Here is a 57671-nt window from a genome sequence, read left to right as displayed (position 1 = left end):
AGAAGATGGTGATATTTCCACTTACCAAGTTCCATCAATTCAGTTTTTAACTGATGATATTCAAGCTGCTTATCAATTTATGAAAGAAAACAATGTTGAACTTGTTACAGAGATTCAGGATAATTTTTATTTTGTGTTTAAAGATCCAGATGGTAATTTATTAATGATTTGTAAAGAAGTATCTTGAAGATTATGAACGACTGCATTTCAGTTAATGGGTGCTTTAATAAAAATGGAGATGAATGTTCGGAACATATGTAACAAAAGGAACAAATGTAAAACATGTAGCATGTTTTGTGATAGGAAAAATATGATGTAAACTCGGAGGTAGGTCGGTGTGGTAAGGTTTTCATCACTTGGTATTTATCAAAACCTAAATAGTAGGTAAAGACAGACCGGCGACCGACCTACTCCTCATCAACTTGTTCGAGGCAAGACAAATTTGGCCAGCCTATATTTTTTACGAGATTAAGGATTAACTTAGCTTAAATGTTTTATATAAGAATAATATGTTAAAATTATTCCCTTCATCATAATTGTCTCCCTTCATTGAAAAATGTATTACTTATAAAAAGTACATTAAATATAAAGATGCGGTTACATATACAATTAAAAAAATTGAATATCATAGGAGATCGGACGATAGAAATTCAAGAAAAATTAAATACATGTTATCGTTCAAAAAATGTTTAGCACATACAGGGGATTCAATATTCATTTCGCAAAAAGAATATCGAAGTATACAAAGGGAAGAATTTAGTAAGCAATATAATATCAATTTAGAGGAATTTGAAAAAAGGTATTTGTGAATACGTATGACTATGTTGATATTGAATGGTTTTTTGAATTATACATTGTTTATGATGAGGCATTATCAATTTATATGTCTATACATCAACAAATGCGAAGAGTTTTAAGTAAAATAATCGGAGAGCAAGTAGAAATCCATAAAATTCACAACAATAAAATCCTACCTATTGATTATGTTAAGATTAGTGTTGATTCTGTAAACATGCAGCTAAACAAAAAATAAAAGTGTATAAAACTTCAATCTACAATCAAGCATCCTCTATTGGATGCTTTTTATTTATTCAATAAAGTAACTAGCATAATGGGGTGATTACAAAACAAAAAAATGCTAGAGGAGGTTTTTATGAGATATGGCTAGTCAAAGAAAAAACCACTATTAAGTGGCTTTAAATTAATAAATTACTATTTTTATCTATCAATTCCTTAGTATTCACACATCCACACATTACCTACCTTATAACACTGGGGACCAGCTGCAGAGGCAGTAGAAGCTATGGATACAGACGTTAAGCTTAAAAGTGAAACAGCAAAAAGAAGAACGCCTAATTTCTTTTTCATATTAATCACCTCCTTATTACTTATTTATTCAACCGACTGGAAATTTATAACCAAATAAAATATGAATGTTCTTTTATAAAGTTAATAAACAAATTAACATTCTTCGGGATGTTTTTTCTTTTACTTTGATAACTGCATCAAACAGCCAAAACACTTTGAGTTGAGAGGGCGGAGTTTGATGTGGTTTTGAGAGTGGAATATATGAAAATAATTTATCGAAATGAGGAATGGGAAATGAAAACCATTCAACAACGTAATGAATATAACAAGCTAAAGTTAAAAAATTGGACAATGTGAAAGATGTTCGTAAGTACACAAAATGAATGGCACGCATATGAAGCATCAGATGCGTGAAAATTTACTTTGGGTATTTAAGTAGAAGTTATGAGGTAGAAAGCGAGGTGAAAACGACGGCATTTGAATACTTAGTAACTTACAAAACATTTAAATCAATAATGACATGGATTCGGCTCTTGAAGACCACATGGCAACACACTACTATGATTTAACAGAATCAGAGCGTGCCATCGTTTTCAAACTCGCTAGTCACGCGTTGGAACATCCAGGGGGCATGTCATTTGAAGGCCGCTACAATCGCTTCGCTTCATCATTGGAGATCAGCACAAAGACAGTTTATCGTGCTATTTCAAAATTAATATCACTAGGAATCGTTAAAAAAGAAACGACTGTAAAAAGGAAATGCTGACAAGGAGCAAGCATTTATATCATTTTGCCTGGTATATTAAAGTTGAGGATTTCTCTAACAATAAATTCGAACCAAACAAACCAATGACTCGTGATGTAATGTCCCGTTGGCTTGCAAATGATCTAGCACATGCAAACGTTGAATATGGCAAATCGATTGAGGAAATGGCGAATTCAAGCCTTACAGTTATCCCGATTCCAGAATTTTTATGGTGGTAGGGTAAATAAAAAGGATTTACCGTATAGCGGAGTGATGTTAGACACTGGATTACTTTCAGGTTATGAAGATTTTACATTCAAAGCAAACGGCAACACAACTCGTGCCGATTGGTGAATACAGCAAAAATTGAACTATTTAATATTCCGTCACCAATTATTCGAACAATGATTTTAAAAAGAATGAAAAGTACAGATTTTAGGGTGCAGTACAAACGAGTGACTTTTTTGTGAATTGCTTTTCTGGTAAGTTGTTTTATTCCTCTTAAAAAATTCCTGTCCGGATATTTTAGTTTATTTTAGGTTACCATTTTTTTGCTGGGGTACAATTTTGATAAAAAACTCTCTGTACCCCAATTAAAAACATTTAAATACACTTCAATACATAGGTATAAAAATCTCCTTTCAGTAAAACCTTCATATCATGCACATCAAAAAATTAAATACATTTGGATAGAAATCAATGTCATAAGGATTACTTATTGAAAAAGATAATATTAATGTAATTTACTTATGTATATAAATGAGCTATCATGGGTATTGGAGAAAAGATGCTTTAACAATTTATATAGGCCTTTTCAAAAAGATATTTAGGGGGATCCGCAAATGGCACAAGGTAATTTACACAACAGCCGCGCATCATTCGAAGTTAATGGTAAAACTTATAATTACTATGACTTAGCTGCGATTGAAAAAGCTGGCGTTGCAAAAGTTTCAAACCTTCCTTACTCAATCAAAGTATTATTAGAATCAGTTTTACGTCAATATGATGCATATGTTATCAAAGAAGAGCACGTAAACGAATTAGCAAAATGGGGTAACGGCGCAAATCCAGAAGCTGAAGTTCCATTCAAACCTTCTCGCGTAGTATTACAAGACTTCACTGGTGTACCAGTAGTAGTTGACCTTGCTTCTCTACGTTCTGCAATGAAAGAAATGGGTGGCGACCCAAGCAAAATCAACCCTGCTATTCCAGTTGACCTTGTAATTGACCACTCAGTACAAGTTGACAAATACGGTAATGCATCTGCATTAGCAGCAAACATGGACCTAGAATTCGAACGTAACGCTGAGCGTTATAACTTCTTAAAATGGGCTCAAACTGCTTATGATAACTTCCGTGCTGTACCACCAGCAACTGGTATCGTTCACCAAGTAAACTTAGAGTATTTAGCTCCAGTTGTACACGTAAACGAAAATGCTGACGGTACTTTCGAAACATTCCCTGACTCAGTAGTAGGTACTGACTCACATACAACAATGATCAACGGTATCGGCGTTCTTGGATGGGGCGTTGGTGGTATCGAAGCTGAAGCAGGTATGCTTGGTCAACCTTCATACTTCCCAATTCCAGAAGTTATTGGTGTTAAATTAGTTGGCGATCTTCCAAACGGAACTACTGCTACTGACTTAGCATTAAAAGTAACTCAAGTATTACGTCAACGTGGCGTAGTTGGTAAATTCGTTGAGTTCTTCGGACCTGGCGTAACTAAATTACCACTAGCTGACCGTGCGACAATCTCTAACATGGCTCCTGAATATGGTGCTACATGTGGTTTCTTCGCAATTGATGAAGAGTCATTAAACTACATGCGTTTAACAGGTCGTGACGAAGAGCACATCGCGGTTGTAGAATCTTACTTAAAGTCTAACCACATGTTCTTCGATCCAACTTTAGAGCCAGTTTACACTGACGTATTAGAAGTAAACTTAGCTGAAATCGAACCGAACCTTTCTGGTCCAAAACGTCCACAAGACTTAATTCCACTATCTCAAATGCGTTCTCGTTACAAAGAAGCAGTAGTGGCACCACAAGGTACACAAGGTTTCGGTTTAACTGAAGATGAATTCGCAAAAACTTCTGTAGCTAAATTTGCTGAAGGTGATGTAGAAATCCCAACAGGTGCTGTAGCAATCGCTGCAATCACTTCTTGTACAAATACATCTAACCCATACGTATTAATCGCTGCGGGCTTAGTTGCCAAAAAAGCTGTAGAAAAAGGCCTAACAGTGCCTAAATGGGTAAAAACTTCTTTAGCACCAGGTTCTAAAGTAGTAACTGGTTACCTTGAAGATTCAGGTTTACAAACTTACCTTGACCAAATCGGTTTCAACACGGTAGGTTACGGTTGTACAACATGTATCGGTAACTCAGGTCCATTACTTCCTGAAATCGAAGACGCTATCAAAGAGAACGACCTATTCGTAACTTCAGTTCTTTCTGGTAACCGTAACTTCGAAGGTCGTGTACACCCACTTGTAAAAGCTAACTACTTAGCTTCACCACCACTTGTTGTTGCTTATGCACTTGCTGGTACTGTGGATGTTGACCTACAAAAAGATTCATTCGGTAAAGACAAAGATGGCAACGAAGTATTCTTCGCTGATATCTGGCCTTCAACTGAAGAAGTTAACGCAGTATTAGGTACTGTAGTTAACCGTGAATTATTCCAAAAAGAATACGAAACTGTATTCACAGCGAACGAAAAATGGAATGCAATTGAAACATCAACTGAGTCTCTATACACATTTGATGACAAATCAACTTACATCCAAAACCCACCATTCTTCCAAGGTCTTGCAAAAGATCCAGAAGCTATTAAAGGCTTAGAAGGCTTACGCGTAATGGCGAAGTTCGGTGACTCAATTACAACTGACCATATTTCTCCAGCTGGTGCAATCGGTAAAGATACACCTGCAGGTAAATATTTAATCGAAAACGGTGTTGCAATCCGTGACTTCAACTCATACGGTTCTCGTCGTGGTAACCACGAAGTTATGATGCGTGGTACATTTGCAAACATCCGTATCCGTAACCAAGTTGCTCCTGGTACAGAAGGTGGTTTCACTACTTACTGGCCAACAGGTGAAGTAGAGTACATCTATGACGCATGTATGAAATACCAAGCGCAAGGTACTGGCTTAGTAGTACTTGCTGGTAACGACTACGGTATGGGTTCTTCTCGTGACTGGGCTGCTAAAGGTACTAACTTACTTGGTATCAAAACAGTTATCGCACAATCTTACGAGCGTATCCACCGTTCTAACCTAGTAATGATGGGTGTTCTTCCACTTCAATTCATGCCAGGTGAATCAGCTGATACTTTAGGCTTATCTGGTAAAGAAGAAATCTCTGTTAACATTACTGACAACGTGAAACCACGTGAAATCTTAACAGTAACTGCTAAATCTGAAGACGGTTCAGTTAAAACTTTCCAAGCTTTAGCTCGTTTCGACTCAGAAGTAGAAGTAGACTACTACCGCCACGGTGGTATCCTACAAATGGTTCTTCGCGCAAAAGCTGCTCAATAATCATTTAAATAAAAAACCGATCTCTTAGGAGGTCGGTTTTTGTCTATACATAAAAAACTTGTATGGGAGGCATTGGTTTGCAAAAAGCTGAACTGAAAAGACGTGCTTTATCCATTGTTCCGTTACCGAGTCACTATGAACTAATCATAGAAGAGTATTCTGAAGACGGAAGAGTGATGTTTTCATGGGCGAATGAACAACAGGATGAAAGTATGACTGTTGAGTTAGATTGCACTGGTCACCTCGTATATTTATCTATTGAAGCTAATGATACTGTTCCTGAAGCTGTTACTTTATCTATTGAAGAAAAAAGAAGAAGTGCGGAACAATTTTTACTCAGTCATTATCCAGAAGCTTTAAAAGACTTAACACTTTCTCAAAAGAAAAAACTGTCGCGTGTAGAACGCTTTTCTTTTGAACAGTTTGTTATGGATGTACCATTAGCACAAGCTGGTTGTTTTATTGATGTTGATGCATTGGGCAATATTGTTAAATTTAGATACAACGGTGTGAAGATGAGTCCTGAAATCCCTTTAAAGCTAGTTTCGAAAGAAAATCTGATGGAATATGTACGTAATACGTTGTCGTTACAACTAGTGATTACAAAATTATCTCGCGATGTTTACAATGTTAAGAAAGAAGGACTTCATCTCGTGTATGAGGTACTTTCATTTTAAAATTTAAAGCAGATGTATTAGAACCAACTTTAAAGATCATTCATGATGAAAATGAGCCTGAAAGTTATGTTGCTCTTCCTCCTTTGCTAACTAGCATATTGGCCAATGAAGTGACGAATGAGGCAATCATAGGGATTACAGATGACCTGGAGCTTATTCGAGAAGTGAATATAGGATCAAAGCTAGGAATGGTGTGGCGTAAGCAGAATTGGAAGATGCAAGAAAAAGATTTATCGGTGAACAGCTTTTTAAAAATGCAGTCAGAAGATACAGTAAAAGCTTTTATTGCAAAAAATACTGGTAAAATACAAAGTTTTGGATGGTTGCATAAACGCCTAGGAAATCTACAGCTTAATCAAGAAGCATGTTATGAAAAAGCAATAGACTTTTTACAAAAAGTAATTCCTGACTACTATCCATATCTCCAACGATTAATTCGAGGAGATGAAGAAGAGGATGAAAGAGAATCAAACTCATTTATATTCCATGCCCATAATCAAGGATTACCTATTGCGGATATGGTGATCGTCGTTGTTAATCGTACAACTGGTCTGATTGATTATTATAGTGGACCGAATTTTGGTTTGGATGAACTTCGCCAAATGCCTACAGTACCAGCTATATCTTTGGAAAAAACGTATCGTCGATTTCTAGAAAATATCGATTTTCAATTGGTTTGGGACAAAAATTACGATATCGAAATTGAGTCTTATCAACTTATCTATCAAGCGTGTGATCGACAAACTAAGTTACCTATCCGGTATATTGACGCGACTACTGGCGAAATTATTGTCAGTAATGTTTAGTGAATTGTTTTTTTATATGGATGCAAAGCGACAGTACGGAAGTCTCCAATCACTATAGGTGGTGAAATGAATGCGGATTAAAGTTATTGTTCGCATCCGTAACGCTAGTCAGTTGCACTTGGTGCAAAACCGATTTCCTGGGAAGTCGGTTTTTTTATCTACTTCTTTCAAAATGAAAGGGTCGGATTAGAAATTAAATCGAAGTCGTGGATAGAACTGTCGAAATGATGGATAGAAACGTTAAAGCGACGGATAGAAATATCGAAGCGACGGATAGAATTGTCAGAGCGACGGAAAGAACCATCGAAGTGACAGATAGAAAACAGGGCGACGGATAGAAATATCGAAGTGACGGATAGAATTGTCAGAGCGACGGAAAAAACTATCCAAGAGACGGAAGGAATCGTCAAAGTGACGGAAAGAACCTTCAAAACGAGAGATTGCTCCGATTGAATGAAGAATAACCCCTATGAACTGCCGGAGATATCTCACCAAAATGAAATATAAAACCCAAAAGTTGCGACTCTAACCATCGAAGTGCAGAATAAAATCTTCAATTAGACGGTTAGAGCTGCAATTTTCAAATTAGTTTATCCTAAATTTCTTCATGCTATAAAACTGTAAACCAATCGCGAGTGACATAGAAATTACTGCAAAATAAATCAATGTTATTGTTCCCGTCTGTATGGACAATACGACTCCACCTAAGCTTGCGCCTATTGCACTGCCTAAATAATTTACAGAACTGTTTAATGCCACTGCCGAACTTCCGTTATTCGGCTGTTGTGAGAGTAAAATATGTTGTTGAGGTGCCTGGCATGCCCAACCCATTGCTCCCCAGACAAAGAACGGTAAGTATTTTAAAATAGGGAAGTTAAGCATAAAGGGTATACTAATAATCGATAATGTTAAAGTAAATAAAATGATTGTAACTAAAGTTTTTAGTTTTCCGAAGTAGTCGATTAAGTAACCAATCAATATACTTCCCACCAAGCCACCGAATCCCCATGCCCAAAGGTACATTGTTACATTACTCGATCTTGCCATATCTTCTAAAAGGGGAGAGAGGTATGTATACAATCCAAGACTAGCAACACTGGCAAAAAATGTTACACCTACAGTTATAGTTACTCTTTTATCCAGGAACATTTTTAATCGTTCGTTAAGTGCGGGGGGAGGTGTTGTTGGGAAATCAGGCAGAAAAAAATACATACATAAAATAGAAATGACACCGATCATCACTAATAGCCAAAGTGTTATTTTCCAATCATATACGTTTGATATATAAATACCTAAAGGAACACCAAGCACTGTTCCAATACTCATTCCTCCTATAGTCAATCCTAGAGCTCTTCCTTTCTTTTCACTAGAAACGAACTTTGTAGAAGCTGCTACAGCTAAAGGTGAAAATAAACCAGCTCCAGTCCCCGCAATTGCTCTCGAAAGTAGAAGAATAGTAAAGGTCGGAGCTAAAGCTGTAACGCTATTTGCTATTGTAAAGAGCAGCATGGACCATATTAAGATTTTTTTAATGGGTTTTCCGGCAAATAAAGAAGAAAAGAACGGCGCTGATATTGCGTAAAATAAAGTAAAAATGCTCACTGCCTGACCAACTTGTGATGTGCTTTTTTGATACGTATCGCTAATTCCTGGGAGCAATCCTGCAATCACATAAGCATCAAAACCCAAGGCAAACATGCCAAAGGCTAATAATAAAACATTTTTCATATATTGAACCTCCATAAATTAAAGCTGCTAACCTATAACGTTATGTTATAATCAAAGCGCTTCTATATTTAATAGGTTACTAAAAATCGTTGGATATGGAACAATCACTATTTTATAAGGGTATAACAAATCGTTATAGGGTATGGAGGGATACAATGAATGTAGAATGGTTACACAGTTTTATTGCTGCTGCCAATCAAAAAAGTTTTTCTAAAGCTGCTCAAATTACGAATCTTTCCCAACCTGCACTAAGTAAACATATACGAAACTTAGAGAATAATCTTGGCATCGAATTATTTCATAGGACTTCCATTGGTATCGAATTAACGGAAGCTGGCGATCGTTTCTACACTCGAATTACACCTGTTTTAACTGAATTAACAGCCATTCGTGAAGAATTGCAGCATTTTAGTCAAAGCAATCCTATTGCCATCGGTGGTCTGCCAAGCTTAGCCACTTACTATTTGCCAAACAAAATGAATGAACTTAAGCAACTTGGTCGACCTATAACAATGATGATTCAAAATACTTCAAAAGAACTGTTACAATCTTTAGATAAAGGAAGACTTGATGCAGTCTTTGTGGATGCAAAGTATACGGGAGAATCTTTGTGGAATTGGGAGTTGTTTTCGGAACCTTATTATGCTGTGTTTCCTATGAATCATCGTTTTAATTCAAGAATAGCAGTTGAACTTGAAGAACTGTGTGAGGAGCCGCTTATTGTTCATCAAGCTCCTTGTGATTCAAGGAAGGATATCGTAGAACAAATACAATCACTTGGCTACACGCCGAATATCATTAGTGAAGTGAACTTTGGGGATTTTGTCTTTGGCGCAGTAACTTCTGGAATGGGGATTACGATTGTACCAGAATTAATGGCTAAAAATATTGGCCATCTTCCACTTTTTACTTTACCGATTAATAATTTTGGAAGATCTAGAACGATTTCATTGGTTACAAAACATAAAGAATTAGGTTCGAAATTAAATCATTTAATATCAAATTAAATGAAATGAAGCTGCCTCCAAGTGTTTAGTGGAGACAGCTTCATAAAATTAATTAAACCCCATTAAATCTTTTACCTTTTTTGTATTTTCGACTGTTGTCAGCATTTCTAATAAGCTAAATGCAACATCGAATGCAGTGCCAGGATTGGAGGATGTAATAATATGTTCAGTTCGAACAATTCGTTCGTTGACGATGTCTGCACCATAGGATTGCAGCTGTGCTATTCGTTTACTTGTTGGGTGATTATAAGTTGTAGCTTTTCGATTATGCAGCACTCCGCTATGACCTAAAATGAGGGAAGCTACACAAATCGTAGCAATCGGTTTTTTGTGTTCATCGAAATGACGAACAACTGCCTGGAATTCCTCGCTAAAAGCATCTTCATAAAATCCTGCCTCTTCAAAGCCTCCAGGAATCGCAAGTGCATCAAAATCCTCTAATGATATTTCATGAAGTAATTTTTCAGGAGCTACGTTAAAATTCCATGTACATTGCAATTGCTGATGCAATCCAACAGTCACGACTTCTGTTGTACCGTCGCCCTCCCATTTATTCCAGCCAAGTACATCTGTAAAAACACTTGCTTCAACTGCTTCAAATCCATTTGCTAATAGTAATAATATTTTTCTCATGTTAGTAATGCCTCCTTTATACGTTTAATTGTAATGAATAAGGCTATTCAATGACAGAATCTGTATAATGTAATTTAGATGATTTACTTTATAATAAAAGGAATTTTATCAAATCAAGTTTATTAAAAAAGGTGGATACATATGGATCAAATAGATACAGAAATATTACAGCAATTACAGCGAAATGCAAAAATGTCGATGAAAGAGTTAGCGGCTACGGTTCATTTATCTTCTCCAGCTGTTATTGAACGTGTAAGAAAATTGGAAGAGCAGGGGATTATTGAAGGTTATGGCGCAAGGGTTAATTTAAAAAAGATCAATCGCGACATTCAAGCCATTATTCTATTTAAATCCATTGATTGTAAAAGTCTTTCGGATTTTTGTAACGCACATCCCGATGTCCTTGAATGCTATCGTGTAGCGGGTGAAATCAGTTACATTGTAAAAATTGCAACCAATTCAGTTGAAACATTAGAGCAGTTTATTGACGCCGCAATGCCTTATGGTACGCCTTCAACGAATATTGTGCTTTCTTCAACAAAAAAAGCGGTCATTGCGCCATTTTCTGATAAAAATTTAGACTAATGTTCCTACAACAATATCGATTGCAGATTTAGCAGAGGAAAAAGATGATTCTAAAACAAGAAGGCTAGACATTCAAAAATTCAAGAATGTCTAGTTTTTTATATTTGGAATAAGGTACAATTATTGTAAGTATTTGAATTCTCGAAAAATAGGTACAGGGAAGTGAATAAATCATTGATAATTGCAATAATGGACAATGCGTTAGCATTTATTCTATCTTCACCACTCATACTTATCTATTTTAAAAGCCTCTCTCAAGAAAATTTAGCTTGGCGTTGGACTTTACCCTTTTGGTTTTTAAACCACAATATGATTAGATATTTTGTGTCTTTTGGTGATATCTTTTGGGTGGTGTTAATGTGGCAATTTCTTTTTATTTGGCCAATATGTATAGGTATATATTATTATTTATACAAAAAGGAATATAAATGGGAATTTTATATACGTTTAAAGAAAAAGCATGGCATTTTATTGGGAAGCTTAATCGTTTTATGCATTAGTTCACTAGGGATTTGTATGTATGATACAAACAAAAAAGTAATTGCCTTTCATGAACAAGTAATGAAGGAATTTGAAGATAGCTCTGACCGTCCGCAATATTTGATACAAAATAGTGTTATGCCATCTACTCTGCTTTCTTTGTCCGACCAAATTAATGAGGTCAGAAATGGAAAGGTGCGTGCGGCAACCTTCCCTTGGAAAAGCAAGGTGATTGTTGTAATGGACAACGACCAGAAGGAGTTTACTTACGTACGGTTTAATAAGGGATGGAAGCTTGACGGCATTTATCATGAAAGTAGTTATGATTATTCAGAATAAAAAAACGTGAAAAGGAGAGCAACAGTGCGAATGTTAAAAAATGAAACCATATTAAAGGAAAGCGACTTAAAAAAAATTCTCAGAGAATTAAATAGTGGAGGTAGAAGCTGGCAGCAAGAGGACCAAACGCAACTCATACAATCAATGATGATACATATCGGCTCATTAGATAGTGAACTACGAGATAACTTAATATATGGATCGTTTTATGAATTGATCCGTGAAAAAGACTTACTAGAGCATTCTCTTTTAACGGAGCTTTTAGAGGAATGTTTGAATAATTTATTATGTAAGGGTATTGAAGAAGGCGAATCAGATTTAGTTTTTACCCGTACATTTACGTCGCTATTGATTGCGCTAATATTATTTAGAGATAACGCAGACGATTTTTTATCCCAACAGAACATCGCGGATTGTAAAGATAAAGTACTAGCTTATTTAGCAGCAGAAAAGGATGTAAGGGGCTACGTGCCGGTGAAAGGGTGGGCTCATAGTGTTGCCCATATGGCTGATGCCATCGATGAATTGGTGAAAAATCCAAAATTAGATAAAGCTACTTATATTGAAATTGTTAACGCCTTATGGAACGCCATTTTGCAAGAAAATTATGCTTTCATTCATAATGAAGATGAACGAATTTTAGTCCCTATTTTCACAATGCTTGAGCAAGGTTTAGATGAACATGAGATCGTTAAATTACTGCAACAATTACCTATTACTTTAAAAGTAAAAAAAGAACAGCTCGATGTACAGCATCACAGAATTTTAGTTTTTAACTGTAAATCCTTTGTGAAAAGCTTTTATATTAAAACAAATGGGAAGCCTAAGTTCGCAGCTCTTCATAAACGCATTGAAACATGTCTCGATGAATTATAGGGAAATTACTACCAATATTAGTACTTTGAAATTATTGACAGAAGAAAAATAGTCTGTTACGATGAGTGACAATAAAAGCATACAAATTCGTTGATGAGAAAGAGTAGTGTTTCATTTTGTTCTACAGAGAGCCGACATATTGGTGGAAGTCGGTGTACAGGTGATACATGAAGATCCTCTCTGAGAAGATTAGCTGAACATAGTAAGCTGATCCGGGTGTCTACCGTTAAAAAGAACACGTATGATTGTACGTTGCTGAGTGCTATTGAACGTTTCTTCAATAGAATTAGGGTGGTATTCGCGGTTAACCCCGTCCCTTACTTGGGACGGGGTTTTTTGTATGCCTTTTATACAAAATAAATTGTATAGGAGGAACTAATATGCAAGCAGAACAAAAGAAGGAAACTACAGTTGAACGAGAGATAAGGATCCGAGCATTGTGGGAGCAAGAAAGCACGTTTGCAGCATCCATGACAAATCGTATTGGACAGCAGCCTTTTGTTTTTTATGAAGGACCGCCAACAGCAAATGGATTACCACACGTAGGTCACGCGTTTGGTAGAACGATTAAAGATGTAGTAGCTCGTTATAAAACGATGCAAGGCTATTTAGTTGAACGTAAAGCTGGTTGGGATACACATGGTTTGCCTGTAGAGTTAGGCGTGGAAAAAAAGCTAGGCATCTCTGGCAAGCAAGAAATTGAGAAATATGGTGTTGAACAATTTATTCAAGAGTGTAAGGGGAGTGTCTTTACTTATGAGAAGAAGTGGCGCTCCTTTACAGAGCAGCTTGGCTATTGGATCGATATGGATGACCCTTATTTAACCCTAAGTAATGATTACATTGAGTCCGTTTGGAATATTTTAAGCCATGTGCATAAGGAAAAACTTTTATACAGGGGGCATCGTGTTTCGCCATATTGCCCTAGCTGTCAAACATCATTAAGCTCTCATGAGGTTGCGCAAGGCTATAAGGATGTCAAAGATTTATCTGTAACGGCAATGTTTAAGCTAAAGGACAAAGATGAGTATTTTCTTGGCTGGACAACGACACCATGGACATTACCTGCTAATGTAGCCTTGGCGATGAATCCTAAGCTCGTGTATGTTCGAGTGAAGCGGCACGATAAAGTATATATTTTGGCAAAATCATTAGTGGAAAAGGTTTTTACTGAGCCAGTTGAAATATTAAGTGAGCATAATGGGCATGAATTTGAAGGTGTATCGTACAGTCCTCCTTTTTCATACGTAACCGTTGATAAAGGTCATGTCGTAGTGCTGGCCGATTATGTTACGGAGCATAGTGGAACTGGAATTGTTCATATCGCACCTGCATATGGGGAGGACGATTATAAAACGGTTCAGCAAAATGGGCTATCATTTATCAATGTTGTTGATTTGAAAGGCTGTTATACAGAAGATGTTCCAGAGCTTGTCGGTAAATTTGTGAAAGATTGTGATGTTGACATTATTAAAATGCTCGTTAAAGATGAGCTATTGTTCGATAAGGAAAAATATGAGCATAGCTATCCGCATTGCTGGCGCTGTGATTCACCTTTGCTTTACTACGCAACTGACAGTTGGTTTATCAACATGTCTACATTGAAAGATAAGCTTTTACAAAATAATGAACAAGTAACTTGGTATCCCGATCATATTAAACACGGTAGACTTGGCAACTTTTTAGAAAACTTAGTGGACTGGAATATTAGCCGAAATCGCTATTGGGGAACGCCACTCAATATCTGGGTTTGTAAGGATTGTGGTCATGAAGAGGCGCCAAATAGTATTGCTGCCTTAAAAGTGTTATCGAAGAGCACTTTACAAGACATAGAGCTTCATAAGCCTTATATTGATGAGGTTGTTTGTACTTGTCCAACATGTAATGGCGACATGGAACGCACACCTGAAGTGATTGATGTATGGTTTGATAGTGGTTCGATGCCATTTGCTCAGCATCATTATCCTTTTGGAAACCTCGATACGTTTAATAATCAATTTCCTGCAGATGTTGTCATTGAAGGTATCGATCAAACGCGTGGCTTTTTCTATAGTCTATTAGCCGTATCGACTTTATTTACAGGTAAAGCACCTTATAAAAATGTACTTTCTTTAGGGCATGTTTTAGATGAGCATGGACAGAAGATGTCGAAAAGTAAAGGCAATGCATTAGAGCCTGTTGAACTAATTCAGCAGTACGGAGCAGACGCATTAAGATGGGCGTTTTTAGTTGACAGTTCTCCTTGGAATCCTAAACGCTTTTCAAAGAAAATTGTGATGGATGCAAAATCAAAACTAATCGATACACTAGATAATACGTTCAAATTTTATCAGCTGTATGCAGAAATAGATGGCTTCCAATACGATGTCAATAATACAGGTACTCGTACAAAACTAGATCATTGGATACTATCTCGATTACATCATACGATTCACCTAGTGACAAAATCTATGGACGATTATCAATTTACACAAGCAACACGTGAAATCGGTAAGCTTGTGGAGGAGCTAAGTAACTGGTATATCCGTCGCTCACGAGCAAGATTTTGGGCTAACGGATTGTCAGAGGATAAACGTGGTGCTTATAGTACGCTGTATGAGCTACTAACGACAATTTGTCAATTACTAGCACCTTTCACACCATTTATCGCAGAAGATTTATATCGACAATTATGCGGAAAAAGCGTTCATTTGCAGAACTACCCAACATTCAATGAAGCGCTTGTGAATACGAAGCTTGAAAACGAGATGGCGAATATTTTAACGATAGTAGAACTTGGCCGTAGCATCCGTAATAGTCAAAGCATCAAAGTGAAGCAACCTTTAAGTGAAATGATTGTCTCAGTTGACGGTGAGCTAACGGATTATCAACCATATAGCGAGCTTGTGAAAGATGAATTAAATATAAAAGAATGCCTGTGGACAAATGATTTTTCTGCATATGAAACGGTTCATTATAAACTTAATTTTAAAACAGCAGGTGCAGCTTTTGGAGCAAAAGTGAACAGCGTAAAAGAGTACGTAGTGAATTTAAATGATGAGGAGAAAACTAAATTACAACAAACAGAATCAGTTGCATTAATGATTGATGGAGAACAACTAACATTGCTAAAAGCTCACGTATTAACTGAATCCGTTGTAAAGGACCAATACATCTTAGCCGAAGAAGCGTCTTGTCGAGTCCTTTTGAATGTTCAGCTGACAACTAGCTTACTTGAGGAAGGGCAAATTAGGGAACTTATTCGCACAATCCAAGATACACGAAAAAAATGGCAACTTCCTGTTGAGCAGTATATATCGATTGCGATTGCTGGAAGTGCCAAAGCAAAAACGATTATCCAGCAGCATGAAGCATTGTTAAAGGCAAATGTGTTGTTACATGATATTCATTATGTGAGTGCCGATCATAGTGAACGGAATATAGAGACAGAAATGTTTGATGAAAAAGTTTCTATTTATTTTAAACTGTAGAATCTTTAATGATCGGGTAGACAGAGAAGTGATCAGGTAAGCTTAGGAGTCACCAGGAAAAAGCTCAGAACGACGAAAAAGCGCTTAGGCACAATTATTTTATTAATAAATCAAGAATTAAAGTATTGCATTATAGATCATTATCACTATATACAATGTGTAACATTCGTTATTTTTAAGCTGAACTAATTTTGATAGTAGTTCAGCTCTTATTTGTGTTTAAAGGTATAGTCTGAAAATATTAATAAAGTATAGTATATGTGAAATTTTCTATACGTGATTCTAACGGTACAGTTAAGTATAAGGAGAATTCAAGTAAATAATAGCCTTTAGAGAGTTTATTGGGATAATATGTTAAACTGATAAAAAGGAAATTAAGGACTGATTCAATTAATGGATATTAGAAAACCTAACGATTTGGAACTAAAAAAGGTATTATCTCTTTCTCCACAAGCCATTTTTGATGGTACATTAGGTGAGGTAGAACCTACGAAAGAAAAAATTGACCAACTTGTTAAGCCACTTTTGGAAAAGGGAACCTACTATTTAATAGCAAAAGAAAATGATAAATTAATTGGCTGGATTCTTATAGGGGCTAGTAAAGACCAATTTACTGATAGGATGAATGGATTTATCTACGAACTATTTGTTATAGAAGAATTTAGGGGGAATGGGATTTCCAAAATGTTAATGATAGCAGGAATTGATCATCTAAAACAAGATGGATATTCAGAAATCCGTCTAAGTGCATTTGCAGGGAATCAAGCAATTAAACTATATGAAAAATTGGGATTTAGCATTAGGACAGTTACTATGAGTTTGCAGTTATAAGTAAATAACTTATTTCATACGGGTGCTTTACTTCAAGAGTCAGAGAGATATATTATAATTGTTACATTAACATGCTTGCTGCATGCATATAAGATTTGAGTAGCAAGTGTACTTGCTATATACTTATATATAAAGTAATACTCTTTTAGAAGGGCTGAATAATGCATAATGGACAATCAAGAAACATTTATGGAAGATTGGCTGTCAATAGATACAACTATGAGTAAAGTAAAAAAAGAGACTGAAAGTATTTTACAAGCCAATTATAACATATCATTAAAGGAATTCTACGTACTATATTATATCTCAAAATCCCCTGATAAGAAACTAAGGCTACAACAACTACAAGAAAAAATTGGATTGAGTCAAAGTGCACTTTCAAGATTAGTAGCTGGGATGGAGTCTAGTAGTTGTGGGGCATTGGAAAAAAGTGTTTGCACGGATGATCGAAGAGGTACGTACACAAAACTAACTGAATTAGGCGAAACAAAGCTAAAGAAGGCTCTTCAAGATTTTCGTTGGGTAGTTGAAAAGTATTTATCAATAGATGACCTAGAGATTAGCCTAAATAGTTTAAAAGGTGAATTTTAGTGATGAAAAAGTCGATTTTTATAAATCGACTTTTTTATTTGACATCCATCAAAATTAGCGTTAAATTATATGCATGTGTAATGCATATAATTTAACGTGTTACGCAAGCAAGTATTTTGTTGAAAGAAGGTATTCCTATTTAAGATATAGAAAGAACAAAATTGTAAACAAGGAAGTATTTCGCAATATTTATTAGAAAGTTGGAAAAAAAGATGACAGTTTTGAATAATACATTGACTTTTCGCAGAGGATTAACACTTAAAAATAGAGTAATAATGTCACCGATGACCACGAAAATGAGTTTTTTTGACGGTGTCGTAACACAAGATGAATTGAACTATTATTCGTTAAGAAGTGGAGAGGTAGGTGCAGTTATTACTGCAGCTGCAAATGTCCAAGATGGTGGGAAAGGATGGGAAGGTGAGCTAAGCGTTGCATCTGACAAATTCATCCCTAGTCTGAGTCGACTAGCTTCAACCATTAAAAGAAACGGAACAAAAGCTATTTTACAATTATTTCATGCTGGAAGAATGACTGATTCAAAAGTATTACGTGGGGTACAACCTGTTTCTGCAAGTGCAATTGCTGCGGAACGCCCGGATGCAGAAACTCCAAGAGAGTTAACAGAAGATGAAATCTACCATTTGATAGAAGATTTTAAAAAAGCTACAGAACGTGCTATTAAAGCGGGATTTGATGGGGTAGAACTTCACGGTGCAAACACATACGTAATCCAACAATTCTTCTCTCCCCACTCAAATCGTCGTGAAGACCAATGGGGTGGAAGCTTAGAGAAACGATTTAATTTTATTAACCAATTAGTCGACGGTGTTATTTCAGTTGTTGACAATTCAAATGTCCAAAATTTTATTATCGGTTATCGATTTTCTCCAGAGGAATATGAAGAGCCTGGAATTAAAATGGCGGATACCATCTATCTAGTTGATAAATTAGCTGATAAAGAATTAGATTATCTTCATATTTCATTGGGTGACTTCAAACGGGTATCTGTATCTGAAGAGTATAAAGAAAAATCAATAATGCAATATGTTCATGAAAAAATTAATGGCCGCTTACCTCTAATTGGTGTTGGTGATGTACGGACGAAAGAAGATGCTGAAAATACATTGGCAAATGCTGAATTAGTGGCAGTAGGACGTTCTCTTATCATTGATCCGCACTGGACAAGTAAAGTGTTGGAAGGTAAAGAAGACACCATCAGAAGAGTTTTAGCTGATCAAGATAGAGAAGAACTTATGATTGGGAACGGTATGGTAGAGTTCCTAGATTTCATGATGCCTGAACGATTACGCTAAATAATCACACTAAAAAGTTGTTTCAAATAGTGAGAGTGCCCTTCAACTAAGAGGGAATTTGAAGGTTATTCTACCCGGTCTGAACTGTACCCCGTCAAGTAGACATAATAAAAATTGTATTAAGCGGCTTGAGCCCTGAATTCTAAAGGACTCAAGTCGTTTAATCGTTTCTGATAGCGATAGTGATTATAAAAATGAATATAGTCATCAATCGCTTGTTTTAACTTTCCATTTGAATCGTACTTACTTATGTAAATAATACTTCTCACACTTCAGTGTGCCCTAAAATGATTCAATTGGTCCGTTATCAATACAGCGACCAACATGTGACATACTATCCGTCATATTGGCTGTGTTTACGATTCGCTTAAACTCCTTCGAAAGCCCGATCACTTTGTATTAATGGTTGCTCGCCTGATAGTAAAGATTGAATAGCTGATTTTATTGTTTTGAAAACAAGGGAATTATTATTCGAATGATCCAACACATAACTCACACTTGAACCATCATATACATCGAAAATTGCACTTAAATAAGCTTTTTTCCCATTTCCATACTTCAACTCTGTGACATAAGTTGAACTGCTTAGCGAAAGTAGTGGAATATAAGCTTGATTTTGGCAGTCGAAAAGCCATTAAATATAATGACTAACATGTTCTCATAGGTACGGTGATCATATGTCCAGTGTTCACGAAGTAATTCCATGGCCTTTGTTTTTTAGGAAAAAAGTTTTATCCCACTAACCCTTGTCAACTCCTAAAAGTTACCTTAACGTTTCTATGAAACAAAAATGTGCGTACTTTTTTTTACCCTAATAGGACATCATAATGAAAAAGCAATAAGCAATCAAACAATTGGAGGAATCACAATGATTAATCATTTACAAGATACAATCACTTTAAATAATGGTCTACAAATGCCTGGTATGTGTTTGGGTGTTTTTCAAGTAGCGAATGATGCTACTGCTGAGATGGTTAAAAACGCTATTGAAGTTGGCTATCGCAGCATCGATACTGCCGCTATTTACGGCAACGAAGCGGGTGTAGGGGAAGGTATTAAACAAGCGCTAGCATCTACTGGCTTACGACGCGAAGACTTGTTTATTACATCAAAAGTATGGAATGACGGATTAAGCTATGATGAAACTATCGCTGCCTATGAAGAGAGCCTGCAAAAGTTAGGATTAGATTATTTAGATCTTTACCTTATTCATTGGCCAGGTAAAGATAAGTTTGCTGAATCTTGGAAAGCTCTTGAAGACCTATATGATCAAGGCAAGATCAAAGCAATTGGTGTATGTAACTTTACTGTTGCACACTTAGAAAACTTATTATCATTTGCTCGTATTAAACCTGTTGTGAATCAAGTGGAATTCCACCCACGTTTACAGCAAATGGAGCTTCGTTCATTCTGTGACAAGCACCAAATTCAACTTGAAGCATGGGCTCCTTTAATGCAAGGCGGACTTCTTGAAGATGAAACGATTTCAAAAATAGCAACAAAATATGGAAAATCAAATTCTCAAGTTATTTTGCGCTGGGATGTACAAAATGGCGTGATCACTATTCCGAAATCTGTGCGTAGAGAACGTATGATGCAAAACGCTGATATCTTTGACTTTACTTTAACAGACGAAGAAATGGCTATCATCGATGCGATGAATCTTGAACAACGTGTTGGACCAAATCCAGATGAATACGACTTTGCTCTATAAATATTAAAAAGGAGAAAGAGACTGTCTTGTGTTTGACAGTCTCTTTCTCTCCTCATTCAGATGTTTGCTGCATGGCTTTATCATCATCACAGTGTTTTTTTATCCTGTATTACTTCAACATGATTTTCGCCCCAAGTGCACAGCTTGTTCAGAATAGGTTCCATTACTTGTCCATAAGGCGTTAAAGAATATTCAACTTTCGGTGGTACTCGATTGAATACCTTTCGATGGATTAATCCAGACTGCACTAGTTCGCGAAATTGGCTTGTGAGAATCTGTTGTGAAATCCCTGGAATCAATCAGCGAAACTCATTTATACAAATTATACCAGGATGGTTTGAATAACAAAGAATGACTGGTTTCCGTTTACCATCAATGACTTCAAGTGTAGCTTCTACACCAATATAGTAAATTTTTTGCATTGCAAACTTCCTGTAATACTCAAAAGTAATCAAACGAACTCTACATATCTTTTAGATATGTATGTATATTAATAAACACAATGAAAATCAAAGGAGATATTAGTAGTATGTCACAATCAAAAAAGCCAAGTGCTAAATTAACTTTGCTAGCACTTGCAATCAGTGCGTTTGGTATAGGGTCCACTGAATTTATCAGTGTTGGGCTTTTACCATTAATTACAGATGACTTTGGGATATCTTTAAGCACTGCGGGCTTAATAGTTTCTATATATGCACTTGCCGTCACTGTTGGGGCTCCTTTAATAACAGCCTTTACATCTCACCTCAGCCGAAAAACCGTTTTATTACTAGTTATGGCTATTTTTATAGTTGGGAATTTAACAGCAGCTAGTGCACCTTTATTCTCAATACTTATAATCGGGCGCATTATATCAGCATTAGCACATGGTGTGTTTATGTCCATCGCTTCTGTCATTGCGGCCGATGTAGTTGAACCAAATAAACGAGCAAGTGCTATTGCCTTTATGTTTACAGGATTAACATTAGCCACTGTAACAGGTGTCCCACTGGGTACATTCATAGGACAAATAACAGACTGGCGTATGTCGTTCATCTTTATCGTCATCATTGGGATTATCGGTTTAATTAGTAATGCTTTGTTAGTACCTAGCCATTTATCGAAAGGTAATCCAATCTCTCTCCGTGATATTGGCAAAGTATTAGGCAATTTTCGTATGTTATTAATCCTTTTCATTACAGCTATGGGATTTGGTGGTGCCTTTGTTGTCTACACATATGTTTCACCTATTTTAGAGCAATATATGGGGTATTCTCCTCATGCAGTGGTCATTATTTTAGTGGTTTATGGTATTTGCGTTGCGATTGGTAATACCTTAGGTGGCCGTTTCGCTAATCAGAATCCATTGCGTTCTATCTTTATTATTTTTGCGGGACTGGCCTTAGTTTTACTTGGCATTGGTTTTACTCTTGAATCGCCAACTATCGGATTAATCATGGTCCTAATCATGGGGCTGTTTATGTTCATGAATAGCCCAGGATTGCAACTATATGCGGTGATGCTGTCTGAAAAATATGTACCATCAGCTATTTCAATGGCCTCAGCATTAAATATTTCTGCTTTCAACATTGGTATATTTTTAGGATCCTATATTGGAGGCTTTATTATTCGCCATCAATCGTTAGCACATACACCTCTTTATGGATTTCTAATGGTTATGCTAGCAGCTATTGTTACACTTTTATGGCTAATTTTTGATAAAAAGAAACAAGTGTGAGTGTTTAAAAAAGAAGTAGTGAATGTGAAAGGCTAGTTTGTTTAATAATTTATTTGATATTTGATTCAAGGATAATGTCGTTTAGGTTACCTGCCTATTTGTCCTGGTAATATTATAGTGGATTCCGTTATTAATAGTTATGGTTTTCATTTTATGCTAATTTTGTTTTTCTTTCATGTGTGTATCAGGAATTTTTGATGAAAAACAAAAACCATACAGCATGATTTTGTCCATCTGCTACTGCACGTTGAAATCGTTCTTTCATGTTGCGGATAGAAAAATGAAAGATACTATACTTTTATTAAATACAATCAACATATGTTTAAACACAAACAAAAGCTGAACTAATATCAAAATTAGTTCAGCTTAAAAATTGCACATTATATATTGGATCCTGAAATATTAAGTGCAAATGTTTTTTTGTGAATAGATTACAATATTCCACTAAAAAGATAGAGAGCGGTTGCCCAAATAAAAATCGCTGAGCATTTATTAAAAATATTCATAAGCTTCCCGGAACTATCAAGTCTTTTCAACGATGCACCAGCAATAATAAGACCTAAAAACCACAACCAAGAAATCAAAACACATGCAGCAGTGAACAGTATTTGCTCTGTACCGCTATATTTTAAAGCACTCGTCCCAATAACACCTATTGTATCTAAAATGGCATGTGGATTTAAGAGAGATACAGACAGTGCGAATAAAATTTGCTTTTTTATAGGTAGTGCTTCGTTGTTATCGGCTGTTGCCGGATTTGAACGCCAAATTGTATAGCCCATATAAAGTAAGAAAAGTATACCAACAGTCATTAAGGCGATCCGTAACCATTCAAATTGCAATACGATTAATGATAAACCAAATACTGCAAGTAGGATTAGAAGTGTATCACAAATTGCGGCTGTAATACTGGCTGGTAAGGCCCGAACTAAACGAGGCTGTGTTGCACCTTGAGAAAAGACAAAGACATTTTGAACGCCTAAAGGCAAAATAAGTCCAAACGCTAAAATCATTCCATGAAGAAATGCTTCCAATAACATTCCCTCCTTTCACTAACTATTCTAGATGTGTTATAACTAAAAGAAAACGACCAATTGGATGGTTTTTTATCCACCCAATTTTGAGGGGGATAAGAATGAACTGGCAGCCTAATAGACAGGGTGAAATGACATTGCAGCAACAAATTGTGACATGGGTTATTGAGCATATCGAACGGGGCGACTGGGTGGGAGGGATAAAGCTACCGACACAAAGACAGCTAGCGATGCAGTTTGGGGTAAACCGTAGTACTGTTCAGCAGGCGTTAGAGGAGTTAAAAGCAGCAGGAATATTGGAGTCGAAAATAGGCTCAGGTATTTATGTAGCGCAAAATTCCTGGCATTCCTTAATTACACAATCACAGCCAAATTGGCAATCTTTTATTGACACAAGCTTACATAAGCCAAATTATCATACCATTCAATTAATCAATGAATACGAGCAACGTGATGATGTCATTCGATTAGGTACCGGGGAGCTAGCACCAAGTTTATTACCGACAGCTGAAATTGAAGCGTCATTGAAAGAGCTCTCTTTGCAACCGAAAGCTTTAGGTTATTCATCACCGCAAGGTAGCGATGAACTTCGAGAAGCGATTTGCGAATACGTGACAAAAAGGGGCATTCGTGCAAAGCCCCGAAATGTGTGCATTGTCTCGGGTGCACTACAGGCTTTACAGCTCATTGCAGTTGGACTGCTAGAACCGGGGTCTATCGTATTTCAAGAACAAACATCTTATTTAAATTCAGTGCATCCATTCCAGTCTGTAGGTATGCAAATGATGGCTATAAATCGAGATGAACAGCTTGCACAAACTTTAGCTCAACGGAAAAGAAAAAGGCAGGCTGTATTTTATGCTGTTCCCACGTTAAACAATCCGACTGGTGGCGTGTGGACTACGCATGAAAAAAAGCAGCTTTATGAAGCATGTCAACAATCTCGAATTCCTATTATTGAGGATGACGTCTATCACGAATTGCTCTTTGAAGCGGCAACGCCTCCAATTAAATCTATGGATGATAACGGGCAAGTTCTATATATAGGAAGTGTTTCGAAAACATTAAGCCCTGGACTTAGAATAGGTTGGTTAATTGGTCCAACAACTGTTATTGAGCGGTTAGCGGATATAAAAATGCAAACAGATTACGGATCAAGTGCCATCTCGCAGGAAATTGTGCTGCACTGGCTGCAGTCCGGAAAGTATGAAAAGCATATCATCGACTTACGCCAAAAATTACAGCAAAGAGCAGAATATGTAGAGACTATTTTACAAGAAAAATTTTATGATATTGCAGAGTGGAATAAGCCAAAAGGTGGCTTTTATATTTGGCTTAAGTTTCATGAGCCCATTGTTGATAAAGAGTTGTTTACCAAGCTATTGCAGCGCGAAGTTCTCATTAATCCTGGTTATATTTACGATCCACAAGATGCTCAACATATTCGATTATCATATGCTTATGCGACAGAAGAAGAGTTGGAAAAAGGATTAAGTATCCTAATTGAGATTACAAAAAAGAAGAAATAAATTTCAAATTGCGTTGTTTAAGTAGATTCTAAAAGAAATCATCCATTGTATGTAATCATGTATACAATGGGTGATTTTCTTTAAGTTTATACATGTCTAATGTATCAGTATGATTGAATTGTTTTAGTAAATTAGGTTGCCGATATATTTTAAAAAAGAAAGATATATGGATTTAATGTAGAATTTACCATACTTCTGCACTATAATAGTCTTGCAAGACTAAATATAAATAAAGGAGAAACGCCTTGAGAAATCTAACTAAAATCATTTTTTCACTTATTTTTATTTTAGTGGCTACTGTCTCGTTCAATAGTCTGTCCGCCGATGCGACTAATGAAAAAGTCTCTAAAATACATAATGTATCAAATCCAGAATTTTGTAAAAATAAAAATTTCCCATATGTACTGTCTAACGGATTGACAATTGGAGCGAATAAAAAATTATGCGTTCCAGTAATCCTAAAAGAAAAGAGTGAAATATATCTTTTCGGAGGCCCATTTATGGAAGGAGAAATGCAGTTCACTATCACTGGAAATAAAGATACATTTATGTATTATAAAGATTCTGGTCGTGGTGGTGACACTCTTCAATTAGTCGGCGTTCGCCCAAATGGAGAAGTTTTCTTAGAGGAAGAGATTGCTAATGGTGTAGGTATTAACGCCGAATTCCTTTCGCCTAGTATTATTGAAATAGGTATTGAGAGGTATAATGAAAACTACGTTGCTATGGGTGATAGATTTACTGGCTTATTCGATACAAAATACTATCATCTTACTAAAGATGGAGAGATGAAAGAGATAGATTATATCGATCAGGAATTTGCTGACCTAGCGAAGAAGGGGCAATTAAAATGGGTGCCAGGGAATATAGGCATGAACTATAAATCTTTAAAAGCCAATATTAAAGGTACTCTTGAGTATGGTGAAATTCCTTTCTATATGACACGAAAGGCATCATACGCTTTCCCTCCTAAAAATAAGCTTGAAGGAACGGAAGCAGTTAATGCTATCGGCAAAAATACAATAATAACGGGCTCGAAAAAAGAGCTAACTGAAAAACTACAAAAATATTTCGGTAAGCCTGTAGCAGAAAAAATAAATGGTAACAGCTATGTATATGCTTACAAAGCTGGTCAATATTATGTAGTAATAGATGGAGACAGCAAAAGCAAAGAATCATATCTTAATATCGGTACAAAGAATGGTATTAATATTTTATTTTGGCCTTTTGACGGAGGCATTAAATAATCTGCATTTAGTAATAAATAATGTATTTTAGAGGCTGGGACATAACTGGTCAAAACCTTAAAAAGCGTGAGAAATCAATTTTGGTAACATTGATTTCTCGCGCTTTTCTGATGTAGAATTTTTTAATTTTGCCGTAAAAACATATTTATGTCCCAGCGTCTTTTTTATTGACGAAAAACATAATTGAGGTGAACAAATGTATGTACTGTATAGAAGAATAAGAATGTTATATTCATTTAAAGTCGTGGATTTTGTATATAAAGATTGACCAAAACGTGCATTTATGGGGTTTTTACACAATTGATGATAATCTGAGTACATCGTATTAAATACTAGTAAGACGTCAAAAAGAAAAAAACATCGCATCTACCTAGAGGAGTGTAATGTTTTGGGGATATTACCTTTTCATATGTATTAAATTGTATTTGAATAACAGTGTCATTCCGAGATTCATCAGAAAATGCACAAGAAATGGTGCTAAGATATTGTTTGTTTCAAAATAAATCCATCCGAAAATTAGACTTGGAATGGCGATATTGATTAACATAATCGTTTTTTTAAGTATTGAGTATGCATTCCTAAGAACAATATCGTCGTGTACTTTGGCAATATTTGAAGGATAATCATGGCTTAGAGTGTGGTGGTTCTACATTTCGTCGTTATATCGCAAAGACGCCTGAGTTCGTAGCTTATTTTACAGATCAAGTACGTATCCCTTCACCAAAAGGAACGACAAGATTTGAAAAATACTTGCTTCTAATCTTCCGATAGTAAAGCTAGCATCACTTCATAATAACCATCTAAAATAGATGTCTTTTCTTTTGTTCCTTTTGGTGTAAATCCATTTAAGTATTTATCAACAGTACGTCGATCTACACACATTTCTCTATGGATCTTCTCAAACACCAGCTTTAATTCATGTTTCTAATGGTTCAATACATGATATAATGGAGTGGTAAGATAATGAAGGGCTTCCTCGGTTTGACATAAAAGGGTGGTTGGAGAAAAATTTATGATTAGTATTAAAAGGATTGTGATTCTTTTGAAAGGGTGATCATAATGAAAACGATTTATATTTATCCAAAATTAGCAATAGGTTTTAGGGGATTTGCAACAGGTTTAGATAGAGAAGGATTCTTATTGAAGAAAAGGTCAACGAGACTAAAAAAAAATATAGAAAATTCTTTGAAAGAAAATAATTTGAGTTCTTTTAACGTAGATGTTACTCATGGATTTGAATCTCCAGAGGAATTATTAGAAAATGATGGCGTTTTAGTTTTGATTTCTCCATACTTAAAAAGTTTACTTGGTCACATTGATTTTTCTAAAAGTGGATATTATCTTTTATCAGAGGCAGAATATAATTCAGAAAATATTGATCAAATCATAAAGTATATAAAATTGCTATAAAACTGTAAAACGTATAAAAGATTAAAAGAAAACTATTTAAATCCTAAAAAGTAATTAGGATAGCGAATTATAATAAAGTGATTTTCAAAATACATACTTTTGAAAATGTTTATAAAACAGGGATGTTCATAGTAACATTCTTGTTTTTTTATTTGGTACATAATTGTGTATCAGAGCGTTACTTGTTTGAAAATTTACGTTATTCATCTTAATGAACCGGACGTACGGTAGTGTGAGAAGACGGGAGCTAAACATTCCCTCCTACTCGATCACCTTTTCATACTTATTAATTGTATTTGAATAATAATGTCATTCCGAGATTCATCAAAAAATGTACAAGAAATGGTACTAAGATATTGTTTGTTTCAAAAAAAATAAATCCATCCATCCAAAAGTAAGACACGGGACTGCGATGTTGAATAATATAATCGGTTTTTTAAAGTATGGAGTATGAATCCCTAAGAACAATAAAGTTGTTATGATAATGGTAATCCATTGGTGTTCTATAAATAATAAAAGCAAATTTTGAATAATTCCTCTAAACAACAGTCCTTCAAATAATGCTGCTATAAACATAAAGGAAGAAATAGCTAAAAATGATTAGTTTTGATAACTTTTGTTTGTTTAGTCCATGTAATTCGAGGGGATATACATTGTTATGATTACGCCAAATAAAAGTAAACAGAATGAACAGAGAGCTATACTCAGTACCATCTTGAATGGCTGAACAAATGATAGGAAATCATGAAGAGAATTTCTATGATTGGGACCGAATTTGTTTATCTTCTTTCAGTGGGTGTCTAAACATCCGCTGCGGCCGCTTCTCTTTGCACAAAAGACATTTGTTGGCCTAAAGCTGGACGGAGTTAATATTATAGTTTATAAGTTAATTCACATTAAAAGTGAAAATGGATAATTAATAATGTTAAACAACAACTTAATAATTTTTATTTTTATCATTAAAAAGTTTAATTTTAATTACTTGCATTTTCAATTCCTTGTTGTATAATCAAATCAACTAGAAGGAAGGGAATTCGCTATGGCTTATCAAGTTATCACAAATTGTCCTGTTTGCAGTAAAACATTGAAAATTACAAAGTTGCAGTGCTCTCATTGTCACACAACGATTGAAAATGAGTTTGAATTATCTAAGTTGGCATCTTTATCAAAGGATCAGCTTCGTTTTGTAGAAGTATTTTTAACTTGCAGAGGGAATATCAAAGAAGTGGAAAAGGAACTGGGGATTTCGTATCCAACAGTTCGAGGCAAGCTAACAGACATTATCTCATCCCTTGGATATGAACAAAAGAAGAAAAATGAAGTAGACGAGAAAAAAGTTGTCACTATGCTGGAAAATGGCGAGATTACACCAGAAGAAGCTATTAAGCTTTTAAAAGAAGAATAGGGAGGAATTTATCATGAAAGAGGAAATTGCAAAAGTATTAACAATGGTTCAAGAAGGAAAGCTTGATGCAGAACAAGGATCAGAATTGATTCAAGTATTAAAGGAGAAAGAAGAAACAAGTAATGAAAAACCGACTAAATACTTAGATAAAACTTTAAAAGTCCGTGTTGTATCAGCCGAAAATGATAACGTTATGGTCAATTTACCTATAAAACTTGTCAAGGTAGTATTACTGGCTGGACACAGCATCGCAGCGAGTGTTCCTCAAGCGGAAAAATACGTTAAAGATATTGATATAAACCTTATTATTGAAGCAATTGAAAACGAATTAGATGGCCAAATTGTTGATATTAAATCGGCAAACGGGGATACCGTTTCGGTCATCATCGAATAGTGATTTGCTTATGATGCATGTAAAAGTGAAAACAAAAGACTTTCGGCTAAACATTCCAATGCCATATGCTATGTTAAACATTGTTATTTCAATTTTGTCTTCGAAACTTTTGCAACGAAATTTAAACAAATGGACAAAAGAGCACTTCGAAAGAGAAAAAATAGACTTTACCTTTCCACTTATAGATAAAAGCACGCTAAAGCCTATCGTCAAGGAACTGAAAAATTATAAGGGAATCGTGCTAGTAGATGTCAAAGCTAAGGACGGCACTGAGGTTAAAGTTAGACTGTAATTGATTAGAAAATAGCAATTGAAAAAAAGCCAAATTTCTTGCTTGCAACTGAAAAAATTAATTTCTTAAAAAGTAAAGAATCCATATTAGAATAAAAAAACTCCATTTTTAGATGAAAATGGAGTTTTTTTATAAAGGTTATTTCTAAAAGAGTTAAGTAACGAAAGCCACTATTATATACTTTCAGGTAAATAGTACTTATACATTTCCAATACATCAGTATGCTCCTTTAATACAGCAATGGTAGTAGGGTTTGGCTTTTTAAAAATAACAAAATAATCTTTTTCACCAAGTTCCTTGTTAATTGGAAAAGCTAATTTTTCTTCATCTATTGAAAATTGAGCATTAACACCAGTTTTATTTCCACGTGCATCTAATCGTATCCACTTACTATGGGATTTAAGATACACAGCATTCATAGCGTGAATCGAATATCCTTTTTCAGGGGTATCAAATAACATTAATCGTTGATAGCAGAACCCTGTTGGAATACCTTGTGATCGCAATAATGCAGCTAAAAGGTTTGATTTTGCATAGCAAATACCTTGTTTATACTTTAATACATCTGATGCATGACATGTAACTTTTTCTCCTTGAATATCCCAAGAATGTGATATTTCATCACGAACAAATTCAAAAGCAATCTTTGCTTTTTCAACATCTGTTTGAGCTGAGTTAAATAGCTCCTTAGTTTTATCTTTAATAATTCGGTTAGAGTAATTAACCACATCTAATTCAAGTAAGTAATCTTCTAAATCCTCAGATTCAACGATAAATTTCATAAACCATCACCCTTTTGTATTTTTATTTAATTATAAGTATTATTATACGATTGATAAAGGTGGTTCATCTATATTTTTAATTGTAAATATAAAGGAATTTTAAGGGTAAAAGCCAGCATGAAGTAAGAATTAAAATCTAAGAGATAGTTTGTAAATTATGTTAATGAAATATCGCTTTAATGCCTATATAAAAGAATAATCCAAGTATAGAACCCATACATATTTAAAATAACGAATTCTTTATGAAGAGGTGAACGATTGGAGAACATGCCAGAGGGCTATTCTTATGTTCCACAGCCTATTCGGAAAGATGGTGCAGGTGGGGTGGATAAAGGGCCGAGAGATATTATGAGGGATTTAGAAAATCCTGATTTGCTCGTCCCTCCTAAAACAGATGCTGGGCTTGTACCAAATTTAAAATTCTCTTTTTCTGATACGCATATGGTTTTAAAGCATGGTGGTTGGTCTCGAGAAATTACTGTACGTGATCTGCCTATTGCTACGACATTGGCAGGTGTCAATATGAGTTTGACACCAGGTGGGGTACGTGAGTTACATTGGCATCAACAAGCAGAATGGTCGTATATGCTTCTTGGCCATGCACGCATTACTGCGGTTGATCAAAATGGGCGTAATTTTATTGCTGATGTAGGGCCGGGGGACTTATGGTATTTCCCACCAGGTATTCCACATTCCATACAAGGTCTTGAAGATGGCTGTGAATTTTTACTAGTATTTGACGATGGGCATTTCTCAGATCTTAATACATTTTCAATTTCTGATTGGTTTGCTCATACGCCTAAAGATGTGCTGTCCTCTAATTTTGGTGTTCCAAAGAGCGCTTTTCAACATATCCCGAAAGAACAAGTCTATATTTATCAAGATAAGGTTCCAGGACCACTAGATACACAAAAAGTACAATCGCCATATGGTACAGTCCCGCAAACTTTCAAGCATCGTCTGCTTGCACAAACGCCTATTAAAACTCCTGGAGGAAGTGTCAGAATTGTAGACTCCACTAATTTTCCTATTTCTAAAAATATCGCAGCAGCCCTTGTCGAGATTAAGCCTGGTGCAATGAGAGAGTTGCATTGGCACCCGAATAATGACGAATGGCAATATTATCTACAAGGAAAAGGGCGCATGACAGTGTTTGCGGCAAATGGTGTGGCTAGAACGTTTGATTATCGTGCAGGAGATGTTGGATATGTGCCGTTTGCAAATGGTCATTACGTTGAGAATACCGGTACGGAAACATTATGGTTCCTTGAAATGTTTAAAAGTGATAGATTTCAGGATGTTTCGTTAAATCAATGGATGGCTCTTACTCCATCTGAGCTAGTACAAAGTAATTTAAATATTGGACCTGAACTTCTACATGTATTAAGGAAGGAAAAGTGGCCAGTCGTGAAATATCCTGGATTTTCATATTATCCAAAGTGAGCATATAGAAAAGCAGGTGAGATTTTTTTCTCACCTGCTTATTTTAATATTGATATTTATTTCTAGTAGTAAGCAGTATACCGATTGCTGGAACAGTACAAATAAGCATTGCTGCAAATGATAGTCCAGGAGAAATTTCGTATAAATAGCCGCCTAAAAATGTAAGGATAGCTGTACTTAATCCCATTGCTAATGCAGAGTATATGCCTTGTGCATTTGGAATTTGCTCCTTTGGCAATGTTTTCGTTAAATAGCTGATAAAAGCGTAATGCGCAAGAGCAAAAGATAATGCATGTAATGTTTGAGAAGCGATAAATACCCACACATTCGGGAATAAGTAAATGAGTAACCAACGTAAAGATGAACCACTTGCTGCTAAAAGTAATAAGGAAGATGAGCGCCATTTTTTAAATAGTGTATCAGCCTTCATAAAGTATAAGATTTCGCACATAACGGCGATGTTAATAATCATCCCCATATAAAATGGATCAACATGCAAATCACCTAAATATATATAGCCGTAGCTGTAATAAGAAGCGTGTGCGCCTTGCAACAGAATTACGACTAATAAAACAATAGGGAAGCCTTTAATAGTCCATAATGTTTTCATCGACAATGATTTTGCACGTTGTTCTTTCGTCGGTACAATGAGTAACTCTTGTGGAGTAGCCATTTGTTGCATCAACAGCATACCGATCAGGCCGACCACCATACTCCAAAAGATAATGTCATTACCAAATGCACCTGTCAGCATACTAATGATTAATACTGCAATGACAAAGCCAAGGGAACCATAGGAGCGGCTTTTGCCATAGTGTACATTTCCATGCTGTACGAGCGTTGCCGCACTACTTTCAACGGCAGGTAGCAGTGCTGGATAGAATATACTAAATAAAAGGGTAACAATAAGAAGCGTGATAAAGCTCGTGCTTAGTATGTAAAGTAATGTTGTGATTAGGGAACCTATTGCTAGAATGCTAGTAAGTCGTTTATTATTCACATATTTTGCAAGCGTCGGGAAGAAAAAGAGGTTTGAGATTGCCCGTGCTAAAAGACCGCAACCCATTACAACGCTAGCCTGTGAAACAGTAAGATGTTTAGAATCTACAAGCCAACCTGTCCAATAGGGTAAGAAAATACCCCATGTAAAGAAAAATGCAAAGAAATTTTGAGAAAGCCATCGTTGATTGTTCATAAAATTACGTACCTCCATTAACTATGTTGAATAATAGCATGTTCATCGATACAATAATGTGAGATATCTCACATTTTTTCGGAGGAGAGGGTAAAAAATGCATATACTAACAGCTGAGGAACGTTCATACTATCTCGATAAATATCCAATAGATGATTTTTTTTCTTTTGAAATTGATCCATTTTTAGAAATATGTAAATTTGACAAAGGTGAATGGATTTTTCAAGAAGGGTCATTTCCAAATACGTTATACTACATGATCGAAGGAAAGGCGAAGCTATACATGACACACAAAAATGGCAAGGTCTCGCTTATCGATTACTTGGAGGCACCACTTTTTATGGGGGAAATTGAGTTGCTTAATGAGGCAAGATATACGAAGGGGATTCAGGCAGTAACCGAGACGATTTGTTTTTCAATTAAACAGTCCTGCAAAGAAAAGTTACTCACGGATGTATTATTTTTACGTAAACTTTGTGTGTTTTTAGGGGAAAAGGCGTTCAAAATGACGTCAAAATATACACAAAATCAAGCATTTCCACTTGAAAATCGACTTGCTGCCTTTATTCAATTTTCGTCAGATCAAGGAGTCTATAAAGAAAAGCATACTGAAATCTGTGAATATTTAGGGGTTTCCTATCGGCATTTATTATATGTACTTGCACAATTTTGCGAAGAAAAAATTTTAGAGAAGAAGAAGGATGGCTATCACATTATTAATGGAGAGCGTCTTTCCGAATTGGCTCAGGAAATACTGTGAGCAAAGAATATTGTTGCTTTTAAAGGTCATATAAGCTGTCCAAATCATTTCACGAAAACAATGTGATTGGGAAATAACAAAAACCTTTTTTGACGGTCAACCTCAACAAATGGTATTATTTACTATCATCTGGTGAAAATTGTTTAAAAAGGTGTATAAAAGATAAAGTAATGAGTTTTGGAAAAAAGATTGAGTGAACAATATGGATAAGCTCAATTAGATTTTGGAGGGATATAATTTTTAAACATAATTACATATTAATAAATATACGTGGAGAAAGTATTAGAGAGGATCATAGTAGAAAGTTTGTGATGTTTTTAAATAACAACTTTATTAGCGTTATTCAATAAAATGTTATGGCAAAATAAAGAAAAGCCATTACTAGAGATATATTATAAAAGGGTGGACTTTAATGAATAATAATCATACTATATTAAACTTTTCAAAAACTGATAAAGTTATTATGTGGTTTGGTTTCCCGCTTATCGGTTTAGTGCTAGGATGGTTTCTTCCGAGTATTGCTAAATGGGCTAGTACTTTACCATGGGTACCTTTTCAAGGACCTTTAAATTTTATTGCATCTTATCATGGAGCGTGGGTAGGTTTCATCACAATGGCACTTGGTTTGGTGGCGGGAATTGCAATAACTTTTTTTTCTATTCATGAAAGTTTAGAAATGACAATAGACGATGAGAAAATTATTTTAAAACTTAGAAATGATGAAATGAACTTAAAAAAGAAAGATATCTCACTCGTATTTATGGATGGCAAGCAAATAGTATTATTAGGTAATGATGAGAAAGAACTTTTCCGATATAAACAAGAGCTTAATAAAAATACAGTGGGTGCTGCATTTTTAAAACATGATTATCTTTGGAGAGAGTGTGAGCCATTTAAAGAAGATTTTAAAAAGTGGGTAGTAGATTGTCCTGATCTATCACCCGCTGCGAATGCTATATTTAAAGCAAGAAAAATTGCGATTGAAGATGGCGATGATGAAGAAGTATTTCTGTTAGCTAAAGAGCTTTGGAAGCTAAGAGTGTCAGTAAAAGAAATAAAAAAGAGTCAATATTATCGATAAAAGACAATAAATAAGGAAAAATGACTTGCCTCTTAAATGTAATAATTATGTTTCAATAGTTTTTTGAAAATACAAGTTATGCCGAAAAAAGCTTGGTAGCAAGTTTTTTTCGGCATTAGTCTTCTGAAAAGAAGTCATATTTAAATTCTTTCAGTAAATGTTTTTGACCGAAAGCTTAGCGGTAGGTCCAGAAGTCTCTTACTTCTATTGTAGAGGAGATATATTCAGGTTTAATTTAATTTTCAGCAGTTGTCCAAACATCCGCTGAAATAGAGGAATCAGTCAAAGAACGCCACGTCCTGTGGCAATTTATCTGTGAAACAACAACAAATGAATGAGTGACCAACATCACGCTATCGCTTCGCTTTCGCGCGAAAAACATCCGTTGCTCCAAAGCCTCCGGACGCAATTATGTAGCGGCATAAGCTACTATCTCCTAACAAATTTAAAATTCTCATTATATATATTGATTCTCCGATTTTCTTCCTTTTCAATTACACCACCCTAAAACATAGCGAAGAACTAGTTAAATGTAACTTTTTTGCATATAGATTGTCCTAAAAAGGGCAAATGATTAGGGAACTTCGATCCTATGCTGAAAAAGTAAGGAAACGACGTATCTCAGTTTTAGTCAGTCCCAGCCTTATTATATTCACATTTTTTAACCAACCAACGTGCAATCTCTTTGCCTCCATGGTAGAAGTTAATCTCATTGACTCTTTGTATAGATGTAACTAGGGTTTCTTCCGTAACGCCAAAAGGTATAACCCCTAAACATTGGTGTGTGTTGTGTGGGATCTTTTTGTGCTTTATCTCAGTTTCAATGTGAGCTGTAGCAGATTTTTGTGCATTTCGGAATGGACGAGTAAGTAATTCTCCTCGTTCCAATGTTGTGCTTGGCGAATAACAATTACCTTTCATTCAACATGCCCCCTTTGTCGTTAGTTTTATTGTACAAGACATGCGGTGGAAAAAGTCTTCATTTACAAGGCTTTAACGAAAACTTAAAGGTTAGTTGATCAATTAAGCCTCGGCATAATTGCGTCCGGAATCGGCTTTGTGCTTAGGCCTGCACGACGCAGGTCAGTTAGCCGTTATCGCATGGATGCGATGATTTTAGGCTAACATCCTATGTGAACTCCTTTCCGATTTTCGTGACATCCGCCGGAGGCATTGGGCCAATACGACGTTGGTCACTCAGTCGTTGCCACAGGACGTGGCGTTCTTAGACTGAGTTCCTCTATTTCAGCGGATGTTTGTATATCCGCTGAAAGAAGTTAAATATGTAACCGTATTCATGCCATTTACGAATAGAAATCATAGAAAACTTGTATGATTTCAAGAGAAAAACTCGTACTCAAACTATTGTGAATTTTCCTAACACAACGTATTATTGTAAGTAGATTTAACGTGAAGGACTTCACATAGTCACGTAATCGTGAGGAGGAATTTTTAATGAGTGCAATTCGAGTAGGTATTGTAGGTTATGGAAATTTAGGGCGCGGTGTAGAGTATGCTATTTCACAAAATCCAGATATGGAGTTAGTAGCGGTATTCACACGTCGCGATCCTTCAACTGTAAACATTGCAAGTAATGCAAGCGTATATTTAGTAGATGATGCTGAAAAATTCCAAAATGACATTGATGTAATGATTTTATGTGGTGGCTCAGCAACAGATTTACCTGAGCAAGGACCACACTTTGCACAATGGTTTAATACAATTGATAGCTTTGATACTCATGCGAAAATTCCTGAGTTTTTCGAGGCTGTAGATGCAGCGGCACAAAAGTCTGGTAAAGTATCCGTCATTTCAGTTGGTTGGGATCCAGGTTTATTCTCATTAAATCGTATACTCGGGGAGACAGTTCTACCAGTAGGCACAACTTATACTTTCTGGGGAGACGGTTTAAGTCAAGGTCACTCAGATGCTGTGCGTCGCATTGAAGGTGTTAAAAATGCGGTACAATACACATTACCAATTCAAGAGGCAGTAGACCGTGTTCGTAACGGTGAAAATCCTGAGCTGACAACGCGTGAAAAGCATGCACGTGAATGCTGGGTAGTTCTTGAAGAAGGTGCAGATGGTGCGAAAGTTGAACAAGAAATTGTGACGATGCCGAACTATTTTGATGAGTATGACACAACTGTAAACTTTATTTCTGAAGAGGAATTTAAAGCAAACCACACAGGCATGCCACACGGTGGATTCGTTATTCGTAGTGGAGAAAGCGGCGCTAACGAAAAACAAATTCTAGAATTCTCATTAAAACTTGAAAGTAATCCAAACTTCACATCTAGTGTTCTAGTAGCATTTGCTCGTGCAGCACATCGTCTAAACCAAGCTGGAGACAAAGGTGCTAAAACAGTATTCGATATTCCATTCGGTCTGTTATCACCAAAATCAGCAGCTGAATTACGTAAAGGGCTTTTATAATTTTAACCTATTAAACTACCCGATTATCATTTAGTTGATAATCGGGTTTTTCAAATTAGCAATTCATTTTGTTAAATCTCTATTTAGGTAAACTATAAATGAAAGCACCATCAAAAGCTGGGAATTAACGACTGAACAATTGCTAACTTTATGTAAATTGTTATACAAATTATCGGTTCGCATTTATTGCATGTATTGTTAAATTAACCCTTTTTTAAAACGCAAAGTACTCTCATTTGGTTTGAAAATTCAAGTCATTTTCCCCAGTGGGAAGAGTCAGTCAAGTTTACTCAAACTTTGATAAATATGAAAACGCAGAATTAGTTTACATTTACAATCCTCTAAATAGCGGCATAGCAAAGGTTTTCATATCTATAGAAAAACAAAACATGAATCAGAATCCATTTTGATTAATCCGTTCAAATGTATTCAAAGTAAACGTAACTTTTACAGTTATAATTGAGGAGAAAAAGGCCTAGATTATGTGACTATAACTGAAGGTAGTGATTGTAAATCTTGTGAAGTATCCAGATCAAACATTTCATATTGGCGATAAGGTAAAATTGTTCTATGATGGTAAAATAAAGGATAAAGCGCCAAGTAGATTACTACATATACAACAGAGCTACTTTGGTGATATTCACCAAGTTGCTTAGTATAAAAATGATAGATTGTGGGGAGTTTCATATGGGAAAAGTGAATTTTTTGAATAGTGAACTAATTCATAAAAATGCAGAAAATAGTTTTTTATTACACGGAAATAAAATAAAAGAATTACTACCAGAGGCTGATATCCAGCATGTTGGTAGTTCAGCAATTCCTAATTGCATGACTAAAGGTGATTTAGATATCCAAGTACGTGTTCATGCTGAACAATTTTCGAAAGCCGTAGAACTACTTTCAAATTTATATGAAAGAAATGATGAAAGTGTTAAAACAGCTACATTTAGGGCATTTAAAGATGATACAAGTAATCCTCCTTTAGGGATTCAATTAACTGTAATTGATTCTGAGTTTGATTTCTTTTGGAAATTTAGAGACGTGTTATTGGCAAATTATAAATATCGTGATGCATATGATAAATTGAAGAATGAGTACGAAGACAAATCAATGGATGCCTATAGGGAAGCTAAAGATATCTTTTTCCAAAGATTAATGGAAACTCCTGAGTTTAAGAAATACGATAAATAATATTGATTATTCATCGGATAGTAAGGAAACTTGAAAAAAAGTTGGTAACGGTAAAATCAATTTGATAAACTTGAAGTACCAAGCGAAAACTCCACTCGTGGTTTGTCTCAGCAACAATTGCGATACGTGAGTTTTCGCTTTTATTCGATATATAAATGTAAAGATTTCATAAGAGCATCCCCTCGTTACTATGAGGAACTCATAAAAGATTTTAACTCTGAAGAATTGTAACCTTACATAACCAGTTGATGGGGAGGTTATCACTTAAATGACGACAGACATTATTATTCAATCAAAATGTATTCCACCGAGTCCGTCTAATCATTGTATTAGTAGAGCTACATTAATGAGAACATTAAATAAAAGCTTAGACCATAGTTGCACGCTTATTCATAGTGGAGCTGGATATGGCAAAACAACAATCCTTACACAATTTCTACATGCACAATCAAGCAAATTTTCCTGGTATAGTGTGTCGGAGGAAGATGATAATATATTGCCGTTTTTAAGGCATTTATTTTTTAGTATCATACGAATTGTTCCGGGCTTCGGTCAAGAATTTGATGCTTGGAATCAATTATCCCGTTTTCCTAAAATTGAAGAACTTAATCGTTGGTTTAAGCTGTTTGTCAATAGTTTATGTGAAATCGAAGAAGCAATATTAATTGTCATCGATGACTACCATCTCGTTGACCATGAATTTCATATAAATTATGTGATGGAAAAAATAATTGAGTTTTCACCACCGAATGTTCACTTTATCATTGCCTCTAGAACGATGCCGAATTGGGATATTTCGAGGAGATTAAAGGTACAAAAGAGATTACTTGTTATTGCAGAAAGAGAATTAGCATTTTCCTCAGAGGAGATCGCTGTTTTTTTCGAGGATTATGCAGAGGTGCATTTAACAGAGGATGAAATAGCTAAGGTTGTGGAAATTACAGAGGGCTGGGCAATTAGTATTTCTTTGTTAGCCGAACAATGGAACAATGAGACATTAACTCATTGGTTAACTATTTCTACAAATGATCTTTTCACTTATTTATCGGAGGAAGTTTATCTTAAGATGTCTGCATTTGAGCAAGAGGTATTATTAAAGCTGGCGATTTTCCCCACTTTCTCAGAAGAGTTAATATCGCAATTTTATAGTACGGAAATTGCACAGGTGTTAAAACTGTTTGTCCAGCGACATTTATTTATTCAACCAATCACAAAGGATGGTTTGTATCGTTTTCATGCCTTGTTTAGTCGATTTTTAGAGGCAAAGTGGCCACAACAAAATGCTTCCCAGTATGTTGCATTGCATAAACAAGCAGCATTGCATTATGTAAAACAAAACAATATTCAAGCCGTTCTTCATCACGCATTTAAAACGAATGATCAGAATTTTTGTGGGGAGCTATTACAAAATCATGCTGAAAGTCTAGTCCGTGCTGGGCAATTTGAATGGTTATTAGAAAAGATAAACAGATTTACAGCTTACGAAAAATCGGAATATTATAAATTGTATTATTTTGAAGGTGAGTGCCATCGCTATCGTGCTTACTATGAAAAAGCGAAGTTGTCGTATGAAAATTGTGCATCCATCGCAAAAAGTAAAAGCGATTATCTCTTTTTGACAAAAGCACAGGCAGGTTTAGCACATATTTACCTCGATACAATTCAGCCAGCATTGGCAGAGCCACATTTAAAGAAGGCTTTAGAGTTAGCGGATCATACGCCGTTAAACAAAGAGGAACTTCTCGAATTGCAACGTCAGTATGCAGAAAATCTTGTGAATCTAGGGAAGGCGAAAGGCGCACAAGTATTTACCGATGAGGTTGCTTTAACGGAGGACGTGCTACAAAGAGCAAATGTTGATGTTCGAATATTGTTAAGAACAGGACAGCTACTAGAAGCGAAGGAATTACTGACGAAGAGATTGGAATTACCACCACAGCTTGTCGCGACACATAGAGAGAGTGAGCTGCTAGCATCATTTGTCTATGCGCTTTTAGGGCAGGGGAAGGATGCATGGTATGCCGCCCAACATGGAATTCGTAGGGGGCTACGTGAAAAATCGGTTTTTATTGAGGCTGTCGGCTATATTCGCAAAGCACATGCTTATCTATTAGTGGATTTTCCTGATCATCAAGGAGCCTGCCAAGCTTATGAGAAAGCTCTAACATTGATGAATACTATTAATATTTCTCGCGTAAAAGCAGAGCCTTACATGGGACTAGCAATAGTCAAACATGCGCAAGGTGATATGATCTCAGCTAAAAAATATATAGCCCTTGGCTTACAGGAAACAGAGCAAGTACAAGACGCGTGGATGACCGCTCTAATATTAATTGCTGAGGTGAAAATCATTCTTTCTCATCATGAATATGAACGAGCCGGACAATTATTAATAAAGGCACAGCGATTATTTCACGACTGTGGTGATCAAAATGGTGTAATGCATGTACTATTCTTTCAATCTGTCATTGCTTTCAAAGAAAATAAACCGCAACAATTCAATCATTATTTTCAGCAGTTTGCACAGTTATGCATCGCAAATGGCTATGACTACTTTTTACAAAGGAAAACCATTCTCGGTCCAGCGAATGCGATTATTTTTTATGAGCTTTTACAATTTAGTAGAAAGTGTGATGGGGAAAATGCCGCTATTTTGACGATGCGCAGCTATTTTCAGGTTGAGAACAATATCATCTATCCTGATGAGGAAATGCAGGTGAATTTTTTAGGAAGTCTAAATTTAACAAGAAATCATCGGAAGCTTGAGGATAAAGAATGGCAGCGCGATAAATCGAAGGAGCTTTTTGTCTATTTATATTGTCATCGCAATCGTTTTACGCCAAAGGAAGAGATTGCACAGGCGCTGTGGCCAGAGCGAAATGTTGATTCACTCGATCGAGATTTTAAAGTTGTCTTGAATACGTTATTAAAGGTTCTTGAGCCTAATCGAAATGCGCGTCAAGATAGCTTTTTCATTCAGCGGAAAAATAATATGTATCAATTGCAGCATACTCAATTTCTGCAAATCGATGTCGAGCGCTTTCTCTATTTTTATGAATTAGGGATGGAGGAGTTTGAGCCACAATTGTCAAACGAGTGGTTGTATCTTGCTGAAACAAGCTATACGGATACACTATATGCTGAAAAAAAGCAGTTAGATTGGCTTATACAGGATCGAGAAAAGCTCCAATCATTGTATATTGAAGTTCTGGAAAGATTAGCACAAAATGCGACGAGGCAGCAAAACTATAAGCAAGCTATTATTTATGCAGAAAGAATGATTCGTGAAGATGCATTATGGGAAGAAGGCTATCGCTTGTTAATGTATAGTTACTATCAATTACAAAACCGCTCCCTTGCATTAAAATGGTATGAAAAATGTGTGCAGCAATTAAAAAGGGAACTAAATACAACACCGATGGAATCGACGATGATTGTTTATGATTTGATAATGGGCTAGTTACTATCTCGATAGCGAGGGGGTGATTTCCGTTCCCACTGGGCGCTTTGTAGCTGCCGCTACGCTTTCGCACAGAGCAAAGCTTCTTGAGGGCGTCCGATGAGTCTCCAGTCCCCGCTCCAATCAACTAGCTCCTTCAAGGAAAAAGCATAACAACTTTTGATGAACATTTATGTGTATTAATCAACAATTTTTATAATAATTGGAGGAACTACTATGTCATTTTGTAAGGTAAGTAAAGCGAATATTTACTATGAAGTGATTGGAACCGGAACACCAATCGTAATGCTCCATGGCTATTCGCCAGACCATAGATTAATGAAGGGATGTATGGAGCCTGTTTTTGCCGAAAGGGAAGGCTGGAAACGAATTTATATTGATCTTCCAGGAATGGGCATGACGACAGACTATGAAAAAATCAATAACTCAGATGAAATGCTAGAGGCCGTTGTAGAACTAATACACGACTTACTACCAAACGAACGTTATTTATTGGTAGGAGAATCTTATGGTGGATATTTAGTGCGAGGAATTATGAGAGAGTATCATGAACAAATATTAGGGGCTGCGTTTATTTGTCCGTTAATTATTCCTGATAAACAAAATCGAACTGTGCCTGAACAAAGTGTTGTCTCGGCGGATAAAGAATTTATATCAACATTAACAAAAGAGGAACAAGAGGATTTCAGCTCACATCTCGTCGTCTTGGATGAATATAATTGCCATCGTTATACGAATGAAGTGGTAGCAGGGCAAAAAAATGCAGATGTGGAATTTTTAGAAAAAATCCAAAAAAACTATCGTTTTTCTTTTCCTGTAGATGAAATTTCATTTGATAAACCTTGCTTATTTTTGTTGGGCAAACAGGATTCAATGGTTGGTTATAAGGACGCTTTTGATATTTTAGATAAATTCCCACGAGCAGCCTTCACAATTTTAGATAAGGCTGGGCATAATTTGCAAATTGAACAAGCGAATTTGTTTAATAGCCTTATGTATGAATGGTTGGATAGGCTAGAGGAAATTAACGATTGAAATACATTTTAAAAAGACAGACAGAATGAAATCCTTTGTTCGATTGTAGAATTCACTTATTCAATAAATTCAAGGGATTCTTTCTGTCTAATTTCTTTTCACGTATTTTCCGCATTGGAATCTATATCAATTCTTATAGTCTCAAGTCTTTCTTTAGTGACTTTGCCCTCGTTATCCATTTTACGAATTATTGGCGTAATGAAGATTGCGGAAGCATCAGCATTAAAGTTATTTATTATTGCTTGCCCATTTGAGTAATCATCGGTTACTTTTGTCGTCGTCGTTTCTGTTGTATCTTCATAATGGTTCTCTAAATTATCCACTATGTCTAAAGTTATAAATTCAGTAGCAAAGTCCATATCACAGCTAAAGTAAATGTGCGCTGAATTTCCAGAAATCGAAATACGATTAAAAATAAATTCATGCTGTTTTGAGAACAGAGTTTTGTGAATTTTTAAATCATTTATTGGTAATATGGAAGCTAGAGATGGAAAATTTACTAAGCAAGCTGAGCTTATTCCAATAGCAAAAATTGAGGCAATTGCCCATTTACGGATTTGCTTTGGTTTTGATTTCTTTTGTAAAACGGTGTTAATTACCTTTTGCTTTTCATTTTTTGAAACCACCACTGGTACGATATCTTCTATATCTAACTGTAAGATACTTTTTTCCTTACTCATATCCAGCACTCCTTTAATTTAGGATTTTTAGCAAGCTTTTTCTTTCCTCGATATAAACGACTTTCCACTGCAGATTTTGTCATATGTAAAATTTCTGCTATTTCACTATTTGAATATTCTAGATAATACCTCATTAAAAATAATTCTCTATCTAAATCAGGTAGATGCATTATTTCAAGAAGTAATTGTTCTTTTGCATACAATTTATCCAGTTCTTGTTCAATATTATTTGAAGCAATAAGTGGTGGAATATTATCCATAGGCAGTGTAGCAAGTTGTTTTTGCTGTTTTCGGTAAATATCAATCGCTTTATATTTAGTAATCATCCCTATCCACTTTTTAAAATCCGCTTTGCTCCCGATGAAATAAATACTTTTTTGCCATATTAGAAGAAATACATCATTTACACATTCCTCTATTAGCATGTAATCAGACGGTTTGTCTAAAATTTTCAAAGTAATTGCCTTCACAAATCCTAAATAGTGTTCAACTACATATTTAAGAGCATTTTCATCATGTTGTTGAAGGCGTTCGATAAAATCATTCATTTTGTCACTCCTTATGATCGTTATACATACTATAACGAAATTTTTATGGAACACTCGCGCATAAATGGAAAGTTTTTTCTGTATTTGATTGAAAAGTATCTTTTATTCCGATAAATCTCTCATCCCCGCAAAAATCCAACTTTCGTCGCAGAGTTGTTAGGCTCAAGTGATGAGCCTAACAACTTGTAACTAATTTGTAACTGGAGTTTTATATAGTGTTTACATAGCAACGAAAGCGCTTTCTTTTTAGTTCATTATGAAAGGGGATATGGGATGAAGAAGCATTGGTTATTTGTGCTTTTATTGATGTTGACGATGTTGATGGTGGCTTGTAATTCGGATGGGTCGAAGGATAGTTCAACAGGTGATAAGGCTTCAGATGATGACACAAAAGGAACTAAGGAGGAAGGGGGAACTATTAAAATCGGCGTGCTTGCGTCATTAACGGGTGCTCTTGAATCGTATGGGAAACAAACGCAGCATGGCTTTGATTTAGGAATTGAATATGCTACAGGCGGCACGATGGAGGTTAACGGAAAGAAAATTGAAGTTGTCTATGAAGATACAGAAACAAAGCCTGAGGTTGCGGTTCAAAAAGCGACGAAGCTATTAGAAGATGACAAGGTTGATTTTTTAGTAGGCTCTTCTAGCTCAGGTGATACGCTTGCTGTTTTACCACTTGCGGAAGAGTACGAAAAGATTATGGTGGTGGAGCCTGCGGTAGCGGATAGTATTACGGGCTCAGAATTTAATAAATATATTTTCCGTACAGGTCGAAATTCCTCTCAGGATGCTTATGCTGCAGCGGCAGCAATCGCGGGAAAAGGTGTTAAGATCGCAACGTTTGCGCCGGATTATTCTTTTGGCTTGGACGGGGTAAAAGCCTTTAAGACGGCTGCGGAAGAGTTAGGTGCAGAAATTGTTTTAGAGGAATATGCAGATCCGGCAGCGACTGATTTTACGTCCAATTTGCAAAAAGTAATTGATGCTAAACCAGATTATTTATTTGTTGTATGGGCTGGTGCAAACTCACCGTGGAATCAAATTGCCGATTTAAAAATTCAAGAAAAAGGCATTAAAATTTCAACAGGTGCACCAGATATTATTGCATTGAAATTTATGAATCCATTAATTGGTATGGAAGGGTTCTCTGTTTATTATCATACGTTACCACAAAATGATGTGAATAAATGGTTAGTTGACGAACATAAAAAACGCTTCAATGACGTTCCAGATTTATTTACGCCAGGAGGCATGTCTGCAGCCATCTCGATTGTAGATGCTTTGAAAAAATCAGAGGGTGATATAGATGCGGAAAAACTGATCGGCATTATGGAAGGGATGTCATTTGAAACACCAAAGGGTACGATGACTTTCCGAAAAGAAGATCATCAAGCATTACAGTCGATGTATTCGATCCGCTTAGAAAAGCAAGATGGGGTAGATTATCCGGTACCAGTGCTAGTTCGTGAGCTTAGCCCTGAAGAAACAGCCCCACCGGTTATGAATTAATGAAATTGGAGACAGAAAGCTTTATTATTCTGTCTCTCTTCACCCACTTTCATATGAGAATGGGTGAAGAGAGTTAGAAGTACTAGAAAGGAGAATACGATGGAACCCATTTTACGAACAGAAAACTTAACCATTCGTTTTGGCGGACATATAGCTGTCGACCATGTGAATTTTAATATGCCGGAAAAGCACTTGAAGTCAATTATTGGACCAAATGGAGCTGGGAAAACAACCTTCTTTAATTTGATAAGTGGAGAGTTAAAGCCAACTGCCGGGGATGTCTATTTTAAGGGGCAATCACTTGCGCAAAAATCAGCAATTGAAAGAACACGCATGGGGCTAGGGCGATCATTTCAAATTACGAATGTTTTCCCGAACCTGACAGTATTAGAAAATGTCCGTCTGGCTGTGCAATCCAAGGAGAAAGTTCGTTATCAATTATTTCGTCATTATAAAAGCTACAAGGCAATTACAGAAAAAGCGGAGGAGCTATTAACACTTGTTTTGCTTGACAATAAAAGAGATGCACTCACGACAATGCTATCTCATGGGGAAAAGAGAAAGCTTGAGATTGCGATGCTGTTAGCACTTGATACGGAAATTCTTTTACTAGATGAACCAACGGCAGGTATGTCCTTAGAGGAGGTGCCGACGATTTTAGAAGTGATTCGCACGATTAAAAATCAAGGGGATAAAACTATTCTCCTCATTGAGCACAAGATGGATATGATTCTAGATTTGTCGGATTCGATTATGATGCTATTTAATGGCCAGCTTCTTGCAGATGGAACACCAGAGGACATTATGAAAAACGAGACCGTACAAAACGCATATTTAGGAGGTCTGTACGATGAACACCTTACTGAAATTAAGTGATGTCCACACATATATCGGGCAATACCATATTTTGCAGGGGGTCAATTTTGAGGCAATGGAAGGGCAAGTAACTGTACTGCTTGGCAGAAATGGAGCAGGCAAAACGACCACTTTAAAAACGATTATGGGGTTAACACCTGCCTCAAAGGGAGAAGTTGAATTTCGCTCTCATTCTATTAAGAAAAACCCTACCTATAAAGTAGCTAAGTTAGGAATAGGCTATGTTCCTGAAAACCAAGGAATCTTTGCAGATTTAACAGTAGAGGAAAATATGAAAGTAGCCATGCGTAAAGAAGATACAGCTACTTTAGAGAGGCAAAATTATGTACTGGAGCTGTTTCCAGACTTAAAAAAATTTTGGAAGAAGGCTGGCGGACATCTTTCGGGTGGTCAAAAACAAATGCTATCCATGGCACGGGCATTTATCAATGATAGTAAGTTGATATTGATTGATGAGCCTTCGAAAGGATTAGCGCCCATTGTGGTAGAGAAAGTAATGGAGGCCATTGTTGAAATGAAAAAGCAAACGTCCATCGTTCTTGTCGAGCAAAACTTTATGATGGCGAGCCGAATTGGTGATACGTATACATTGATTGATGATGGTAGAACCGTTCACTCAGGGAAAATGCAAGATCTTATCCATCATGAAGAATTAAAACGAAAATATCTTGGAATCGGATAAAGGGGGTGTACTTTATTGGAGCTATTCGTCAATTTAGTCATTAATGGCCTTGCAACCGGCATGTTAATTTTTTTGCTGGCGGCTGGCTTGACGTTAATTTTTGGATTAATGGACGTTTTGAACTTTGCACATGGTGGTTTATTTGTTTGGGGGGCTTATGCGGGGATCTTTACGTATATGTTCACAGAGAGCTTTCTTATTGGAATTGTAGGTGCCATCGTAACGGGAGCTTTATTAGGACTCATTACAGAAAAATTAATTATTACACCTGTGTACGGCAATCATATTCAGCAAATTTTAATTACATTAGGGCTGATGCTCGTGCTGCAGGAGATGATTAAAGTTGCTTTTGGTCCAAATGGTGTGGCAGTGAAAACGCCGAGTTATTTTGCAGGCAGCTGGGAAATTGGAGACGTTATTATTATTAAATATCGATTATTTATTATTATTGTCGGTTTTATCATTTTCGGTATTTTCCAATACATGCTAAAAAAGACGAAGGTCGGGCTCATCGTTCGTGCTGGTGTACAGGATAAAGAGATGGCACAGGCGCTTGGTATTAATATAAAGCGAGTGTTTTTATATGTGTTTATGGTTGGTGCGGCACTTGCAGCACTTAGTGGTATGTTAATGGCTCCGTATTCAGGCGTCATTTATGCAGAAATGGGCATGGAGTATGCGATTTTAGGTTTTATCGTTGTCGTAATCGGAGGAATGGGCAGTTTTTCAGGCTCGCTATTAGCAGCTATATTAGTAGGTTTAGCAGGTAGCTTTATGGCTTATTATGTGCCAGTGTTATCGCTTGCGGTCAATATGATTTTAATGGCTATTGTATTAATTTTCCGTCCACAAGGCTTATTTGCTATGAGGAAGGAGAGATCAACATGAAAATGAAGCTTTCATTGCAGCATCTATGTTTTTTCCTCATGTTAGCTATTTTAGTGCTTCTCCCTTTCGTCAATGACTCAAGGACGCTCATTATTTTATTAACGCAAATCTTTATTTTCGGTATTTTAGCGATGAGCTATGACATTCTCCTTGGCTATACAGGAATTGTTTCGTTCGGGCATGCAATGTTTTTTGGTTTAGGTGCATATACAACCGCTGTCATGCTGAAACAAATGGAGCCAACACTCTCAACATTTTTCTTATCGATTGTAGTCGGCATGTTACTAGCAGGCTTCATTAGCTTTTTAGTAGGATTACTAACGCTTCGATTAAAAAGTCATTTCTTTGCGATGCTGACATTAGCTTTTTCAGGACTATTTTTAGTTGTGGCAGAAAAATGGCGTTCTGTTACATACGGAAATGATGGCTTTACGTTTAGAGCACCCGAAATATTTAGAGATCGAATGACGTTTTATTTCTTCGTGCTAGCATGCTTAGTCGTTATTTTTATTGCGCTATATCGCTTCGTGAACTCACCAACTGGTCGAATTTTAATTGCTGTTCGGGAAAATGAACAACGAACAAAATCATTAGGCTACAACACTTTGTACTATAAAGTGATTGCTTCAATTGTCGCAGGTACTGTTGCAAGCTTAGCGGGTTCCTTATATGCTGTGTCACTCCGTTTTGTCAATACGAGTGTGATGACAATGGACATTACTTTAGATGCATTATTAATGACGATTATTGGCGGTGTCGGCACTTTAGTTGGGCCATTATTAGGATCGGCTGTTATTGAATATGCACAATATGCACTTTCAGGGTTAGCTCGTGATTATCCAATATTTGAACGTTGGATTATCTTCTTTGGGATTCTTTATATTTTAGCAGTTATCTTTTTCCCAAAAGGAATTATTGGATCCTTACGTATGATGTTTTGGAAATGGCGATTAAAGCGAAAAGGAATAAATCAATCATCGGTTGCCCTGTCGCAGGAAAAGGAGCGATTTGAATGACTGTAGGCATTGTAAGTACAGGAATCTATATTCCGCAGACGAAAATGACGTCAAAAGAAATTGCGATGCTTTCCAATATACCAGAGGATGTTATTCGACAAAAAATGGGTATTTATGAAAAGCCTATTCCTGGTGAGCACGATCATACGGTTCAAATGGGGATATGGGCCGCGCAGGACGCTATACGCAAGGCTAATATCGACCCGAAGGACATTGATGTTGTGATCTATATGGGAGAGGAGCATAAAGAGTACCCTTTGTGGACTGCCTCGATAAAAATGCAGGAGGAGCTAGGGGCTGTAAATGCTTGGGCATTTGATGTGCAATTAAGATGCGGTACGACCATTATGGCACTAAAGCTAGCGAAAAGCTTAATGGCGTCGGATGATTCCATTCATACCGTACTCTTAGCTGGTGGCTATCGAAACGTTGATTTTATCGATTATAGCAATCCTCGAACACGCTTTATGTATAATTTAGCAACTGGTGGAGGCGCTATTCTTTTACAGAAAAACTATGATAAAAATCACTTATTAGAGGCGGATATAATGACGGATGGCTCATTCTCAGAGGATGTAGTCGTGCCTGTAGGCGGTACAAAAAAACCTTTGACGCCTTCTCATTTAGAAAATAAATTGTATCAGCTCGATGTGATTGACCCAATTGGAATGAAGGAACGTTTAGAGCAAAAATCTTTAAGCAATTTTTTGAAGGTAATTCGAACATCTTTAGCGAAAAGTGGATTCAATGAGGGTGATGTTGGTTATTTAGCGATGCTTCACATGAAAAGATCTGCTCATGATTATATTTTATCAGAACTTGGGTTAAAGCAAGAGCAGTCCATATACTTGCAAGAGTATGGTCATATCGGACAGATTGATCAAATATTATCATTGCAGCTAGCATTACGAGAAGGCCGTATTTATGATGGCGACATCGTCACACTTGTTAGTGCGGGGATTGGCTATGTATGGGGAGCGATTACTATTCGATGGGGATAAGGGGGAAATGGAATGTTAAAAACTGTTGAGCTATCAAATGGAGAAACGATTGCGTATCGCAAACGTCAAGGGGGAGAACGTGTTTTATTATTGATTCACGGTAATATGACATCATCCAAACATTGGGACGTTCTAATCGACGCGTTGGATGAAAAATATACAATTTATGCGCTGGACCTACGGGGCTTTGGTAGTTCATCTTATCATAAACCAATTTCCGCGATTAAAGATTTTAGTGATGATGTGAAGCTTTTTGTGGATGCGATTAAATTGCAGCAGTTTGACATGATTGGTTGGTCAACGGGCGGAGCTGTATGTATGCAGTTTGTCGCACAGTATCCAGGCTATTGTCAGCAGCTTATTTTACTAGCCTCGGCATCTACGAGAGGCTACCCATTTTACACAGATTTAGGTACTGGCAATCAAGCGGCATTAAAAAGAGCTTTTAGCTATGAAGAAGTACTCGTTGATACATCTAAAACAAAATTAGTACAAGGCTTCTATGATTCGAAAGATGTGCATGGCTTACAGTCGGTCTGGAACGCACTTATTTACACACAAAAACAGCCTAGCCAAGAACACTATCTGACATATGTGGAGGATATGCTGACACAACGAAATTTAGCGGAAGTTTATCATGCCTTAAATGTCTTCAATATAAGTGCTGTTGATCATGATGTCGCAAAAGGCACGCATGAAGTACAACAAATTACCATTCCAGTTTTAGTGTTAAGAGGGGATCGTGATTACGTAATAACAGAAGGGATGAATGATGAAATAATGCTCGATTTAGGTGAAAACGCACAATTCGTTAGTTTAAAAGACTGCGGTCATTCCCCATTAATAGATGATTTACCACAGCTGACATCTGAAATTGAAGCGTTTTTAGAAATAGGAGGAAAAAAGTATGCGTTTAAACAATAAAGTTGCCATCATTACGGGAGCCGCGAATGGGATTGGCTATGCTGCTGCGGAACGGTTTATTGAAGAGGGTGCATTCGTTGTTATTGCAGATTTTAATGAGGATGCAGGGGTTTCTGCAGCCAAACATTTAGGGGATCAAGCATTATTTGTGCAAGTAGACGTTGCAGATAGAGAGAGCGTCAAAAACTTAGTAGTAACAGTCATAGAGAGAACAGGCCGAGTCGATATTTTAGTGAACAATGCGGGTATTACACGTGATGCGATGCTAACAAAAATGACGGAAGATCAGTTTCATCAAGTGCTTGATGTGAATTTGACTGGTGTTTTCAATTGTACGCAAGAGGTCATTCCACATATGATTGCCGCCGGAGGGGGAAAAATTATTAATACATCCTCTGTTAGCGGGGTTTATGGCAATGTTGGTCAAACGAATTACGCTGCTACAAAGGCTGCTATTATCGGCATGACGAAGACTTGGGCGAAGGAATTAGGGCGCAAGGGGATTAACGTTAATGCGGTGGCTCCTGGTTTTACAGAAACAGACATGGTGAAAAAAATGCCAGAAAATGTGCTAGCACAAATGCGTTCTGTCGTGCCATTGCAAAGATTAGGAACACCTAGAGATATTGCCAATGCCTATTTATTTTTAGCATCTGATGAGGCTTCCTATGTCCACGGTCACACGCTTCATGTGGATGGAGCAATTATGATGTGATAAGGAGGCTTTCAAAATGTTTGTTGAGCAATCCTGGATATTAAAACGTGCATCGTTAACACCTAAACGAATCGCATTGGTAAACCTAGAAACACAGGAGCAGTGGACTTATCAGCAACTAACAGTGGAAATCACAAAATGGTGTCATTTTTTTGAGCGCCAAAACTTGCGAGCAGGAAGTCGTGTTGCCGTATTTGCGAAAAATCACATCCAGCTTTTTGCTGTCTTATTCGCATGTGGATTAAGAGGACTGATCTACGTGCCACTGAACTGGCGTATGAGTGCAAAGGAATTACATGATATTTTGACAGATGCTACGCCTTCTTTACTGCTTTTCGATGAAGAAATGAATTGTCCTGTATCTTTAGAAAATATGCATTCACTTCGTATAGGAAGTGAAGCAGCTACTCTCAGCATCCGAGAAGTAGACCTGAATGATCCTTGGCTAATGATTTACACTGGGGGTACAACTGGCAAGGCAAAAGGTGTTGTCCTATCCTTTAATTCTGTGAATTGGAATGCGATTAATACAATTATTAGCTGGGGCTTGAATGATCGTGATTGTACGTTAAATTATATGCCGTTGTTTCATACAGGCGGTTTGAATGCTTTATGTATACCGCTATTAATGGCTGGCGGTACAGTGGTGATTGGTGATAAATTTGAGGCAAAAAACGCTCTTCAGGCGATTAATAAGTATAAGACTACAATCTCACTATTTGTGCCAACAATGTACCAAGCGATGATTGCAACGGAGTACTTTAAAGAGAGTAGCTTCCCGTCAATGAACGTATTTTTATCAGGAGGCGCACCATGTCCGTATCCAATCTATGATGCATTTTTTAAGAAGGGGCTATTTTTTAAAGAGGGTTATGGCTTAACAGAAGCGGGGCCCAATAATTTTTATATTTCTCGAGAGGCAGCCTGTTTGAAAAAAGGTGCCGTGGGGAAAAGTATGCAATTCAATGAAGCTAAAATTATGAATAGTGCTGGAGAAAGCTGTGCGCCCAACGAAGTGGGAGAGCTATTCGTTAGAGGCAAGCATATGTTTCTTTTTTACTGGAATAATCAGCAGGAGACTGAAAAAATCATGCATGAAGGTTGGTTGAAAACCGGTGATTTAGCTATGATGGATGAGGATGGTGACTTTTATATTGTCGGTCGTAGTAAAGAGATGATTATTTCTGGCGGGGAAAATGTGTACCCACAAGAAGTCGAGCAATGTATTTTGCGCCATCAACTAGTGCATGAGGTAGCTGTCATTGGAGTAGCTGATGATTATTGGGGAGAAATCGTAGCGGCCTTTATCGTTTGTAAGAATCAGGATGACACTATATTAGAGGAAATCAAAGAAATTTGTAACAAGCATCTAGGTCGCTACAAGATCCCTAAAAAGATAATCGTCATTGATGAATTGCCAAAAACAAGTGTCGGAAAAATTGATAAGAAAACATTACAAATGTATGCGAAAGCTGCGAAATAATCAATTACGCCATGGCGTGATTGTAGCTGACGCTTTGCTTTCGCTACAGAAAACATTTGTAGCTGACGCTTTGCTTTCGCGCAGATAAACAATGCGTCCGGATTTTGAATTGTGCTCAGGCCTGCACGAGGGCCGACACGAAGTCGGTCATTTCGGTAATGCCACAGGACGTAGCGTTTTTACCGATGCAGGACAGTTAGCCGTTGTCGCGAGATGCGAGGTTGTTAGGCTAACATCCCGAAGGCCTTGGGCAAACAGGATGTTGGTCACTCTGTCGTTGCCACAGGACGTGGCGTTCTTAGACTGAGTTCATCTTCTATGAACACCTCTAAAAAGGAACCACATCCGCATTCAGTTCATCACATTTAGACAGTGGCATCTTCTACTGAATGAAGGTAAAAAACGCTTGGAAATTCAGGCGTTTTTTTGTTTTTATTAATGAAATGTTTCCTTCATTCTCTATTCGAGGAAGTCCCTTGAAGATGTGAATAAACGGATAGGGGAGGCTATTCAATTGGACCAGGTTTTTGAGAATCCCTTGTGTAATTATGATAAAATATTGCGAGTGAAATCAGATTTTTAACGATTTTCAGTAACAAAGAATATATTTCAGAAATGAAGAAAGGTCAGTACTACTATGGAAAACATAACAAATGTAGAAAAATTGGAATCAATAAAATCCTTACAATCGACAATCAGCAAACTCGAAAATGCCTTGTCTCAGATGACCGAGAAAGGCGCAAATACTACTTTAGTAAAGAAACGACTTAAAGCTGTTTGCATTGGATTAGCGATGCTAGAAAATGTATGGAATCACAGCCCCCATCATTATACCCAAGAAGATTTAGCCGTAGCGCGCAATGTTCTCGCTGGTTTAATACCATCAATTGAGAACATATACATGAAGTCAAAGGCTGGTAGTCCCCAAAGAACGCTTTTAAAAAGAAGGATTAAAGCGTTGGAACTAGCGGTTCAAGCGATTGATGACCATTCAATAAGTTAAGATAATGGAGAAAAATTTGAAACAACTAACTAATCGTATACATTATTTGCCGCATGATCCTGATACAGATCGACCAATACTGTCTGCCATTTGTGGGGATCACCAAACCTTAATTGTAGATGCAGGAAATTCTGATAAACATACTAAGTTATTTCTTGATGAACTTAATCAAAGTCAAATTGCTAATTATCATTCTGTAGTATTAACGCATTGGCATTGGGATCATAGCCTTGGAACAAATCAGATGAATCTCTTAACAATTGCACATGAAAACACAAAAATGCATCTTGAAAAAATGATGGAATATGATTGGTCAGATGAAGCTTTAGATAATCGTGTCGAAAAAGGCCTAGAGAATCAATTTTGTTCCGACATGATTAAAAAAGAATTTGGAGAAGACAGAAATATTACCATCAAATTACCTAGTATTACTTTTAAAGATAAATATGAGATTGAATTAGGTGGTATTCGGTGTGTAGTCAAACATGTCGGTGGAGATCATTCTGAGGACTCATCAATTATTTATGTAGAAGGAGAAAAGGTACTTTTCTTAGGGGATTGCTTGTATCCAAGTATTTACACACAACAACCACAATATAAAGTTGAAAATGTTAGACATCTCTTAGAAAACATTGAAATGTTTGATGCCGAATTTTATGTACTTTCACATGAGCCCCCATTTTCTAAAGAGGATTTTATGGGGTATATAATGTTGTTAAAGTTAATTTGTGATTTAACAGAAAAACATCAAGGAAACCATTCGAATTTAGTTAATGAACTATCTACTCAACTAAATCGCAATTTAAGTCAGTTAGAAGAAGAAATAATATATTGTTTTAGTAATGGGTTAATAGTTGATTAATTATAGTTACAAGTGATTATAGAACCGAAAAAACGCTTGGAGATCCAGGCGTTTTTCAATTCTACAAATGAAATATTTCCTTTATGCTCAAAGCAACTTCTTCAGCACTCAAATTTGTGTTGTTGATCTTGAGATAATTTCCATATTTTAATTCACCTTCTAAGGAATTTAATCTGTATTTTTCCATAGCTTTTCAAATCCTTTTCGGACCATTCAATATCTCTTTTTGAAGGTTTATGCAAGTCGATTACCGCTTTTATTTCTTTCCAATCTTTCTACTACATCAGCTTCAAGCTCTACAAAATAAACAGTCCCCCTTCTAGATTCAAAAAGCTTTGCAAGATCCATAACCACTGCTCACCAACAACTCATTTATATTAAAATTGTTAATTTATTGATAATGTATTGAAACTATTTATAGAATCATGTTTAATAAAAATGACTTACATTTTATACATAATATTCCTTATAAATATGAGAAAAGGAGAGATAAATTATTTGCGCACTTTTAAAATTAGTACGAAATTTAATTTGCTTTTAGTGGGCGTTATTCTGTTTTTAAGCATTATGATTGGATTTGTATCCCATATACAAGTGAAGGAAATTATGCTTAATAATTTTGAGCAGAGTGTAACCCATATTTCTAAGGTCGGGTATGCGCTTCTAGAAGAACGAATTAAGGGAGATTGGACTATAAAAGATGGGGAACTTTACAAAGGGGATGCAAGAATAGTTGATCAGGAAGCCTTTGTGGATGAGGTTGGAGAAAGCATCGATGGTGGTGTAACCATTTTCCAAGGCTCAAAAGGACTTATTACTAATCTAAAGCTAAATGGCGAACGTTTAGTTGGCAAAGATGCTGATCCAAAAGTCGTTGAAAATGTAATGACTAAAGGGGAAACCTTTATTGGTGAGGCAGATGTAGTGGGAACGAAATATTTAACACTGTATGCACCTATTAAAGATGCAAATGGAGACATCATTGGGATGTGGTTTGTCGGTGAAACAATCGATGAAGTGAATGCTATTATTTTTGCATTTATCGGCAAGCTTCTCATCGTATTGTTCATCGGAGCTGTCATTGCTATATTAGGTAGCTTCCTGTTTACAAGAGCATTCGTGAAGCCGCTTCGTGAAATGAATGCCCAACTTCGAGATATTGCGGATGGAGAGGGAGATTTAACAAAACAGCTACAAATTAATTCCAAGGATGAAGCAGGCGAGCTTGCGCAATCGTTTAATAAAATGCTGACAAGCTTAAAGGTAGTCATGCAACAAATAGCACAATCTTCTAAACAAGTTGATGTATCGTCTGATGGTTTAACATCTAAATCGCAGCAAACCGCTGACATGACGAGACAGCTAACGTCAACACTACAAGATTTAGCCGATGGTTCAAGAACAACATTACATAGCACAAGTGATAGCTTAACGGCCATGCAGGAAATGGCGATTGGCATCCAACAAGTTGCTGAAACGGCTTCAACGGTTTCAGATGCTGCTGATTTAATGAGTGACGAGGCTGCTCAAGGAAATGATTCTTTGAATCGTGTATTGAATCAAATGACAATTATTAATAAATCATCTGACCATGTAGAGGCGCAGGTCCGAATTTTAGGTGATCAGTCGCAACAAATTGGCAATATCGTTGATGTGATTACAAGCATAGCCGATCAAACGAATTTGCTTGCCTTAAACGCAGCCATCGAAGCGGCTCGTGCCGGGGAGCAAGGAAAAGGCTTTGCTGTCGTTGCAGATGAAGTTCGTAAATTGGCAGAACAATCAAAGCAATCTGCTGATCAAATAGCATCCCTTATTCATTCAATCCAAAGTGATACGGCTAATGTTATTACGGCTATTTCTAGTAACTCGAAGGAAGCTGCCGCAGGTATGGATGTTGTCGATGATACAAAACTGGCCTTCCACAAGATCATGCAGTCGATTAAGGGTGTAAGTACACAGTTGCATGACATCTCCGCTGTGACGGAACAAATGTCTGCAAGTGTTGAAGAAGTTACCGCTTCAACAGAAGCAATGGCACGCATTGCAAGCAAGGCTACTGAAAGCACGGAACACGTTACGATAACAGCAGAGGAGCAATTAGCTTTCATAGATAATATGGCTTCTTCAGCAAAAGAAATGGCACAACAGGCAGACGAGCTTCAAAGTTTAATAAAGAAATTCCAATATTAAAGATATTGAAAAAGGGTGATATCCAAAGATTTGAAGTGCAAACAAGGACACAGAGGGAACTGTTTTTTCTAAACAAACAAGCCAATATAATTTGATTAAAAGGATAGAAGAGCTTAAATAAATTAGCTCAATCTATCTTTTTTTTATCACAAAAGGATAGATTGATGAAAAATTTTAAATATTCAAAATTAAAGTGGTGATATATGTTAATATAGTTAGTTGA

55 protein-coding genes, 6 pseudogenes and 1 other annotated feature (1 of these 62 cut by a window edge) are annotated in these 57671 nt (G+C 36.4%); of the genes and pseudogenes, 46 read left to right on the top strand and 15 right to left on the bottom strand.

The genetic code is table 11. The annotated features are described in order from the left end of the window. A protein-coding gene (locus ABNX05_RS01650; RefSeq protein ID WP_349658092.1) for a VOC family protein crosses the window boundary here: on the top strand, window positions 1–187 show its 3' portion. The gene continues 203 nt to the left of window position 1, outside the view; 187 of the gene's 390 nt are visible here — the last part of the coding sequence; its start codon lies beyond the left edge, outside the window; the stop codon is at window positions 185–187. 1046 nt (window positions 188–1233) lie between these two features. Here ABNX05_RS01650 and ABNX05_RS01645 read toward each other — a convergent pair. Continuing rightward, on the bottom strand, window positions 1234–1368 hold the full coding sequence (locus tag ABNX05_RS01645) for a hypothetical protein (RefSeq protein WP_349658091.1): 135 nt from the start codon (window positions 1366–1368) through the stop codon (window positions 1234–1236). Between the two features lie 484 nt (window positions 1369–1852). On the opposite strand from ABNX05_RS01645, the gene ABNX05_RS01640 reads away from it, so the two are divergent. From ABNX05_RS01640 to ABNX05_RS01610, 7 genes are all read left to right on the top strand, one after another. Next, window positions 1853–2074, top strand: coding sequence for a helix-turn-helix domain-containing protein (locus ABNX05_RS01640; RefSeq protein WP_349658090.1), 222 nt, complete (start codon window positions 1853–1855; stop codon window positions 2072–2074). Then, on the top strand, window positions 2068–2292 hold the full coding sequence (locus tag ABNX05_RS01635) for a hypothetical protein (RefSeq protein ID WP_349658314.1): 225 nt from the start codon (window positions 2068–2070) through the stop codon (window positions 2290–2292). Before ABNX05_RS01640 ends, ABNX05_RS01635 begins: the two co-directional genes overlap by 7 nt. Next, window positions 2204–2407 carry an S-layer homology domain-containing protein gene (locus ABNX05_RS01630; RefSeq protein ID WP_349658089.1) on the top strand — a complete coding sequence of 68 codons (204 nt, stop codon included), beginning with the start codon at window positions 2204–2206 and terminating at the stop codon, window positions 2405–2407. Before ABNX05_RS01635 ends, ABNX05_RS01630 begins: the two co-directional genes overlap by 89 nt. Before the next feature lie 488 nt (window positions 2408–2895). Further along, on the top strand, window positions 2896–5601 hold the full coding sequence (gene acnA, locus ABNX05_RS01625; protein ID WP_349658088.1) for an aconitate hydratase AcnA: 2706 nt from the start codon (window positions 2896–2898) through the stop codon (window positions 5599–5601). Between the two features lie 77 nt (window positions 5602–5678). Further along, complete coding sequence (locus ABNX05_RS01620) at window positions 5679–6278, top strand: YcdB/YcdC domain-containing protein (RefSeq protein ID WP_349658087.1); 600 nt, start codon at window positions 5679–5681, stop codon at window positions 6276–6278. Between the two features lie 98 nt (window positions 6279–6376). Beyond that, window positions 6377–7084 (top strand): YcdB/YcdC domain-containing protein, encoded by a 708-nt coding sequence (locus ABNX05_RS01615; RefSeq protein ID WP_349658086.1) that lies wholly within the window; start codon window positions 6377–6379, stop codon window positions 7082–7084. Window positions 7085–7290: 206 nt separating this feature from the next. Further along, complete coding sequence (locus tag ABNX05_RS01610) at window positions 7291–7422, top strand: hypothetical protein (RefSeq protein ID WP_349658085.1); 132 nt, start codon at window positions 7291–7293, stop codon at window positions 7420–7422. Between the two features lie 247 nt (window positions 7423–7669). On the opposite strand, the gene ABNX05_RS01605 is transcribed toward ABNX05_RS01610, so the two are convergent. Further along, the gene (locus ABNX05_RS01605; RefSeq protein WP_349658084.1) at window positions 7670–8812 is read right to left on the bottom strand and encodes an MFS transporter; all 1143 of its coding nucleotides are present in this window, start codon (window positions 8810–8812) and stop codon (window positions 7670–7672) included. Between the two features lie 155 nt (window positions 8813–8967). Between ABNX05_RS01605 and ABNX05_RS01600 the strand changes: the two genes are divergently transcribed. Further along, window positions 8968–9819 carry a LysR family transcriptional regulator gene (locus tag ABNX05_RS01600; protein ID WP_349658083.1) on the top strand — a complete coding sequence of 284 codons (852 nt, stop codon included), beginning with the start codon at window positions 8968–8970 and terminating at the stop codon, window positions 9817–9819. 48 nt (window positions 9820–9867) lie between these two features. Here ABNX05_RS01600 and ABNX05_RS01595 read toward each other — a convergent pair whose 3' ends face one another. Continuing rightward, complete coding sequence (locus ABNX05_RS01595) at window positions 9868–10452, bottom strand: DJ-1/PfpI family protein (protein WP_349658082.1); 585 nt, start codon at window positions 10450–10452, stop codon at window positions 9868–9870. Between the two features lie 141 nt (window positions 10453–10593). Between ABNX05_RS01595 and ABNX05_RS01590 the strand changes: the two genes are divergently transcribed. The 7 genes from ABNX05_RS01590 (at window position 10594) to ABNX05_RS01560 (ending at window position 18940) form a co-directional block, all read left to right on the top strand. Then, entirely contained in the window at window positions 10594–11037 is a 444-nt protein-coding gene (locus ABNX05_RS01590) for an Lrp/AsnC family transcriptional regulator (protein WP_349658081.1), read from the top strand. Window positions 11038–11226: 189 nt separating this feature from the next. Continuing rightward, window positions 11227–11856 carry a hypothetical protein gene (locus tag ABNX05_RS01585; RefSeq protein WP_349658080.1) on the top strand — a complete coding sequence of 210 codons (630 nt, stop codon included), beginning with the start codon at window positions 11227–11229 and terminating at the stop codon, window positions 11854–11856. Between the two features lie 30 nt (window positions 11857–11886). Next, window positions 11887–12732, top strand: a complete 846-nt coding sequence (locus tag ABNX05_RS01580; RefSeq protein ID WP_349658301.1) for a DUF2785 domain-containing protein — start codon at window positions 11887–11889, stop codon at window positions 12730–12732. A gap of 81 nt (window positions 12733–12813) precedes the next feature. Beyond that, window positions 12814–13053 (top strand) — a binding site (T-box leader). Between the two features lie 59 nt (window positions 13054–13112). Beyond that, entirely contained in the window at window positions 13113–16202 is a 3090-nt protein-coding gene (gene ileS, locus ABNX05_RS01575) for an isoleucine--tRNA ligase (RefSeq protein ID WP_349658079.1), read from the top strand. A gap of 393 nt (window positions 16203–16595) precedes the next feature. Beyond that, a complete protein-coding gene (locus ABNX05_RS01570; RefSeq protein ID WP_349658078.1) occupies window positions 16596–17033 on the top strand; it encodes a GNAT family N-acetyltransferase in 438 nt (145 codons plus the stop codon). 168 nt (window positions 17034–17201) lie between these two features. Beyond that, window positions 17202–17624, top strand: coding sequence for a MarR family winged helix-turn-helix transcriptional regulator (locus tag ABNX05_RS01565; protein WP_349658077.1), 423 nt, complete (start codon window positions 17202–17204; stop codon window positions 17622–17624). A 212-nt stretch (window positions 17625–17836) separates the two neighbouring features. Next, window positions 17837–18940: an NADH-dependent flavin oxidoreductase gene (locus ABNX05_RS01560; RefSeq protein WP_349658076.1), complete on the top strand. Its 1104-nt coding sequence runs from the start codon at window positions 17837–17839 to the stop codon at window positions 18938–18940. A gap of 119 nt (window positions 18941–19059) precedes the next feature. Here the strand turns inward: ABNX05_RS01560 and ABNX05_RS01555 are convergent. After that, window positions 19060–19517 (bottom strand): annotated as a pseudogene (locus tag ABNX05_RS01555) (transposase); the annotation flags it as partial. Window positions 19518–19808: 291 nt separating this feature from the next. Here ABNX05_RS01555 and ABNX05_RS01550 point away from each other — a divergent pair. Next, on the top strand, window positions 19809–20654 hold the full coding sequence (locus ABNX05_RS01550) for an aldo/keto reductase (protein WP_349658075.1): 846 nt from the start codon (window positions 19809–19811) through the stop codon (window positions 20652–20654). A 52-nt stretch (window positions 20655–20706) separates the two neighbouring features. On the opposite strand, the pseudogene ABNX05_RS01545 reads toward ABNX05_RS01550, so the two are convergent. Beyond that, window positions 20707–21076 (bottom strand): annotated as a pseudogene (locus tag ABNX05_RS01545) (winged helix-turn-helix transcriptional regulator). Window positions 21077–21183: 107 nt separating this feature from the next. Here ABNX05_RS01545 and ABNX05_RS01540 point away from each other — a divergent pair. Further along, the gene (locus tag ABNX05_RS01540; protein WP_349658074.1) at window positions 21184–22371 is read left to right on the top strand and encodes an MFS transporter; all 1188 of its coding nucleotides are present in this window, start codon (window positions 21184–21186) and stop codon (window positions 22369–22371) included. 431 nt (window positions 22372–22802) lie between these two features. Here the strand turns inward: ABNX05_RS01540 and ABNX05_RS01535 are convergent, their stop codons facing one another. Next, entirely contained in the window at window positions 22803–23405 is a 603-nt protein-coding gene (locus ABNX05_RS01535) for a LysE/ArgO family amino acid transporter (protein ID WP_079561959.1), read from the bottom strand. 101 nt (window positions 23406–23506) lie between these two features. Between ABNX05_RS01535 and ABNX05_RS01530 the strand changes: the two genes are divergently transcribed. Then, the gene (locus ABNX05_RS01530; RefSeq protein WP_349658073.1) at window positions 23507–24934 is read left to right on the top strand and encodes an aminotransferase-like domain-containing protein; all 1428 of its coding nucleotides are present in this window, start codon (window positions 23507–23509) and stop codon (window positions 24932–24934) included. 500 nt (window positions 24935–25434) lie between these two features. Then, complete coding sequence (locus tag ABNX05_RS01525) at window positions 25435–26181, top strand: hypothetical protein (protein ID WP_349658072.1); 747 nt, start codon at window positions 25435–25437, stop codon at window positions 26179–26181. A gap of 397 nt (window positions 26182–26578) precedes the next feature. Here ABNX05_RS01525 and ABNX05_RS01520 read toward each other — a convergent pair whose 3' ends face one another. Next, window positions 26579–26728 carry a CPBP family glutamic-type intramembrane protease gene (locus ABNX05_RS01520; protein WP_349658071.1) on the bottom strand — a complete coding sequence of 50 codons (150 nt, stop codon included), beginning with the start codon at window positions 26726–26728 and terminating at the stop codon, window positions 26579–26581. Window positions 26729–26769: 41 nt separating this feature from the next. On the opposite strand from ABNX05_RS01520, the pseudogene ABNX05_RS01515 reads away from it, so the two are divergent. After that, window positions 26770–26901, top strand: a pseudogene (locus ABNX05_RS01515) (IS21 family transposase); the annotation flags it as partial. Between the two features lie 39 nt (window positions 26902–26940). Here the strand turns inward: ABNX05_RS01515 and ABNX05_RS01510 are convergent. Then, a pseudogene (locus ABNX05_RS01510) lies at window positions 26941–27069 on the bottom strand (IS21 family transposase); the annotation flags it as partial. 171 nt (window positions 27070–27240) lie between these two features. Between ABNX05_RS01510 and ABNX05_RS01505 the strand changes: the two are divergent. Beyond that, entirely contained in the window at window positions 27241–27591 is a 351-nt protein-coding gene (locus tag ABNX05_RS01505; protein WP_349658069.1) for a hypothetical protein, read from the top strand. A 348-nt stretch (window positions 27592–27939) separates the two neighbouring features. On the opposite strand, the gene ABNX05_RS01500 is transcribed toward ABNX05_RS01505, so the two are convergent. Then, window positions 27940–28167 (bottom strand): CPBP family glutamic-type intramembrane protease, encoded by a 228-nt coding sequence (locus tag ABNX05_RS01500; protein WP_349658068.1) that lies wholly within the window; start codon window positions 28165–28167, stop codon window positions 27940–27942. A 463-nt stretch (window positions 28168–28630) separates the two neighbouring features. On the opposite strand from ABNX05_RS01500, the gene ABNX05_RS01495 reads away from it, so the two are divergent. Genes ABNX05_RS01495 through ABNX05_RS01485 form a run of 3 tightly spaced genes read left to right on the top strand, consistent with a single transcriptional unit; the run spans window position 28631 to window position 29682 of the window. Further along, window positions 28631–28996: a DUF2089 domain-containing protein gene (locus ABNX05_RS01495; RefSeq protein ID WP_349658067.1), complete on the top strand. Its 366-nt coding sequence runs from the start codon at window positions 28631–28633 to the stop codon at window positions 28994–28996. A 13-nt stretch (window positions 28997–29009) separates the two neighbouring features. Beyond that, window positions 29010–29390, top strand: coding sequence for an SHOCT-like domain-containing protein (locus ABNX05_RS01490; protein ID WP_349658066.1), 381 nt, complete (start codon window positions 29010–29012; stop codon window positions 29388–29390). Window positions 29391–29400: 10 nt separating this feature from the next. Continuing rightward, window positions 29401–29682, top strand: a complete 282-nt coding sequence (locus ABNX05_RS01485; RefSeq protein WP_349658065.1) for a hypothetical protein — start codon at window positions 29401–29403, stop codon at window positions 29680–29682. A gap of 173 nt (window positions 29683–29855) precedes the next feature. On the opposite strand, the gene ABNX05_RS01480 is transcribed toward ABNX05_RS01485, so the two are convergent. Further along, the gene (locus ABNX05_RS01480) at window positions 29856–30464 is read right to left on the bottom strand and encodes a transglutaminase-like domain-containing protein (RefSeq protein WP_349658064.1); all 609 of its coding nucleotides are present in this window, start codon (window positions 30462–30464) and stop codon (window positions 29856–29858) included. Between the two features lie 267 nt (window positions 30465–30731). Here ABNX05_RS01480 and ABNX05_RS01475 point away from each other — a divergent pair, with 267 nt between their 5' ends. Continuing rightward, entirely contained in the window at window positions 30732–31907 is a 1176-nt protein-coding gene (locus ABNX05_RS01475) for an oxalate decarboxylase family bicupin (RefSeq protein ID WP_349658300.1), read from the top strand. A 43-nt stretch (window positions 31908–31950) separates the two neighbouring features. Here the strand turns inward: ABNX05_RS01475 and ABNX05_RS01470 are convergent, their stop codons facing one another. Next, a complete protein-coding gene (locus tag ABNX05_RS01470; RefSeq protein WP_349658063.1) occupies window positions 31951–33102 on the bottom strand; it encodes an MFS transporter in 1152 nt (383 codons plus the stop codon). A gap of 97 nt (window positions 33103–33199) precedes the next feature. Between ABNX05_RS01470 and yeiL the strand changes: the two genes are divergently transcribed. The 3 genes and pseudogenes from yeiL to ABNX05_RS01460 all read left to right on the top strand — a co-directional run bounded on the left by yeiL (window position 33200) and on the right by ABNX05_RS01460 (window position 34943). Next, window positions 33200–33862, top strand: a complete 663-nt coding sequence (yeiL, locus tag ABNX05_RS01465; RefSeq protein ID WP_349658062.1) for a transcriptional regulator YeiL — start codon at window positions 33200–33202, stop codon at window positions 33860–33862. Between the two features lie 86 nt (window positions 33863–33948). Beyond that, a pseudogene (locus ABNX05_RS26320) lies at window positions 33949–34059 on the top strand (hypothetical protein); the annotation flags it as partial. 215 nt (window positions 34060–34274) lie between these two features. Then, complete coding sequence (locus tag ABNX05_RS01460) at window positions 34275–34943, top strand: YqeB family protein (protein ID WP_349658061.1); 669 nt, start codon at window positions 34275–34277, stop codon at window positions 34941–34943. Window positions 34944–35570: 627 nt separating this feature from the next. On the opposite strand, the gene ABNX05_RS01455 is transcribed toward ABNX05_RS01460, so the two are convergent. After that, window positions 35571–35864, bottom strand: coding sequence for a hypothetical protein (locus ABNX05_RS01455; protein WP_349658060.1), 294 nt, complete (start codon window positions 35862–35864; stop codon window positions 35571–35573). A 534-nt stretch (window positions 35865–36398) separates the two neighbouring features. Between ABNX05_RS01455 and ABNX05_RS01450 the strand changes: the two genes are divergently transcribed. The 5 genes from ABNX05_RS01450 to ABNX05_RS01430 all read left to right on the top strand — a co-directional run bounded on the left by ABNX05_RS01450 (window position 36399) and on the right by ABNX05_RS01430 (window position 43065). Next, the gene (locus ABNX05_RS01450; protein ID WP_197140991.1) at window positions 36399–37379 is read left to right on the top strand and encodes a diaminopimelate dehydrogenase; all 981 of its coding nucleotides are present in this window, start codon (window positions 36399–36401) and stop codon (window positions 37377–37379) included. 503 nt (window positions 37380–37882) lie between these two features. After that, the gene (locus ABNX05_RS01445; RefSeq protein ID WP_349658059.1) at window positions 37883–38035 is read left to right on the top strand and encodes a hypothetical protein; all 153 of its coding nucleotides are present in this window, start codon (window positions 37883–37885) and stop codon (window positions 38033–38035) included. A 31-nt stretch (window positions 38036–38066) separates the two neighbouring features. Then, the gene (locus ABNX05_RS01440; RefSeq protein WP_349658058.1) at window positions 38067–38570 is read left to right on the top strand and encodes a GrpB family protein; all 504 of its coding nucleotides are present in this window, start codon (window positions 38067–38069) and stop codon (window positions 38568–38570) included. Between the two features lie 268 nt (window positions 38571–38838). Further along, a complete protein-coding gene (locus ABNX05_RS01435; RefSeq protein WP_349658057.1) occupies window positions 38839–42030 on the top strand; it encodes an AfsR/SARP family transcriptional regulator in 3192 nt (1063 codons plus the stop codon). Window positions 42031–42246: 216 nt separating this feature from the next. Beyond that, window positions 42247–43065, top strand: a complete 819-nt coding sequence (locus ABNX05_RS01430; RefSeq protein ID WP_349658056.1) for an alpha/beta fold hydrolase — start codon at window positions 42247–42249, stop codon at window positions 43063–43065. A 98-nt stretch (window positions 43066–43163) separates the two neighbouring features. On the opposite strand, the gene ABNX05_RS01425 is transcribed toward ABNX05_RS01430, so the two are convergent. Both ABNX05_RS01425 and ABNX05_RS01420 read right to left on the bottom strand, forming a co-directional pair. Then, window positions 43164–43745, bottom strand: a complete 582-nt coding sequence (locus ABNX05_RS01425) for a hypothetical protein (RefSeq protein ID WP_349658055.1) — start codon at window positions 43743–43745, stop codon at window positions 43164–43166. After that, complete coding sequence (locus tag ABNX05_RS01420) at window positions 43742–44293, bottom strand: sigma-70 family RNA polymerase sigma factor (protein WP_349658054.1); 552 nt, start codon at window positions 44291–44293, stop codon at window positions 43742–43744. Before ABNX05_RS01420 ends, ABNX05_RS01425 begins: the two co-directional genes overlap by 4 nt. 273 nt (window positions 44294–44566) lie before the next feature. On the opposite strand from ABNX05_RS01420, the gene ABNX05_RS01415 reads away from it, so the two are divergent. The 11 genes from ABNX05_RS01415 (at window position 44567) to ABNX05_RS01365 (ending at window position 55255) form a co-directional block, all read left to right on the top strand. Then, window positions 44567–45805 (top strand): substrate-binding domain-containing protein, encoded by a 1239-nt coding sequence (locus tag ABNX05_RS01415; protein ID WP_349658053.1) that lies wholly within the window; start codon window positions 44567–44569, stop codon window positions 45803–45805. A gap of 99 nt (window positions 45806–45904) precedes the next feature. Then, window positions 45905–46681, top strand: a complete 777-nt coding sequence (locus ABNX05_RS01410) for an ABC transporter ATP-binding protein (protein ID WP_349658052.1) — start codon at window positions 45905–45907, stop codon at window positions 46679–46681. Then, a complete protein-coding gene (locus ABNX05_RS01405; protein ID WP_349658051.1) occupies window positions 46656–47363 on the top strand; it encodes an ABC transporter ATP-binding protein in 708 nt (235 codons plus the stop codon). Before ABNX05_RS01410 ends, ABNX05_RS01405 begins: the two co-directional genes overlap by 26 nt. A 15-nt stretch (window positions 47364–47378) precedes the next feature. Continuing rightward, complete coding sequence (locus tag ABNX05_RS01400) at window positions 47379–48251, top strand: branched-chain amino acid ABC transporter permease (protein WP_349658050.1); 873 nt, start codon at window positions 47379–47381, stop codon at window positions 48249–48251. Next, a complete protein-coding gene (locus ABNX05_RS01395; RefSeq protein ID WP_349658049.1) occupies window positions 48248–49267 on the top strand; it encodes a branched-chain amino acid ABC transporter permease in 1020 nt (339 codons plus the stop codon). Before ABNX05_RS01400 ends, ABNX05_RS01395 begins: the two co-directional genes overlap by 4 nt. After that, window positions 49264–50268 carry a 3-oxoacyl-ACP synthase gene (locus ABNX05_RS01390; protein ID WP_349658048.1) on the top strand — a complete coding sequence of 335 codons (1005 nt, stop codon included), beginning with the start codon at window positions 49264–49266 and terminating at the stop codon, window positions 50266–50268. The genes ABNX05_RS01395 and ABNX05_RS01390 overlap by 4 nt, the downstream gene beginning before the upstream one ends. 12 nt (window positions 50269–50280) lie before the next feature. Continuing rightward, window positions 50281–51192, top strand: a complete 912-nt coding sequence (gene phaZ / locus ABNX05_RS01385) for an intracellular short-chain-length polyhydroxyalkanoate depolymerase (RefSeq protein WP_349658047.1) — start codon at window positions 50281–50283, stop codon at window positions 51190–51192. Further along, window positions 51176–51907 carry a 3-oxoacyl-ACP reductase FabG gene (gene fabG, locus ABNX05_RS01380; RefSeq protein ID WP_349658046.1) on the top strand — a complete coding sequence of 244 codons (732 nt, stop codon included), beginning with the start codon at window positions 51176–51178 and terminating at the stop codon, window positions 51905–51907. The genes phaZ and fabG overlap by 17 nt, the downstream gene beginning before the upstream one ends. Window positions 51908–51923: 16 nt before the next feature. Continuing rightward, window positions 51924–53390, top strand: a complete 1467-nt coding sequence (locus ABNX05_RS01375; protein WP_349658045.1) for a class I adenylate-forming enzyme family protein — start codon at window positions 51924–51926, stop codon at window positions 53388–53390. A gap of 637 nt (window positions 53391–54027) precedes the next feature. Beyond that, a complete protein-coding gene (locus ABNX05_RS01370; protein ID WP_349658044.1) occupies window positions 54028–54393 on the top strand; it encodes a hypothetical protein in 366 nt (121 codons plus the stop codon). Window positions 54394–54397: 4 nt separating this feature from the next. Then, the gene (locus tag ABNX05_RS01365; protein ID WP_349658043.1) at window positions 54398–55255 is read left to right on the top strand and encodes an MBL fold metallo-hydrolase; all 858 of its coding nucleotides are present in this window, start codon (window positions 54398–54400) and stop codon (window positions 55253–55255) included. A 61-nt stretch (window positions 55256–55316) separates the two neighbouring features. On the opposite strand, the pseudogene ABNX05_RS01360 reads toward ABNX05_RS01365, so the two are convergent. After that, a pseudogene (locus ABNX05_RS01360) lies at window positions 55317–55597 on the bottom strand (shikimate kinase); the annotation flags it as partial. A gap of 156 nt (window positions 55598–55753) precedes the next feature. On the opposite strand from ABNX05_RS01360, the gene ABNX05_RS01355 reads away from it, so the two are divergent. Further along, window positions 55754–57448, top strand: a complete 1695-nt coding sequence (locus ABNX05_RS01355; RefSeq protein ID WP_349658042.1) for a methyl-accepting chemotaxis protein — start codon at window positions 55754–55756, stop codon at window positions 57446–57448. Window positions 57449–57671: the final 223 nt, after the last annotated feature.

It is taken from the genome of Lysinibacillus zambalensis (genome assembly GCF_040183165.1).
In the GTDB taxonomy this organism is placed as follows: domain Bacteria; phylum Bacillota; class Bacilli; order Bacillales_A; family Planococcaceae; genus Lysinibacillus; species Lysinibacillus zambalensis.
Note: the sequence above shows the minus strand (reverse complement) of the source record. Positions and strands in the feature narration are given on the sequence as shown.

Excerpts from the sequence above, each read along its gene's own strand:
- ABNX05_RS01470 (WP_349658063.1), bottom strand. The coding sequence starts at position 33,102 with ATGAACAATCAACGATGGCTTTCTCAAAATTTCTTTGCATTTTTCTTT.
- ABNX05_RS01580 (WP_349658301.1), top strand. The coding sequence starts at position 11,887 with ATGTTAAAAAATGAAACCATATTAAAGGAAAGCGACTTAAAAAAAATT.
- ABNX05_RS01425 (WP_349658055.1), bottom strand. The coding sequence starts at position 43,745 with ATGAGTAAGGAAAAAAGTATCTTACAGTTAGATATAGAAGATATCGTA.
- ABNX05_RS01635 (WP_349658314.1), top strand. The coding sequence starts at position 2,068 with ATGCTGACAAGGAGCAAGCATTTATATCATTTTGCCTGGTATATTAAA.
- ABNX05_RS01600 (WP_349658083.1), top strand. The coding sequence starts at position 8,968 with ATGAATGTAGAATGGTTACACAGTTTTATTGCTGCTGCCAATCAAAAA.
- ABNX05_RS01420 (WP_349658054.1), bottom strand. The coding sequence starts at position 44,293 with ATGAATGATTTTATCGAACGCCTTCAACAACATGATGAAAATGCTCTT.
- ABNX05_RS01495 (WP_349658067.1), top strand. The coding sequence starts at position 28,631 with ATGGCTTATCAAGTTATCACAAATTGTCCTGTTTGCAGTAAAACATTG.
- ABNX05_RS01440 (WP_349658058.1), top strand. The coding sequence starts at position 38,067 with ATGGGAAAAGTGAATTTTTTGAATAGTGAACTAATTCATAAAAATGCA.
- phaZ (WP_349658047.1), top strand. The coding sequence starts at position 50,281 with ATGTTAAAAACTGTTGAGCTATCAAATGGAGAAACGATTGCGTATCGC.
- ABNX05_RS01540 (WP_349658074.1), top strand. The coding sequence starts at position 21,184 with ATGTCACAATCAAAAAAGCCAAGTGCTAAATTAACTTTGCTAGCACTT.
- ileS (WP_349658079.1), top strand. The coding sequence starts at position 13,113 with ATGCAAGCAGAACAAAAGAAGGAAACTACAGTTGAACGAGAGATAAGG.
- ABNX05_RS01605 (WP_349658084.1), bottom strand. The coding sequence starts at position 8,812 with ATGAAAAATGTTTTATTATTAGCCTTTGGCATGTTTGCCTTGGGTTTT.
- ABNX05_RS01530 (WP_349658073.1), top strand. The coding sequence starts at position 23,507 with ATGAACTGGCAGCCTAATAGACAGGGTGAAATGACATTGCAGCAACAA.
- ABNX05_RS01585 (WP_349658080.1), top strand. The coding sequence starts at position 11,227 with ATGGACAATGCGTTAGCATTTATTCTATCTTCACCACTCATACTTATC.
- ABNX05_RS01565 (WP_349658077.1), top strand. The coding sequence starts at position 17,202 with ATGGACAATCAAGAAACATTTATGGAAGATTGGCTGTCAATAGATACA.
- ABNX05_RS01435 (WP_349658057.1), top strand. The coding sequence starts at position 38,839 with ATGACGACAGACATTATTATTCAATCAAAATGTATTCCACCGAGTCCG.
- ABNX05_RS01390 (WP_349658048.1), top strand. The coding sequence starts at position 49,264 with ATGACTGTAGGCATTGTAAGTACAGGAATCTATATTCCGCAGACGAAA.
- ABNX05_RS01480 (WP_349658064.1), bottom strand. The coding sequence starts at position 30,464 with ATGAAATTTATCGTTGAATCTGAGGATTTAGAAGATTACTTACTTGAA.
- ABNX05_RS01430 (WP_349658056.1), top strand. The coding sequence starts at position 42,247 with ATGTCATTTTGTAAGGTAAGTAAAGCGAATATTTACTATGAAGTGATT.
- ABNX05_RS01560 (WP_349658076.1), top strand. The coding sequence starts at position 17,837 with ATGACAGTTTTGAATAATACATTGACTTTTCGCAGAGGATTAACACTT.
- ABNX05_RS01365 (WP_349658043.1), top strand. The coding sequence starts at position 54,398 with ATGGAGAAAAATTTGAAACAACTAACTAATCGTATACATTATTTGCCG.
- ABNX05_RS01505 (WP_349658069.1), top strand. The coding sequence starts at position 27,241 with ATGAAAACGATTTATATTTATCCAAAATTAGCAATAGGTTTTAGGGGA.
- ABNX05_RS01450 (WP_197140991.1), top strand. The coding sequence starts at position 36,399 with ATGAGTGCAATTCGAGTAGGTATTGTAGGTTATGGAAATTTAGGGCGC.
- ABNX05_RS01550 (WP_349658075.1), top strand. The coding sequence starts at position 19,809 with ATGATTAATCATTTACAAGATACAATCACTTTAAATAATGGTCTACAA.
- ABNX05_RS01645 (WP_349658091.1), bottom strand. The coding sequence starts at position 1,368 with ATGAAAAAGAAATTAGGCGTTCTTCTTTTTGCTGTTTCACTTTTAAGC.
- ABNX05_RS01405 (WP_349658051.1), top strand. The coding sequence starts at position 46,656 with ATGAACACCTTACTGAAATTAAGTGATGTCCACACATATATCGGGCAA.
- ABNX05_RS01640 (WP_349658090.1), top strand. The coding sequence starts at position 1,853 with ATGGCAACACACTACTATGATTTAACAGAATCAGAGCGTGCCATCGTT.
- ABNX05_RS01630 (WP_349658089.1), top strand. The coding sequence starts at position 2,204 with ATGCAAACGTTGAATATGGCAAATCGATTGAGGAAATGGCGAATTCAA.
- acnA (WP_349658088.1), top strand. The coding sequence starts at position 2,896 with ATGGCACAAGGTAATTTACACAACAGCCGCGCATCATTCGAAGTTAAT.
- ABNX05_RS01570 (WP_349658078.1), top strand. The coding sequence starts at position 16,596 with ATGGATATTAGAAAACCTAACGATTTGGAACTAAAAAAGGTATTATCT.
- ABNX05_RS01490 (WP_349658066.1), top strand. The coding sequence starts at position 29,010 with ATGAAAGAGGAAATTGCAAAAGTATTAACAATGGTTCAAGAAGGAAAG.
- ABNX05_RS01485 (WP_349658065.1), top strand. The coding sequence starts at position 29,401 with ATGATGCATGTAAAAGTGAAAACAAAAGACTTTCGGCTAAACATTCCA.
- yeiL (WP_349658062.1), top strand. The coding sequence starts at position 33,200 with ATGCATATACTAACAGCTGAGGAACGTTCATACTATCTCGATAAATAT.
- ABNX05_RS01595 (WP_349658082.1), bottom strand. The coding sequence starts at position 10,452 with ATGAGAAAAATATTATTACTATTAGCAAATGGATTTGAAGCAGTTGAA.
- fabG (WP_349658046.1), top strand. The coding sequence starts at position 51,176 with ATGCGTTTAAACAATAAAGTTGCCATCATTACGGGAGCCGCGAATGGG.
- ABNX05_RS01520 (WP_349658071.1), bottom strand. The coding sequence starts at position 26,728 with ATGTTAATCAATATCGCCATTCCAAGTCTAATTTTCGGATGGATTTAT.
- ABNX05_RS01410 (WP_349658052.1), top strand. The coding sequence starts at position 45,905 with ATGGAACCCATTTTACGAACAGAAAACTTAACCATTCGTTTTGGCGGA.
- ABNX05_RS01475 (WP_349658300.1), top strand. The coding sequence starts at position 30,732 with ATGCCAGAGGGCTATTCTTATGTTCCACAGCCTATTCGGAAAGATGGT.
- ABNX05_RS01395 (WP_349658049.1), top strand. The coding sequence starts at position 48,248 with ATGAAAATGAAGCTTTCATTGCAGCATCTATGTTTTTTCCTCATGTTA.
- ABNX05_RS01370 (WP_349658044.1), top strand. The coding sequence starts at position 54,028 with ATGGAAAACATAACAAATGTAGAAAAATTGGAATCAATAAAATCCTTA.
- ABNX05_RS01455 (WP_349658060.1), bottom strand. The coding sequence starts at position 35,864 with ATGAAAGGTAATTGTTATTCGCCAAGCACAACATTGGAACGAGGAGAA.
- ABNX05_RS01525 (WP_349658072.1), top strand. The coding sequence starts at position 25,435 with ATGGAAGGAGAAATGCAGTTCACTATCACTGGAAATAAAGATACATTT.
- ABNX05_RS01460 (WP_349658061.1), top strand. The coding sequence starts at position 34,275 with ATGAATAATAATCATACTATATTAAACTTTTCAAAAACTGATAAAGTT.
- ABNX05_RS01375 (WP_349658045.1), top strand. The coding sequence starts at position 51,924 with ATGTTTGTTGAGCAATCCTGGATATTAAAACGTGCATCGTTAACACCT.
- ABNX05_RS01500 (WP_349658068.1), bottom strand. The coding sequence starts at position 28,167 with ATGTTTATAGCAGCATTATTTGAAGGACTGTTGTTTAGAGGAATTATT.
- ABNX05_RS01415 (WP_349658053.1), top strand. The coding sequence starts at position 44,567 with ATGAAGAAGCATTGGTTATTTGTGCTTTTATTGATGTTGACGATGTTG.
- ABNX05_RS01590 (WP_349658081.1), top strand. The coding sequence starts at position 10,594 with ATGGATCAAATAGATACAGAAATATTACAGCAATTACAGCGAAATGCA.